The organism is Pseudomonas sp. NY15435, assembly GCF_048068295.1.
Lineage (GTDB): Bacteria > Pseudomonadota > Gammaproteobacteria > Pseudomonadales > Pseudomonadaceae > Pseudomonas.
In genome coordinates this window covers 1-57,671 of the sequence record NZ_JBLUQA010000013.1, presented here as the reverse complement: position 1 = coordinate 57,671, position 57,671 = coordinate 1, and the positions used below count along the sequence as shown (strand labels likewise).

The following is a 57,671-nucleotide window of genomic DNA, read 5'->3' as shown; positions in this document are numbered from 1 at the left end:
GAGCGAGCTTGCTCGCGAACCTGCCTGCCCCCGGTACCGCTGCAAGAGCGTTCGCGAGCAAGCTCGCTCCTACATAAAACGGTGAGGCGCCGGCGCAACAGCCTCAGAACGTCGGCGGCGTAATCACCCAGAGCACCACGGCATCCACATCCCCGGGGTTGCCGTAGCGGTGCGGCTCCTGGCTGGAATAGCTGAAGCTGTCGCCTTCATTGAGCAGGAAATAGCGCTCGCCTACCCACAGCTCGAATGTGCCGCTGAGCAGGTAGCCGGCTTCTTCGCCTTCGTGGCTGTAGCTCTGCTGGCTGTAGGTTCCGGGCGGGAACTTCGAGTGGAGGATTTCCAGCTGGCGGCTGGGTTGCGGGCTGAGCAGTTCGTCGACGATGCCATCTTCGTAATGCACGCTGGTGCGTGCATTGCGCCGTACTACGTAACCGGCGTCGCCAGGGTCGACCTGCACTTCGCTGGCGAAGAACCACTGGATGGTCACGCCCAGGCTGCGGGCGATGTTGAACAGCGCCGGGATCGACGGATACGCCAGGTTGCGCTCCAGCTGGCTGATGTAGCCGGCGGTGAGCCCGCTCTGCTCGGCCAGCTCCGCCAGGGTCATGCCGCGCCGCTTGCGCAGGCCGCGGATGCGGGTGCCGAGGAACTGCGCTTCGGCGTTGGCGGGTGCTTCCTGCGGGGCTTTGCGGCTCATGCGAAGAGGTCCTGGGGATGGGCGTCGTGGGGCATTCTAAACAATGCGCCGGGGCTGTGGACCGATTGCTTTTCTTGTAGGAGCGAGGGGGACGCCCAGTTCTTGCTCGCGAACACGCTTTCCGGCGACTTTGGCGCTGGGCGGTTCGCGAGCAAGCTCGTTCCTACAAACAAGGGCCTCAGATTGCCCAACCCGCCTTGAGTCCCTCGTAAATCGCTTCCTCCGCCGTGCGCGGTGCCAGGCAGTCGCCGATGCGGCGTACCTCGGCGAGGTCGACGATCTCATCGGCCAGTTCGTCCACCGGCTGGTGGCCCTGGCAGAGCACCAGGGTGTCGATATTTTCCACCAGCATCGGCTCGCCGCTGGCGGTGTGCTGCAGGTAGACGGTGCTGTCGTCCACGCCGTACAGGCGGGCGTAGGGGGTAATGGTGATGCCCAGGCGGTGCAGCTCGCCGGCCAGGTGGTCGCGTACGTAGAGCGGCAGGCTTTCGCCGGCGTGGGTGCCGTTCACCGCCAGGTGCACCTGGTGGCCGTCGCGCACCAGGCGCTCGGCGATGCCGGGGGCGATCCAGTCGGCGCGCCAGTCGGTGACCAGCACCGAGCGGCCGAGCTTCACTTCACCGCGCAGTACCTGCCAGGCGTCCACCACCTGCAACTCACCAGCCTCCTCGTATGGCGGGCGATAGGGCTTGGCGCCGGTGGCGACGATCACCACATCGGGACGCTCGGCTTCCACCAGCGCGCGGTCGACGCGAGTATTGCGGCGCACTTCGACGCCGGCCAGCTGCATCTCGCGCTGCAGGTTGGTGGAGGCGCCGCCGAACTCCGCGCGACGCGGCAGCAACTGGGCGAGGTTGACCTGTCCACCAAGCTGGCCGCTGGCCTCGCAGAGCGTCACGTCATGGCCGCGCTGTGCCGCGACAGCAGCCGCTTTCATGCCTGCCGGCCCGCCACCGACGACCAGTACGCGCTTGCGCCGGGCGGCCATCGTGCGTTCTGCGTAGATCAGCTCGCGGCCGGTTTCCGGATGCTGGATGCAGGAGATCGGGTAGCCGCGGTGGAAGTGGCCGATGCACGCCTGGTTGCAGGCGATGCAGGCGCGCACGTCCTCGACATGGCCGCTTTCGGTCTTGCTGGGCATCTGCGGGTCGCAGATCAGCGCGCGGGTCATGCCGCAGACATCAGCCTGGCCGCGGGCGACGATCAGCTCGGCTTCCTGCGGCTGGTTGATGCGCCCGGTGACGAACAGCGGAATGTCCAGGTTGCGCTTGAAGGTGCCGGCCTCGTTGGCCAGGTACGCCGCCTCGATGGCCATGGGCGGCACGATGTGGATGGCGCCGCCCAGCGATGCCGAGGTGCCGGCGACGATGTGCACGTAGTCCAAGTCTTTCTGCAGCCCTTTGACGCCCTGCAGCGATTCGTCTTCGGTGAGGCCTTCCGGGTCGCGCTCGTCGGCGGAGATGCGCAGGCCGATGATGAAGTCTTCATCGGTGGCGGCGCGGATGGCGGCGATCACTTCGCGGGTGAAGCGCAGGCGGGCGTCGAGGTCACCGTTGTAACCGTCGCTGCGGCGGTTCACCCGTGGGTTGAGGAACTGTGCCGGCAGGTAACCGTGGCTGGCGACCACTTCCACGCCGTCGATGCCGGCAGTGTGCAGGCGGCGTGCGGCGGCGGCGTAGCCTTCGATGATTTCGTCGATCATCGCCTGGCTCAGCTCGCGGGGCATCACCCGGAAACGTTCGTTGGGCGAGGCGGACGGTGCGTAGGCCACGGCCAGCAGGCCGTCGCTGGACTCCATGATCTCCCGGCCGGGGTGGAACACCTGGGACAGCACCACGGTGCCTTCGGCATGGCACGCCTCGGCGATGCGACGGTAGCCGGGGATGCAGGCGTCATCGGTGGCCATCAGCACGTGCGAGGTGTAGCGGGCGCTGTCATGCACGCCGGCGACCTGCAGCACGATCAGGCCGACGCCGCCCTTGGCGCGGGCGGTGTGGTAGGCCACCAACTGGTCGTTGACCAGATTGTCGGTGGGCATCGAGGTGTCGTGCCCAGTGGACATGATGCGGTTCTTCAGCGCTTTGCCGCGGATGCGCAGCGGGCTGAACAGGTGGGGAAACTGGCTCATCGGGCAACTCCGGATTCTTGTTGTAAATACAGCGCTAAACATCGACCGCGCGAGGTAGAGCGCAACAAGGCGGAGACCGGAGAGGCAGCGGAATTTACTTCAGTAATGAGCATGCCGAGCCGGTTTCCAACGCCGTTGCGCCGCCGCGCAGCCGGTCGACCAGCTAGGCGTTGCGCGCCTGCCAGTCCACCGGGTAGAGGGCGTAGAACACGCAGGCCTTCTCGCCTTCGTAGGCCAGTGGTGTGCGCTCGGGCACCCAGATCACGTCGCCGGGCTTGGCGTCGATTACCTGGTCGGCCAGGCGCAGGCGGAAGTTGCCTTCGAGCACCACGATCAGTTCGTCGTAGAGCACGGTCCACTCGATGGACACCCCGTCGAAGCGAGCGAGGCCCGCACCCATGGTTTCGCTGTCGGCCGGGCCGATCAGCCGGCAGATGGCGGCGCGTTCGATGTCCTGCCCACCATAGGACTGGAACTGCAGGGCGGATTGCTGGAAGTGGCGGACCTGGGACACGGCGGCTTCTCCTGAGTCGGGCAATGTTGTCTAGGCAAGTGTTGCTTAAGTTATGTCTATGGAAATTTACCGCCAGTAAAAAATCAACTTGTTTTTTTAAAAGTGACTGGGTAGTTTCGAAGCCGCTCCCGGAGTTTTCCGGAGCAACCGCGACGTGCTCCACAACAACTACAAGAGGAGAGGCGCATGAACCGTCCCGTACGGTCCCCCCTCGCATGGCGGGCCCACCCGCTGGCAATCGATTTCCCTCTGCCCGTTGTTCCGGCGCGCCCGTCCAGCGTGCGCGCGGCCATCCCGGCTGCGCCCATTGCCACCTACGACTGGGGGTATGCTCGATGACTTTCCACCGCAACAACTTCCACAAGCGCTCCTTCCTCAAGACCGTCACCTCACCGCTGCTGCTCGCCCTCGGGCTGAGCTGCGGCGCCGTCCAGGCCGCCGAGAACATGGTGGTGGTCGGCTACGGCGGTGCTGGCCAGAAGGCGCAGGATGCCGCGTTCTTCCAGCCTTTCAGCAAGCAGTCCGGGGTGGGCGTGACCCAGACCGAGTACAACGGCGAGATGGCACGCATCAAGGTGATGGCCGACACCGGCCACGCCGACTGGGACGTGGTGCAGATCGAGGGCCCGGACCTGGCCCGCGGCTGCGACGAGGGCCTGTTCGTGCCGCTGGACTGGCAGCAGATCGGCAACAAGGATCAGCTCATTCCCAACGCCGCCAAGGACTGCGGCTCGGCCGCGCTGGTGTGGGGCGTGGCCATCGCCTATGACGCCGACAAGCTCAAGCCGGCGCCGCAATCCTGGGCGGACTTCTGGGACGTGCAGAAATTCCCTGGCAAACGCGGCCTGCGCAAGCGCGCGATCTACAACCTGGAGTTCGCCCTGATGGCCGACGGCGTGAAGCCGGCGGACGTCTACAGGACGCTGGGCACCAAGGCCGGCGTCGACCGCGCCTTCGCCAAGCTCAACCAGATCAAGCCGTACGTGCAGTGGTGGGAAGCCGGTGCGCAGCCTGCGCAGTGGCTGGCCGCCGGTGACGTGGTGATGACCACCACCTACACCGGGCGCATCGCCGATGCCTACAAGGGCGGACGCAACCTGCAACTGGTCTGGCCGGGCAGTCTCTACGGCATGGACTACTGGGCGATCATCAAGGGCTCGCAGCACGTCGATGCGGCAAAGCGTTTCATTGCCTTCGCCAACCAGCCCGATGCCCAGGTCGACTACGTGAAGCACATTGCGTATGGTCCGACCAACAAGCAGGCCGCCGAACGCCTGCCGTCCGACCTGGCCGGCTGGGTGCCGACCTCTACGCAGAACCTGCCCCAGGGCCTGGCGATGGACGATGAGTTCTGGGTTGACCACGGCGAGGAGCTGGAAGAGCGCTTCAACGCCTGGGCCGCCCAATGACCAGAATGTGACCGTGACGCCGGGGCCTGTGCCCCGGCGTCCTTTTGCCTTGAGGAGAAGTGCACCATGACGTCGCTGCAGGCGCCCAGTCGCGCCACCTGTTCGCCCGAGGAATGGAAACTGCGCGAGGAACTGGCGGCCTGCTACCGCCTGATCGCGCACTACCGCATGACCGACCTGATCTTCACCCACATCTCGGTGCGCATCCCCGGTCCCGACCACCATTTCCTGATCAATCCCTATGGCCTGATGTTCGACGAGATCACCGCGTCGAGCCTGGTGAAGATCGACCTCAGCGGTCATGCGGTCGAGCCGTCGCCCTACAAGGTCAACCCGGCCGGCTTCGTGATCCACAGCGCCATCCACGGCGCCCGCGAAGACGCGCAATGCGTACTGCACACCCATACCCGCGCCGGTTGTGCGGTGGCGGCGCAGGCCTGTGGGTTGCTGCCGCTGAACCAGATATCCCTGGAGTTCTACGGACGCCTGGGCTACCACGACTACGAAGGCATCGCCCTGTCGATGGACGAGCAGGAGCGTCTGGTGCGCGACCTGGGCGACCACTACGGCCTGATGTTGCGCAACCACGGCCTGTTGACCGTGGGTCAGACGGTGCAGCAGGCGTTCCTGCGCATGTACTACCTGGAGAAAGCCTGCGACATCCAGCTGGCGGCCCAGGCCGGCGGTGAGCTGGTGATCCCGCCGGAGGAGGTGTGTCGTCACACCGAGCAACAATTCAACGCCCCGGCGCGGCCGCTGGCGGAGGGGGAGCTGAGCGATCCGGATGGTTACGACCTGGCGTGGAGCGCGTTGCTGCGCATGCTGGATCGGGTATCGCCCGGTTACCGTGATTGAGCAATCGGTCGTTGTGTTGACCGGCTCCGCGCATGGCTCGACCCATCGCGGACGGAGTCCGCTCCTTCGTGAAAGTTCTGCGCCCGGGTTGGCCCTCACCCTAACCCTCTCCCAGGAGGAGAGGGGACCGTTCGGTGCAGGATGAAACCTTGGCGTCAGCCGGATCGGATTGCTCCCTCTCCCTGAGGGAGAGGGCTGGGGTGAGGGGGATGAATGGGTACGGACTCCCCAGAAAAAGACAGTTGCTCCTACCTCCGAGCTGGGCGTAGGAGCGGACTCTGTCCGCGATCGGCTTCACTTCATGCAGGACCTTCCAGGACCTGCGAACCACTGGCCGCACTGACCCGCCAAAGAAAAAGCCCCGCGATGCGGGGCTTTTTCATGGGGCCGGATCAGTACTGCGGATTGGACTTGAGCTGTTGCTCGGCGGCCTTGGCCAGGTCCGGCGGCAGGAAGTCCTTGTCCGGGTTGTAGTCCGGCTTCAGGTACGAGCTCAGCGCCTGCAGGTCGGCCGGGCTGAGGGTGCCGGCGGTCTGCTTCAGGCGCAGGTTGTCGAGGATGTAGTCATAGCGGCTGTTGTTGTAGTCGCGCACCGAGTTGTACAGCGAACGCTGGGCGTCCAGTACGTCGACGATGTTGCGGGTACCGACCTGGTAGCCGATCTCGGTGGCTTCCAGCGAGCTCTGGTTGGAGATGATTGCCTGGCGACGGGCTTTCACGGTCTCGACGTCGGTATTGACCGCGCGGTGCTGGTTGCGCGCGTCCTGCACCACCTGGCGGCGCTGGCTCTCGCGCAGTTGCTCGCTCTGGTTCAGGCGCTGGTAGGACTCGCGCACTTGCGAACTGGTCAGGCCGCCGCTGTAGATCGGCACGTTCAGTTGCAGGCCGATGCTGCTCTGGTCGACCCACTTGCCGTAGTGCGTATCACCTGGCGCGCCGGAGTTGGTGAAGCCCAGGGCGTCGTTGTCGCCCTTCTGGTACTGGGCCACGGCGTCGACGGTCGGCAGGTGGCCGGCCTTGCGCTGGCGCAGGGTTTCTTCGGCAGCATCGACGGCGTAGTTGCTGGCCTGCAGGCGCAGGTTCTGCTGGACCGAGGTGTCCACCCAGGCCTTGGCGTCGTTGGGAATCGGCACCACGATCGGCATCGAATGCAGGATGCCTTCGATGGAGCTGTACTCGCGGTTGGTCAGCGTGACCAGAGCCTGGAAGGCATCATCCACGCGTTGCTCGGCGACCAGGCGGTTGGCCCGCGCGGTGTCGTAGCTGGCCTGGGATTCGAGGACGTCGGTCTTGTCGGACAGGCCGACGTCGAAGCGCTCGTTGGACTGGTCGAGCTGGCGCTTGAATGCCGCTTCCTCGGCCTTGCTGGCGGCCAGGTTGTCCTGGGCGCGCAGTACGCCGAAGTAGTTCTCGGCCGACTGCAGGATCAACTGCTGCTGGGTCGCGGAGAACTCCAGTTGGGCCTGTTCGGTGGTGTTTTCCGCCGCCTTGAGCTGGAACCAGCGGTCGGCGCGGAACAGCGGCTGGCTCAGGGTCGCCTGGATCACCTGGCTGCTGCGGTTCAGCGTAGCGTTCGGGGTGTCCAGCGACGTACGGCTGTTCCCGACATCGGCACCGGCGTTGATCTGCGGCAGCAGGCCGGAGCGTGCCTGGGGCACGGCTTCCTTGCGCGCCAGGTAATCGGCCTGGGCGGCGGCGAGGTCGGCGTTGTTGTCGACGGCATCTTTATAGACGCTGATCAGGTCGGTCTTGGTGGGCAGCGGAGAAGCAGCCGGAGCGGGCTGTGCAGCCCAGGCAAAGCCTGTCGTTGCGGCTACAGCGACAGCCAGAGAGAGTCTGCGCAGCATTCGTTCATCCTGGAAAGTGATGCGAGGTGGGGCAAGGCTACGGTCGCCGCCGGTGGCGGTCAAGGCACGTTCGTACGAGCCTTCCGAGGCAGGAGTGTAGCTGCGTGTAAGCAATTGCGCGTTTTCGGCCGGGCGGCGTTGGCTTATCCGCGCGCACTTGATTAGACTGCGGGCGTTCTTGTCGGGGTGCCCCATTGCGAGGGGCTGAGATCGGATAGTTCCGGATCCCGTTGAACCTGATCGGGTTAAGACCCGCGTAGGGAACAAGAAGTACGCATCCCGCGGCGCATTCCGCCCCGGCCCCAGCCCTCTCCGGGATGCGTCCCTTCGCTGCAGCAAGCAGCTCCTCTCGTCCCAGGTTCTCCCCGGCAATCAACCCCAGGAGAGCCAGGATGAGCACCCAGAAAAACAACGTCACCCGCCTTGAACAGCTGGATCGCCAGTCGACCCAGCCCTTTCCGAATTCGAAGAAGGTCTATCTGACCGGCTCGCGCCCGGATATCCGCGTCCCCGTGCGGGAAATTTCGCTCGCCGACACCCCGACCGCCTTCGGCGGCGAGAAGAACGCCCCGGTGATGGTCTACGACACCTCCGGCCCCTACACCGACCCGGACGTGCGCATCGACCTGCGCAAGGGCCTGCCGGACGTACGCTCGCGCTGGATCGACGAGCGCGGTGACACCGAAATCCTCCCCGGCCTGACCTCCGAGTTCGGTCAGTCGCGCCTGGCCGACGCCAGCCTCGACGCCCTGCGTTTCGCCCATGTACGCACCCCGCGCCGCGCCAAGGCCGGCAAGAACGTCACGCAGATGCACTACGCGCGCCAGGGCATCATCACGCCCGAGATGGAATACATCGCCATCCGCGAGAACATGAAACTGCAGGAAGCCCGCGCCGCCGGCCTGCTGGATGCCCAGCACCCAGGCCAGAGCTTCGGTGCGAGCATCCCCAAGGAAATCACCCCCGAGTTCGTCCGCGAGGAGGTGGCCCGCGGCCGCGCGATCATCCCGGCAAACATCAACCACACCGAACTGGAACCGATGATCATCGGCCGCAACTTCCTGGTGAAGATCAACGGCAACATCGGCAACAGCGCGCTGGGTTCCTCCATCGAGGAAGAAGTGGAGAAACTCACCTGGGGCATCCGCTGGGGCGCCGACACGGTGATGGACCTGTCCACCGGCAAGCACATCCACGAGACCCGCGAGTGGATCCTGCGCAACAGCCCGGTACCGATCGGCACCGTGCCGATCTACCAGGCGCTGGAGAAGGTCAACGGCATCGCCGAGGACCTGACCTGGGAAATCTTCCGCGACACCCTGATCGAACAGGCTGAGCAGGGTGTGGACTACTTCACCATCCATGCTGGCGTGCTGCTGCGCTACGTGCCGCTGACCGCCAAGCGGGTCACCGGCATCGTCTCCCGTGGCGGTTCGATCATGGCCAAGTGGTGCCTGGCGCATCACCAGGAGAACTTCCTCTACACCCACTTCGAGGAAATCTGCGAAATCATGAAGGCCTACGACGTCAGCTTCTCGCTGGGCGATGGCCTGCGTCCGGGCTCGATCGCCGACGCCAACGACGCCGCGCAGTTTGGTGAGCTGGAAACCCTCGGCGAGCTGACCCGCATCGCCTGGAAGCATGACGTTCAGGTGCTGATCGAGGGCCCCGGCCACGTACCGATGCACCTGATCAAGAAAAACATGGACAAGCAGCTGGAGTGCTGCGACGAGGCGCCGTTCTACACCCTCGGCCCGCTGACCACCGACATTGCACCGGGATACGACCACATCACCTCCGGCATCGGCGCGGCGATGATCGGCTGGTTCGGCTGCGCCATGCTCTGCTACGTCACGCCCAAGGAGCACCTGGGCCTGCCGAACAAGGATGACGTGAAGACCGGCATCATCACCTACAAGATCGCCGCCCACGCCGCCGACCTCGCCAAGGGCCATCCGGGCGCGCAGATCCGTGACAACGCGCTGTCCAAGGCGCGCTTCGAGTTCCGTTGGGAGGACCAGTTCAACCTCGGCCTCGACCCGGACACCGCGCGGGCTTTCCATGACGAGACGCTGCCCAAGGACTCGGCCAAGGTCGCGCACTTCTGCTCCATGTGCGGACCGAAGTTCTGCTCCATGAAGATCACCCAGGAGGTCCGCGACTACGCCAAGGAAAACGGTCTCACCGATGAGCAGAAGGCCATCGAGGCCGGGTTCCAGGAGCAGGCCGCGCGCTTCAAGGACGAAGGCTCGGTGATCTACAAACAGGTGTGAGCCCGCAGTACCTGTAGGAGCGAGCTTGCTCGCGAACCGCCCAGCAGCAGAGTCATCGGCGAGCTGGGTTCGCGAGCAAAGCTCGCTCCTACGAAAAACAAAAACCTAATTCAACCTTCGAGCCCTGCACGCATCGTGACCACTACCGCCATCGACTATTCACCGACTTCCGCCGTGGGCAGCGCCCAGCGCGTGCTCGGCCTGCGCGACCTGTTCTCCCTCTGGTTCTCCCTGGGCATCGGCCTGATGGTGCTGCAGACCGGTGCATTGCTGGCGCCGGGCCTGGGCCTGGCCGGTGCGCTCGGCGCGATCCTGCTCGGCACCCTGGTCGGCGTGCTGCTGCTGGCCAGCGCCGGGGTGATCGGCACCGACACCGGGCTGTCCGCCATGGCCTCGCTCAAGCTCAGCCTGGGTAGCCACGGCGCCGCATTGCCGGCGCTGCTGAACCTGATGCAGCTGATCGGCTGGGGCGCCTTCGAAATCATCGTCATGCGCGATGCCGCCAGCCTGCTGGCCACTCGCGCCTTCGGCGAAGGCAGCACCTGGAACAGCCCGGCGCTGTGGACCCTGGTGTTCGGCGCGCTGGCGACCCTGCTGGCCGTCGCCGGCCCGCTCGCCTTCGTGCGTCGCGTGCTGCGGCGCTGGGGTATCTGGCTGCTGATCGCCGCCTGCGTCTGGCTGACCTTCGACCTGTTCCATCGCGCCGACCTGGCGGCAATCTGGGCCAAGGCGGGCGATGGCTCGCTGTCCTTCGCCGTGGGCTTCGACATCGCCATCGCCATGCCGCTGTCCTGGCTGCCGCTGATCGCCGACTACTCGCGCTTCGGCAAGCGCGCCGGGCAGACCTTCACCGGCGCGGCGCTGGGCTTCTTCATCGGCTGCTTCTGGCTGATGGGCCTGGGTGTGGCCTACACCCTGGCATTCGCCCAGGGCAGTGATGCCAACGCGCTGCTGCTGGCGCTGGCCGGCGCCGGCATGGGTATCCCGCTGCTGCTGATCCTGCTGGACGAATCGGAGAAAGCCTTTGCCGACATCCACTCGGCGGCGGTCTCCAGCGGCATCCTGCTGCCGTTCAAGGTCGAGTTGCTGGCGCTGGTCATCGGCGTGATCTGCACCCTGATCGCCTGGTTCGCGCCGCTGGCGCAGTACCAGAACTTCCTGCTGCTGATCGGCTCGGTGTTCGCGCCGCTGTTCGGCGTGGTGCTGATCGACCACTTCGTCCTGCGCCGCCGCGCGCCTGCCGCGATTCCCCATGGCCTGCGCTGGGGCTCGCTGCTGGCCTGGGGTGGTGGCGTGGTGGTGTATCACCTGCTGGCGAACTACCAGCCGGACCTGGGCGCGACCCTGCCGGCGCTGGTGGTGGCAGCGGTGCTGCAGTTGCTGCTGGGGCGGGTTGGGGTGAAGGTGCCGGCTTCGGCGTGAGGCGATTTGCGAGCAAGCTCGCTCCTACGCGAGCCGTTGCGCCGGCATTGGCCTGTAGGAGCGAGCTTGCTCGCGAACCCGCCCAATGCCGGCCTTGCCGGCTGATCGCATGCAGGTGCCGATATCCGGCGTAGGAGCGGACTCCGTCCGCGATGATTTCCCGGCCACTCTCGCGCTGATCTACTGCGTCCCGCGCCCCGGGAAGTAGTAGGTCTTGACGATGCCGTTCAGGCGCGGATACGGAATCTTCAGCTCCGGATGCCCGACCGAATGCGGGGCGATGCGGTCGATGTCGTACTTGAGCGTCAGTGCGCCGAAGGTCAGGGCGAAATGCTCGGTCGGCTGGAACGGCCAGTCCTTGGAGAAATTCGGGTCCTGCTCGTCCAGCTTGTTCTGCAGAATCCAGGCCTGGTGCGCCATCCGTGCGACCTTCCAGAAGTTGTCCTCCTGGCCGGGCAGGAGAATGTCCTGCAGGGTAAGCACCTTGTGGATACGTCGATCATAATTGATGAACGCGCGGCCGGGCTGGCCGTACTCTCCGCCGGTGAAGCGATAACTGGACAGCTCGATGATCACCAGACCGTCATGCTGTTCGCGGATCTTCGCTTGCAGGTAGGAGCTCCAGCCGGGCTGGGCCGAATCGAGGAAGCGTTTTTCGTAGACGTCCAGGCTCGCAGGTGCCGCACCATCACCCTCGCGGGCCAGTTGCAGCAGTTGCGCGTTGATCGCTTCGTTGAGCACCGGCTCATCGTCGAAGCTCAGCGTGTCGAGGTTGAACAGCGGGCACTGTTCGCCCTGGCAACCGGGTTTGGCATGTTCGAACGCGGTGTGGCTCGCGCTCAGCGGCTCGTCGAGCGAGGGCTTGAACAGACCCTGGCACGCCCCCAGTAACAGGCAGATGCTGCCCAGGGCGGCAAGTTTCAGAAGTCGCATGGGAATCCTTGTCGTTGACGTTCGCCGGCAATGGAGTGGTTCGACCGCCATCGATGCTGCCGGTTCGGCGGGTGAGTATGAACCACTTTGGTGGAACGGCGGCAGTGTGCGACGGTCACAGCAGTCCGGCCGCCCGGCGGCCCGCGAAAGAGGCTGCGCCTGCTCCGGCGGCGCGATAGGATGGCGCGAAGTTCAACGCAGAGTGAGTGGAACGGGATGTCGGAAACGTTCAAGCCAGGCCCCCAGGACATCGAGATCCAGAAGCGCGAACAGTGCTTCAAGGGCTTCTACAAGGTCGACCGCCTGCACCTGCGGCACCGCCAGTTCGCCGGCGGCATGGGCCCGGTGCTGACCCGCGAATTGTTCGTGCGTCACGATGCCGTGTGCGTGCTGCCCTACGATCCGCAACGCGATGAAGTGGTGCTGATCGAGCAGTTCCGCGTCGGCGCCATGGATGCCGGGGTCAATCCCTGGCTGATGGAGCTGGTCGCCGGCCTGATCGACAAGGACGAGGAGCCCGAGGAAGTCGCCCGCCGCGAAGCGGTGGAAGAAGCCGGCCTGACCCTCGGCGCACTCTGGCCGATCGCCCAGTACCTGCCGTCACCTGGCGGCAGCAATGAGCTGGTGCACCTGTTCGTCGGCCGCTGCGACAGCAGCACCGCTTCGGGTATCCACGGGCTGGAGGAGGAGGGCGAGGACATCCGCGTCCACGTCATGCCGTTCGAGGAAGCGCTGCAGGGCGTGCGTGACGGCCGCATCAACAACGCGGCGAGCATGCTCGCCCTTCAATGGTTGGCGCTCAATCGCGCCGAGGTAAGGGGGTTATGGGTGTGAATCTGTTGCGCGAGCGCTATCGCGTCGACCTGGCGGGTCTGCAGGCGACCTGCGAAGCGAACTACTTGCGCCTGATGCGCCTGTTGCCCGAGATGCGCGAGGCCCAGGTCTCGCGCCGCGTGGCGCTCAGCGAAGGCGAGCGGCTGCTCGGCGTGCTGGCGCTGGACGTGATCGAAGCTTGCCCGTACACCACCGTGCTGCAGGTGCGCCAGGAACTGGGCCTGCCCTGGCTGCCGGCGCCCAAGCTGGAAGTACGGGTGTACCACGACGCGCGCATGGCCGAAGTGGTCGGCGCCGAGCAGGCGCGCCGCCTGCTGGCGATCTACCCCTATCCGAACCAGGCGATGCACCAGCCGGACGAGAAGAACCAGCTCAACCAGTTCCTTGGCGAATGGCTGAGCCACTGCCTGTCCTGCGGGCATGAGCTGGAGCCGGTGCTGCAACGCTGAAGGCGCGATAGTGGCGGCGTGCCATGATATCCTGCCCGCCCATCGCAGACTCGTGTCCCTAACTGTGATCTGTGACGCTTTCCCGGTTTGCTCAGGGGGGCGCCTGTCACCATACTTCGTCACGAATCCCCGCACGCCCGCCTCACAGGAGAAGGCGCATTGCCCACCCAGCCCACCGCTTCCGATTCCGTCCTGGTCGTCCAGCTTTCCGACAGCCACCTGTTCGCGCAAGAGAACGGCCGGCTGCTGGGCATGGACACCGCTGACAGCCTGACCCAGGTCGTTCGCCTGGTCGGCGAGGAGCAGCCGGCGATCGATCTGGTGCTGGCCACGGGTGATCTCTCCCAGGATGGCTCGGTCGAGTCCTACCAGCGTTTTCGCAGCATTACTGCGCCGATCACCGCGCCGATCCGCTGGTTCCCCGGCAATCACGACGAGATGGAGCCGATGCGCGAAGTCGCCGCCGGCAGCGACCTGCTTGATCCGGTGATCGACCTGGGCGCCTGGCGGGTGATCCTGCTGGATTCCACCATTCCCGGTGCCGTGCCGGGGCAGGTGACCGACGAACAGGCCGCGCTGCTGGAAAGCGCCATCCAGGCCGCGCCGGACAAGCACCTGCTGATCAGCTTCCATCACCATCCGGTGCCCATCGGCAGCCAGTGGATGGACCGTATCGGCATCTACAACCCGGAAAAACTCTTCGCCGTGCTGGACCGCTACCCGAACGTGCGCTGCCTGCTCTGGGGACACGTGCACCAGGAAATCGATCGCACGCGCGGTGACGTGCGCCTGCTGGCCTCGCCGTCCACCTGCGTGCAGTTCACGCCGGGCAGCGAGGACTTCTGCGTCGACAGCCCGGCCCCCGGTTATCGCTGGCTGCGCCTGCTGGCGGATGGGCGCGTGGAGACCGGTGTATCGCGGGTGACCGACATCGAGTTTGAAGTCGACTACAGCATCAAGGGTTATTGATCGGTCACGCTTCGAACGCCTTGCGACGCTGACCCACTTGCGGCATGCCACTTGCAGCTTGTAGCCTCCCGGCCCATGACCGCATTCCTCTATATCCACGGATTCAACAGCTCGCCCGGCTCGCAGAAAGCGCGCCAGTTCACGGCCGCCATGGAGCGCCTGGGCCTGGCCGAGCAACTGCGCGTGCCCGCGCTGCACCACCATCCGCGCCAGGCTTTGGAACAACTGGAATCTGCCGTCGCCGAACTGGGCCAGCCGCTGCTGATCGGCAGTTCCCTGGGCGGCTACTACGCGACTTACCTGGCCGAGCGCCATGGCCTCAAGGCCGTGCTGATCAATCCGGCCGTGGCGCCTCACCGGCTGTTCGACGGCCAACTCGGCCCGCAGACCAACTATTACAGTGGCGAGACCTGGGAACTGACCCTTGATCACGTCGCTGCGCTGGCAGAACTGGAAGTCCCGGCTCCGACCGACGGATCGCGCTACCAGGTGTGGCTGCAGACCGCCGACGAAACCCTCGACTACCGCGCCGCCGAGCGTTACTACCGCAGCGCCGCGCTGCGCATCGAGTCCGGCGGCGACCACAGCTTCCAGCGCTTCGTCAGCCACTTGCCGACGCTCCTGGCTTTCGCCGGAGTGCCGTCCAGCCAGTGGCGCGACATCGACTTTTCCGCCTTTGAAGCCATCACCTCTTCGACTGATTAAGCAGGAACCCCATGGCCCAGCAGAACGCCTATAACGCAGACGCCATCGAGGTTCTTTCCGGCCTCGATCCGGTGCGCAAGCGCCCGGGCATGTACACCGACACTACCCGGCCCAACCACCTGGCCCAGGAAGTCATCGACAACAGCGTCGACGAAGCCCTCGCCGGCCACGCCAAGAGCGTGCAGGTGATCCTCCACGAGGACAACTCGCTGGAAGTGATCGATGACGGCCGCGGCATGCCGGTGGACATCCACCCCGAAGAGGGCGTGCCCGGCGTCGAACTGATCCTCACCAAGCTGCACGCCGGTGGCAAGTTCTCCAACAAGAACTACCAGTTCTCCGGCGGCCTGCACGGTGTGGGCATCTCGGTGGTGAACGCGCTCTCGACCACGGTCGAGGTGCGCGTCAAGCGTGACGGTAACGAGTACCGCATGACCTTCGCCGACGGCTTCAAGTCCAGCGACCTGGAAGTGATCGGCACCGTCGGCAAGCGCAACACTGGCACCAGCGTGCACTTCTGGCCGGACGCCAAGTATTTCGATTCGCACAAGTTCTCCGTCAGCCGCCTCAAGCACGTGCTCAAGGCCAAGGCCGTGCTCTGCCCGGGCCTGCTGGTGACCTTCGAGGACAAATCCAGCGGCGAGCGCATCGAATGGCATTATGAGGACGGCCTGCGTTCCTACCTGGTCGACTCGGTTTCCGAGCACCTGCGCCTGCCTGACGAGCCGTTCTGCGGCGCGCTGGCCGGCAACAAGGAAGCGGTGGACTGGGCTCTGCTGTGGCTGCCCGAGGGCGGTGAATCGCTGCAGGAAAGCTACGTCAACCTGATTCCCACCGCCCAGGGCGGCACCCACGTCAACGGCCTGCGCCAGGGCCTGCTGGATGCGATGCGCGAGTTCTGCGAATTCCGCAACCTGCTGCCGCGCGGTGTGAAGCTGGCCCCGGAAGACGTCTGGGAGCGCATCGCCTTCGTCCTCTCGATGAAGATGCAGGAGCCGCAGTTCTCTGGCCAGACCAAGGAGCGCCTGTCGTCCCGCGAGGCCGCCGCGTTCGTCTCCGGCGTGGTCAAGGACGCCTTCAGCCTGTGGCTCAACGCCCATCCCGAGCTGGGCCTGCAGCTGGCCGAACTGGCCATCAGCAACGCCGGCCGCCGCCTCAAGGCCGGCAAGAAGGTCGAGCGCAAGAAAATCACCCAGGGCCCGGCGCTGCCCGGCAAGCTGGCCGACTGCGCGGGGCAGGACCCGATGCGCGCCGAGCTGTTCCTGGTGGAAGGTGACTCCGCCGGCGGCTCGGCCAAGCAGGCGCGCGACAAGGAATTCCAGGCGATCATGCCGCTGCGCGGGAAGATCCTGAACACCTGGGAAGTGGACGGCGGCGAAGTGCTCGCCAGCCAGGAAGTCCACGATATCGCCGTCGCCATCGGCGTCGATCCGGGCGCGGCCGACCTGTCCCAGCTGCGCTACGGCAAGATCTGCATCCTCGCCGACGCCGACTCCGACGGCCTGCACATCGCCACCCTGCTGTGCGCGCTGTTCGTCCGTCACTTCCGCCCGCTGGTGGAAGCCGGCCACGTCTACGTCGCCATGCCGCCGCTGTTCCGTATCGACCTGGGCAAGGAAGTCTTCTACGCCCTGGACGAAGCCGAGCGCGACGGCATCCTCGATCGCCTGGCCGCCGAGAAGCGCCGTGGCAAGCCGCAGGTCACCCGATTCAAGGGCCTGGGCGAGATGAACCCGCCCCAGCTGCGCGAGACCACCATGGACCCGAACACCCGTCGCCTGGTCCAGCTGACCCTGGAAGACGCCGAAGGCACGCTGGAAATCATGGATATGTTGCTGGCCAAGAAGCGCGCCGGCGATCGCAAGTCCTGGCTGGAAACCAAGGGCAACCTGGCGGACTTCGCCTGATGCGCTGGCTGCTGGCCTGCTCCTGGCTGTTCGCTGGCCTCGCCGTTGCTGCCCAGGCACCCGAGCAGGCGTCGAAGGATGTCGCACCGGTCGCAGCGCCCCTGGCGCCGGCGTCGCTGCAGTTCGTCGCGGAGCATCCGGTGGAGGGCATGCCCAGTGGCAACCTGTCCGGGCTGGCGCTGTGCGGCAATGAGATGTGGACGGTGTCCGACCGCGACGACGACCGTATCTATCGCCTGCTGATCGACGAGACGCCGGGCAAGGCCTGGCAGGCCTCCGCCGAACCCTTCGTGGTTCCGGGTACGCCCGATAGCGGCCTGTCCTGGGGGACTCGTGCGCGGGTCACCGTGGGCGGCCTGCTGCGCGGTGGCGCCATGGATTTCGAAGGCATCAGCTGTGATCAGGCGGGCAACCGCTATGTGGTCAGCGAAGGTTATGCGGCTGTCCTGCTGTTGCCTGCCGTTGGTGAGCCGAGTTGGTTGCCGCTGCCGCAGAACCTGCTGCGCCAGGCGCGCGCCAGTGGCCTGCTGATGGAATTCAACGCGCTCTACGAAGGCATCGCCATCAGCGCCGACGGCAAGCAGCTGTGGCTGGCCGCCGAGCGCCAGCGCCGCGGTCTGCTCAAGGTGCACAGTGAAAATGGCACTTGGAAGTGCGAAGGCAACTGCGTGATGCTCAGCGAAGGTGGCACCGCGCTGCCGCCGCCGGAGCTGGGTGCCGAGCGCGCCCTGCCGATCGATTTCTCCGACCTGGCGCTGTACAAGGACAAGCTGTTCACCCTGGAACGCCTGGCGCACCAGATCTGCCGACGCGATCCGAAGACTGGCGCGCAGGAGCTGTGCTGGTCCTTCGCCGCCGGTGCGCTGGCCCCTGAGCGGCGCTACGAACTGCCTTACGGCGTGGCCGAAGCGCTGATACTCGACGACCAGGGCGCCTGGATCGGTCTGGACAACGGCGAGCACGCTCGCGCCGACGGTGACAGTCGCCCCTACGTACTGCGCTTCGCGGCGCCGGCCGGCGGCTGGCTCGGTGGCAAATGAGCGACGCGATGCCGGGCAAGCGGATCGGCAAGATCATGATGTTCCTCGCCTGGGGCGCGGGCATCCTGCTCGCCACCCACTATTTCGGCGCCTGGGAAACTCGCCAGCACAATCCCAATCCGCAGCCGCAATCGACTCGCGCCAACGGCGAAGTGGAAGTGCGGCTGGTGGGCAACCGCGCCGGCCACTATGTGGCGGACGGCCGGATCAATGGCGAGGCGGTGACCTTCATGCTCGATACCGGCGCCACCCAGGTAGCCCTGCCGCAGCGTCTGGCCGACCGCCTCGGCTTGCCGCGCGGCTTGCCGATCACTCTGGACACCGCCAACGGCCGCAGCCAGGGCTGGCGTACGCGCCTGCCCAGCCTGCAGCTTGGCGACATCCGCCTGACCGATGTGCCGGCGCTGATCGCGCCGGGCATGGAAGGCGACGAGGTGCTGCTCGGCATGAGCGCACTCAGACAACTGGATTTCACCCAGCAGGACGGCACCCTGGTGCTGCGCCAGCGATCTACACCGTGAGGCACGCATGAGCGAAACCCTCGATCTGAGTCTGGAGGGCGTGGAGCGCCGGTCACTGGCCGACTTCACCGAACAGGCTTACCTGAACTACTCCATGTACGTGATCATGGATCGCGCCCTGCCGCACATCGGCGACGGTCTCAAGCCCGTACAGCGGCGCATCGTCTACGCCATGAGCGAGCTGGGCCTGGACGCCGACTCCAAGCACAAGAAGTCGGCGCGTACCGTCGGCGACGTGCTGGGCAAGTACCACCCCCACGGCGACTCGGCGTGCTACGAAGCCATGGTGCTGATGGCGCAGCCGTTCTCCTACCGCTACCCGCTGGTGGATGGCCAGGGCAACTGGGGTGCTCCGGACGATCCCAAGTCCTTCGCCGCCATGCGTTACACCGAGGCCCGTCTGTCGCGCTATGCCGAGACCCTGCTGTCCGAGCTGGGCCAGGGCACCGCGGACTGGGTGCCGAACTTCGACGGCACGCTGGACGAGCCGGCCGTGCTGCCGGCGCGGCTTCCCAATCTGCTGCTCAACGGCACCACCGGCATCGCCGTGGGCATGGCCACCGACATTCCGCCGCACAACCTGCGCGAAGTGGCCGCTGCCTGCGTGCACCTGCTGGATAACCCGGGCTCCACCGTCGCCGACCTGATCGATTTCGTGCCGGGCCCGGACTTCCCCACCGAAGCGGAAATCATCACCCCGCGCGCCGACCTGCAGAAGATCTACGAAACCGGCCGCGGCTCGGTGCGCATGCGCGCCGTGTACCGCGTCGAGGACGGCGACATCGTGGTCACCGCTCTGCCGCACCAGGTCTCCGGGGCCAAGGTGCTGGAACAGATTGCCGGGCAGATGCAGGCCAAGAAGCTGCCGATGGTGGCCGACCTGCGCGACGAGTCGGACCACGAGAACCCGACCCGCATCGTCATCATCCCGCGCTCCAACCGCGTGGATGCCGAAGAGCTGATGACCCACCTGTTCGCCACCACCGACCTGGAAAGCTCGTACCGGGTGAACATGAACGTCATCGGCCTGGACGGCAAACCCCAGGTCAAGGACCTGCGCCAGGTGCTCAGCGAGTGGCTGACCTACCGCACCGACACCGTGCGCCGCCGCCTGCAGTTCCGCCTGGACAAGGTCGAGAAGCGCCTGCACCTGTTGGAAGGCTTGCTGGTCGCCTTCCTCAACCTCGACGAAGTCATCCATATCATCCGCACCGAGGACCAGCCCAAGCCGGTCCTGATGCAGCGCTTCGAGCTCTCCGAGCTACAGGCCGACTACATCCTCGATACCCGCCTGCGTCAGCTGGCGCGTCTGGAAGAGATGAAGATCCGCGGCGAGCAGGATGAGCTGGCCAAGGAGCGCGCCAAGCTGCTGGCGATCCTGGGTTCCAACGCCAAGCTGCGCAAACTGGTGCGCGACGAGCTGATCGCCGACGCCGAAACCTACGGCGACGACCGCCGTTCGCCCATCGTCGCCCGCGCCGAAGCCCGTGCGCTGTCGGAAACCGAGCTGATGCCGACCGAGCCGGTGACTGTGGTGCTGTCCGAAAAGGGCTGGGTGCGTTGCGCCAAGGGCCACGACATCGACGCCACGGGGCTTTCGTACAAGGCCGGCGACGGCTTCAAGGCGGCTGCGCCGGGCCGTTCGAACCAGTACGCGGTGTTCATCGACTCCACCGGCCGCAGTTACTCGCTGGCCGCCCACAGCCTGCCGTCTGCGCGCGGCCAGGGCGAGCCGCTGACCGGCCGCCTGACGCCGCCGCCGGGCGCATCCTTCGATCGCGTCCTGCTGCCGGAGGATAATGCGCTGTATGTGCTGGCCTCCGACGCCGGTTACGGCTTCGTCGCCAAGGGCGAGGACATGCAGGCCAAGAACAAGGCCGGCAAGGCACTGCTGAGCCTGCCCAATGGCGCGCAGGTCATGGCGCCCAGGCCGGTGAATGATCTGGAACAGGACTGGATCGCCGCGGTCACCACCGAGGGCCGCCTGCTGCTGTTCAAGGTCTCGGACCTGCCGCAACTGGCCAAGGGCAAGGGCAACAAGATCATCAGCGTGCCAGGCGACCGCGTGGCGAGCCGCGAGGAGTACCTCACCGATCTCGCCGTTCTTCCGACGGGCGCGACCCTGGTGCTGCAGGCCGGCAAGCGGACGCTCTCGCTCAAGGGTGACGACCTGGAGCATTACAAGGGCGAGAGAGGCCGCCGCGGGAATAAACTGCCGCGCGGTTTCCAGCGAGTGGACGCGTTGCTGGTAGAATCGCTGTCTCAGGATTGAAACGCGGCTCGATACATTCTGCCTCTGGAGCTGAGGCGCCGGTTAAGGGATGATACGTCCCTTTGGGTAACCGGCGCCTTGGCGCGTTGCCTGTAGTCATATTGGTTTTGTTGGAAGTAGCGCCGAAATTCGGCGAATGACGGTGATCCAGATGAGCGCATTGCGCGCCTTGGCCTATCTTTCCCTCGTCAGCCTCCTCGGGCTGGCGGGTTGCACGGTGAATCGACCGACCCAGCTGTACCAGCTGGATGCGGGCGCGGTTCCCGTCCCGACCCGTGACAACGGTGTCGCAGTACTGCTCGGTCCGGTATCCCTGGCCGATTACCTGAAGCGCGAGACCATGGTCCAGCGCCAGGCCGACGGTATCCTCAATCTGTCGACCGAAGCCCGCTGGGCCGGCAGCCTCGAGACCAACGTCAGCCAGCAGCTGATGCGCCTGCTCTCGGGCGAGCTGGACAGCACGCGCCTGGCGCTGTTCCCGGAGAAGCCCGGCTTCACCCCGCAGGTTCAGGTCATGCTGACCATCAGCCGCCTGGACTCCGGCCCCAAGGAGCCGGCGGTGCTGGAAGCGCGCTGGCGCCTGCTCGACCAGAAGGGCGAGCTGCGTGACAGCCGCGTCTTCCGTGAGGAAGAGGCGCACTCCGGCAGCGTGCAGGATCAGGTGCGCGCCCAGGGTGACCTGCTGCGCAAACTGTCCGCGCAATTGGCCCGTGATGTGCGACCGGTCGCTGCAGCAGTTGCCGAGCAGCAGGCTGCTCCGCCGCGCAAGCCGCAGGTGGCCAATACCGATCAGGCGGTCAAGCCCAAGGAAGAAGGGCCGAAGATCCCGTTGGTGGTGCCGATCCGCACTGATGTCGAGGTCTACCGCTTCTAGGTCGCAGCCGACCATCGCAGTATTCACGGCCCGCAAGGCATAGCTTTGTGGGCCGTTTTGTTTCTGCCTTGGCCGGTTTTGACATCTTCTTGACGGTCTGCGTGGTATCTACGGGCGCTTGTGCAGGCTATTGGCGCCCGGACGTTTCCGCGCGGAGTCTGCGAGAGATTCGCGCGTGTCGTCATTCCCCCCCACCTCCAGTGTTCAGGCGGATTCCGCCCTGAGGCGTCAGACACTTTGCGTCATGCTGGCGGCGCTGGTGCTGTTCCTGCTTGGCGTGCAGGGTGATGCCTTCGTTGGCTTCGACTCGCGGTTCGTGCTGTTCGCCCGCGAAATGCTGCGCCACGGGCCGGGCTGGTTCCCGACCACCTACGGCGCGCCCTATCCGGATTATCCGGCTACCTCGACCTTCCTGACCTACCTGCTGTCGCTGCCGCTGGGGCGGGTCACCGAGCTCACCGCCTGGCTGCCGACCGCGCTGGCCGGGGCAATCTCCACCGGGGTGGTGTATCGCCTGGTGGCGCCGTTCTCGCGCTCCTGGGCGCTGATCAGCGTGGCGATGCTGCTGCTGACCGCCACCTTCGTCAGCGAGACGCGCGCCGTGTCCCTCGACCTGATGGTCGCCGCCGTGGGGCTGCTGGCCTTCTACGTTGCCTTCCACGCCGATCGCCATGGCGTGCCGGGCATGCTGCTGCGCCTGCTGCCGCTGCTGTTCGTCGGCTTTGCGCTGCGCGGCCCGCTGGGGCTGGTGGTACCGGCGGGCATGGTGTGCAGCCAACTGTTGCTGGACCGGCGCTGGAAGCCCCTGTTCGCTTTCTCGGCGAGTGCGGCAGCGCTGCTGGTCCTCTGCGTGTTCGTGCTGATCGCCCTGGCGCGCTCGGCGGGCGGCGAAGCTTTCGTCCAGGATGTCCTGCAGATGCAGGTGATCGGCCGTCTGGACGGTTCCGCCGGTTCCAGCGATGCGCTGTATTACTTCCGCAGTTCCCTGGGCAACTACGCACTGGCCTTCCCACTGGCGCTGCCGGCGCTCGTGCTGCTCTGGCAGCGTCGCCGCGAGCCAGCGTTCCGGCTGGTGGCAGGATGCGCCCTGGCGGCGCTGGTGGTCATGGCCGGTCTGTCGGTGCCGCAGGCGAAGAAGGCCCGCTACATTGTCGCGCTGGCACCGCTGGCGGCGATCGTCGCGGGCTACCCCTTCATGGTCGCCGGCAGTCGACTGGCGCGGGTCCTGCGTGGCTTGCTGCGTGGGCTGTGGCTGGCATTGCCGGCCCTGCTGCTGGCTGGCTTGTGGCTGGCCTGGAAGCGCTATCCGCAGGAGCTCGCCGAGCTGGGATGGCGGCTGCCGGCCTGCATCGTGGCGCTCGCCGCGCTGCTGGCGTTCGGCGCGCTGCGCTGGCGCCGGCCGGCGGGGCTGGCTTTGGGCGCCGCGCTGGCGCTGTGGGCCAGCTACATCCTGGTCTTCGAGCCGGTGGAGCACCGTCTGTACGACAGCCAGGCGTTCTCCCGCGAGCTGCTCCGTCAACTCGATGCGCAGCCTGAACCCCTTGCGCTGTATGGGATGGCGCCGGATGCGCGGGCAATCAAGCTGATGGTCAACCTCGATCGTGACCTGCAGCCGCTGTTCCTGGATCGTCCCGAGCAGCTGGCGGCGCAACGGGAACCGCTCTACCTGATGATCCAGGCGCGCGATGCCGAGCGTATCGCCGCTGCCCTGCCCACGGCCTCGCAGCAGCTGTTCGAAGGCCGTTTCGACAATGACACCTACCGCCTGCTGCGCCTCCCCGGAGCGGGCAATACGCCGTGATGAAAGCACTGACTTCCCTACTTGCCTGCTGCTTGCTGCTGGGCGGCTGCGATGATTCCGATACCCAGGGTGTGGTCGAGCGGGACCAGGCATTCTTCCGCCAGCACCCGCTGCCGCCCCTGGAGATCGTCTCCGGCGGGGGCAGCTTCGTGCTGCCGCTGCTGCCGGACACCCAGTTCTATGCGGAGAACAACCACCGCAAGCGCCACCTGTTCCGCAGCGAGCAGCGCTTCCCCGACCTGCCGTACCAGCCGGCGCTGGCTTTCTTCGCCCAGACTTTCTGGCTGGCCAAGCATGCCGAGGTGCTGCAGGTTCCGCTGGTGGTGCACCTGGGCGACGTGGTGGAAAACGCCGGGGTCGCCACCCAGTGGCAGACCGCCAGCGGCGCCATGCGCACGCTGGAGGAGCGTGGCGTGCCCTACAGCATCGCCACCGGCGAGCGCGACGTGCACGAAGAAGCCAGCACGGATGACCGTCGCTCCTTCCTCGACCGCTTCAAGGATCACTTCGGCCCCGAACGCGCCGCCTGGCAGAGCACTTATGTCGGCAGTGACCCGAAGGGGCTGAGCCAGGTGCACCTGTTCCAGCGCTACGGCCAGTCTTTCCTGCTGCTGGCCCTGGACTGGAGTCCCTCCGAGGCGACCCTGGTGTGGGCGCAGAGCGTCCTCGACGAGCATCCCCATGTGCCGGTGATCCTCGCTTCCCATAGCATCCTGCGGCGCAGCGCCGCCGGTGTGGCGGAGCTGTCCCGCGAGGACAACGCCAGTGGCACGCTCCTGTGGGACCGGCTGATCCGCCGCAACGACCAGGTGTTCCTCACCTTGAATGCCCACGCCGACGGCGCTGCGCACACGCGGATGCTCAACGACCTGGGGCACAGCGTGGACATGGTGATGGTCGACTACCAGCACCAGTACCTGGGCGGGAACGGCCTGATGCAGTTGCTGGAGCTGGACCTGCGGCGCAACCGCCTTGCCGCCCTGTCGCTGTCGCCCTGGGTGCTGTGGAAGCGCCAGGTCTACCCGCAGGCCTATACGCCCTGCGAATCGCCCCAGGTGCTCCGTGACTGTGACCAGTTGATGCCGGCGAACTCTCCTGGTTGGGAGAACCGCTTCCAGATCGAGCTGGACTACCAGAAGCGCTTCGGCAGCTTCCAGGGCTACAGCGCCCAGTTGCCGGTGGAGGGCATGCAGGCATCGTTGCTGGAGCAGCTGCAGGTGCAGCTCGGCAAACGCTGAGTCAGGCGTTGCGCCAAAGCAGCCGGCGCAGGCCGATGCCTGTCAGTGCCACAGCGAGGCAGGGCAGCCAGACCCAGCGCGCCTCGGACATCAGCACCTCCAGCCCGCGTGGGCTGAGGAAGCGCGACAGGCCAATGGGCGAAACCTCAATGGGATGCAGCGGCAGGAAGTAGCGCTGGTCGCTCCAGGGCCAGAACCAGGCGACGCCCAGGCCGCCATCGGTCATGGCATCCAGCACGCTATGGGAGGCGGTCGCCAGGCCGATCCACAGGCCGGCTTTCAGTGGGCCGCTGCCCAGCAGGCTGCTGCACAGCGCCCCGAGCACCCCCATGCACGCCGCGAACAGCAGGGAATGGCTGAAGCCGCGATGGCCGAAGGCGTCGTGGTAGGCAATGCCCAGCTTGAAGGCGACTACATCGAGGTCGGGCAGGCAGGTGGCGATCATGCCGGCCAGCAGCAGGCGCGGCGGGATGAGGCGTGAGCCGAGCGCGAGCCCAATGGCCAGAGCGGGCAGGGGGTGGGTGATCAGGGTGGTCATGGAATCCTTTCCACGAGGGGGCTGGCGGCCCCCTTTCTTTCTATTGGGGTCAGGTGGTGCGCAGGGCGCGCATGCGCGACAGCTGGCGTTCGAGCATGGAAGGATAAGGCTCTTTCAGCCACTCCACGCAGCAGGCATTTTCCGGGCTGGCGATGGGGCGAATACGTGCGCGCTCGCGGACTTTCTCATCGTCGCCGATGGTTTTTTCCACCAGCAGCAGATTGCGGCTGTGCTGGCTCAGCGCCAGGGCGTCCTGCGCGGCGGAATCCTGCAGCAGCTCGGCCTGTTCCAGGTCGGCGACGTCCTCGCCCAGGACCAGGCCCAGTTGCAGTTGCAGGGTGATGCCGCTGTCGGCCACCTCGATCTGCAGGGCATGGCCCAGGGCACGCATCAGCTCGCCGCAACACAGCGCGTTGGTGAGGAATTCCTCGTCCTGGTCGCGGCTGTGGAAGAGGATCAGGCTGCCGCCGTCGCTGAGGGTGTAGAGCGTGCCTTTGTACAGGCGTGCGGCCTGCTCCAGGCAATCGCGGTAGCGTTCCAGCAGGTCGACCAGGCGCGCGCGCGGCAGGCGGCGCAGTTGTTCCTGGGCGCCCAGTTGCACGGCCAGCACGGCGCTGGTGCCGGCGGAAACCGGCTCCGGCTCGGCCTCGGGCTCTTCCTCGACGCCGATCTCGTCTTCGGCTTCCTCTTCCACCACGGCCTCGAACTCTTCCTCGGGGAAGTCATCGTCAGCGTCGGCCTTGCGGCGTGCGGCAGGGGTGAGCAATTCTTCGTCGGAGAAGATGTTCTCGTCGAACTCGTGTTCGTCAGCGGTGCCGGCTTTTTCCAGCAGCGGTTCCTTGGCGGCGTTCTTGGCGGGCGCTTTCGCGCGCGGTGCGGGGGCGCTGACCACCGGCTCGGGGGCCGGCGGTTTCTCCGGCGCCAGGCGCGCCTGCAGCTGGCGGGCGAGGTCGCCGATCTCGTTCTGCAGGCCGGCGCCCGGCGCGCTGTCGTCCGGGTCGCGCAGCCAGACACGAAGCTGTAACAGCGGCGTGGAAATCTGCCGCCCCAGACGCAGGCCGAAAGTCAGCGTGAGCAGCAACAGGATCAGGCTGATCAGCCCCATGCTCTGCAGGCTGACAGTCATCGGCTGCTCGAACTGGTGCATGTCGAGGCTGATGCGCAGGTGGCCGGCGATTACTTCCTGGAAGGTGATGGGCGTGGAGTACAGGCCTTCGGCGTCACCCAGCAGGCCCTGCTTGGGCCGCGTGCCGGATTCGGCAAGGATGCGGTTGTCCACGCTGTAGATCGCCGCATGGGCCACCAGCGGGTTCTTGGTCAGGTTGTTGAGCAGCACGTTGAGGCTGAGGATGTCGTTGGACACCAGCAACTCGGTGGCTGACTGCGCGGTCTGCGTGGTCAGGCTCTGGCCAAGGGCGTCGGCCTGCTGCTGCATGGCCTGCTTGAACTGCAGGCCCATCACGCAGGCGTAAATCACCAGGGCCGTGGCGACCAACAGCAAGCTGTGGACGGCGATGCGCAGGGCGATCGGCACGCGGCGCTGGCGCAGGGCGTGGAAGAGCAGCAGGAAGAAATTGTCGGGCTTGACGGAGGTGGGCCGGGTCACAGCGGGCTCGGTCTTCTCTAGGGCAGATGCGGGGCAGTATAACGAGGCCCTACCGGGGGGCAAAGCGCCGCAGGCGCAGTCAGGGCGGCGAAAGTCCGCGCGGTGTGTCGATCTGCCGTGCATTCCGATCGGCGGTGGCGTCCCTTGATCGGTGGGCGGACGGGCGAGCGGAGCATCCGCAGGCGGTGAAAGCAGGTAGAATGACCGCCTTTTTTCCATGGCGGAGGCAGCGCCTTGCGCGAGATCGTCCTGATCAACATCACCGGGGAAGACCGCCCCGGCCTCACCGCGGCCATTACCGGCGTCCTGGCGCAGGGTGGCGTGAACATCCTCGACATCGGCCAGGCGGTGATCCACGACACCCTGTCCTTCGGCATCCTGGTGGAAATCCCGGATAACGAGCGGGCTTCGTCGGTGCTCAAGGACGTGCTGTTCACGGCCTACGAACTCGACCAGCAGGTGCGTTTCACCCCGGTGTCCGAAGACGATTACCGCCAGTGGGTCGGTGGCCAGGGCAAGCCGCGCCACATCGTTACCCTGCTGACGCGCCGGGTGACCGCCGAGCAACTGCAGCGGGTCAGCTCGATCACCGCCAAGTACGGCTTGAACATCGACCAGATCGACCGCCTGTCCGGGCGTATGCCGCTGGACATGCCGGCCGACGAGGGCAAGGGCTGCATCGAGTTCTCCGTACGTGGCGAACCCGCTGACCCGGCCGCCCTGCGTGCCGAGTTCCTCAGCGTGGCCCAGGAACTGAACGTCGACATCGCCTTCCAGCAGGACTCGGTGTTCCGCCGTAATCGCCGCCTGGCGGTGTTCGACATGGACTCGACGCTGATCGAAGCCGAAGTGATCGACGAGCTGGCCAAGGCCGCCGGCGTTGGCGAGCAGGTCTCCGAGATCACCGAGCGCGCCATGCGCGGCGAGCTGGACTTCCGTGCCAGCTTCAAGGAGCGCCTGGCGCTGTTGCAGGGGCTGTCCGAGGACGTGCTGGAAGAGATCGGCGCCTCGCTGCGCCTGACCGAAGGCGCCGAGACTCTGTTCGCCGAGCTCAAGCGCCTGGGCTACAAGACCGCGATTCTCTCCGGTGGCTTCAGCTACTTCGCCAAGCAGCTGCAGGCGAAACTGGGCATCGACTATGTGTTCGCCAATGAACTGCAGATCGTTGACGGCAAGCTGACCGGCGTGGCCATCGAGCCCATCGTCGACGCCCAGCGCAAGGCCGACCTGCTGCGTGAACTGGCAGCGAAGGAAGGCTTGCAGCTGGAGCAGACCATTGCCGTGGGCGATGGCGCCAACGACCTACCGATGCTGGGCCTGGCCGGCCTGGGCGTGGCCTTCCGCGCCAAGCCGCTGGTCAAGCAGTCGGCCAAGCAGGCGATCTCCACCCTGGGGTTGGACGGCATCCTCTATCTGCTCGGTTTCCGCGACCGCGAAGGTGCCGACGAACGCTGAGTTGTCGCCCTAACAAAAAGCCGCCCCGAAGGGCGGCTTTTTTGTTGCGGTCGTTCCTGTCTCGCAGGCTCGAGTGCGCTTTTGTAGGAGCGAGCTTGCTCGCGAACACGCCCAGCATGTGTGGTGCGGGTTGACTCTGTTCGCGAGCAAGCTCGCTCCTACAGGTTCCGTTCCGGCTTATTCGTCCGAGGCGAAGTCGTAGTCCATCGCCTGGCTCGGGCCCTGCAGGTAGCGACCCTGGATGTAGTTGGCGCCGGCCTGCCACAGGGTGGCCAGCGCGGTGGCGCTTTCCACCATGGGCACGATGGTCAGCTTGGCCTGGGCATGCAGGCTGGCCATCAGGGTCTTGAGGTTTTCCTGGTTCTCCGCGCTGTTGAGGTCCTGCACGTAGGAGCCGTCGACCTTCACGAAGTCGACGTTCATGTGCTTGAGCGTGTTGAACGGGTTGAGTGCGCAACCGAACTGGCACAGCGCGATCTGGCAGTGCAGCTCGGCCAGGCCCTGGCTCAGCAGCTTGGCCTGGCGCAGGTAGGCGATGGCGTCCGGCTCGCTGATCTGGATGATCAGCGCGTCGGCCGGCAGGCGCGAGGCCTTCAGTGCGACGCTGAGCCACGGCAGCAGTTCCGGGTCCTGCAGGCTCGGGCCGGAGAGGTGCACGAACAGCTTGGTTTCGTGCCCCTTAGCGCGGTGCTCGGAGAGCAGCTTGATGGAGTTGAGCAGTACCCAGCGGTCGATCTTCTCGGCCAGGCCGCTGCCCTTGGCGGCATTGAGGAAGTCTGCCGGTGGCACTTCCTCGCCCTGCGGGTTGAGCAGGCGCAGCAGCACTTCGTAGTGCTCGTGGGTGTCGCCGCGCAGGCTGATGATCGGCTGGAACAGCAGGCGGAAGCTGTTCTGCTCCAGCGCCTGGCGGATGATCGCGCTGATGTCGCCACGGTAGGCGGCGGCGGCCAGCTCATCGGCCGGGTTGTAAACCTTCAGGCCATTGCCGTCCTTCTGCGCGACGTCATCGGCGCCGCGGTGGGCGCGCTCGATGACGTCCTGGGCGCGGGTGGTCTTCTCGTCCAGCCCGGCGGTGCCGATGGACAGGGTGACCTGCGCGGTGCGGCCATGAATGTCGAACAGGTGGCCTTCGACCTTCTTCAGCAGCGAATTGAAGCGCGGGGCGGACTGCTCGGGGTCTTCGCCCGGCAGCAGCACGGCGAAGACGTCGTCGCTCAGGCGGGCAAGCTGGGCCTGTGCGGGGAACTGCCCGCGCAGCAGGTTGCCCAGGTCCGCCAGCAGCAGGTCGATGCTGGCGACGCCGAGGTCGAGCTGCAGCGCCTGGGCGCGGTCGAGCAGCATGTAGGCGAAGGTCGCCGGCTGCCCGGCGGTCACCGCGCGCTCCACGGCGCTGTCCATCAGGTCGAGGAAGTGCGCGCGGTTGAACAGGCCGGTGACTAGGTCCTGGCTGCTGACTTCGCGCAGCTTTTCTTCGAGCTGGGCATTGCCGGTTTCGGCGCGGATCACCACCTGGATGCACGGCTCGCCGTCGTAGGTAGCCGGCGAGAAGGTCATGCGTGCAGCGAAGGCTTGGCCGTCGCTGCGGATGCCGCTGCAGGCCAGGTCGGCGTTGTCCTCGGTGCTTTCCTTGGTGAGATGGTAACCCTTGAGGAAGTCCTTGAAGTTGGCCTGGTCGCAGCCGGCGATCAGGTCGATCATCGGCATGCCTTCCAGTTCCTCGGCGTCTTCGTAGCCGAACAGGCCGACGTAGGCGCGGTTGGCGTAGATGTGCATGCCGTCGTGGACGTAGGTGATGGCATCCACCGAGCTGTCCAGCAGCAGCTGGCAGCGTTTCTCCGCTTCGCGCAGGGCGACTTCGGCGGAGCGGCGGGCGCGACGCTCTTCGAGGTTGGCCAGCTCGCGGTTGGCCACCAGGATCAGTCGTTCGTCCTCGCCCTGCGGCAGGGCGTCCTGCGCGCCGAGGGCCAGTGCCTCGGTCACGGCGTCAGAATCGTTGCCGCTGACCAGCTGGATGAAGGGGATGTCCTTGGCCTGGCGGCGGATGGCGCCCAGCGCTTCGCTGGGGTCCAGTGCCTCGGCTTCGGGAGCGGCGATCAGCAGGTCCCAGCCCTGGGGCAGGATGTCCGTCAGGTCTTCGTTGGAGGTAATGCGGTGGACGCGGGTCGCACGACCGGCGTTGCGGAACAGGCTGACCAGGCGCTCGGCTTCGTTCTGCGAGTCTTCCAGGATCAGCAGGCGGATGGTTTTCTTTTCATTGGCCATGAGGAAGGCTGCTTATACCGTGCTGGACGGCAGCAAAAAGGCGACGAAAGGGAATCTTCCGGAATCTACAGAGACTTCCAGAGCGAGTCAAAGTCTTCCTCCCCGCCAGCGCCACGAGCATTCGGTGCTGTGATGGGCTTATCGCTCGTCGTGCCGGCTGCATCCTGTGCCTGGTATTCGAACTGGGTGAAGCTGGCCGTGGCGGTGACCTTGCGGGTCAGGGTGGCGCGACGCTCCTCCCCGTGCAGGTTCAGTTGCACGCGATTGCCTTCCTGGAAAGGCAGGCGCGGGGTAATGACGGTGGCCGGGCGAGAGATCGCGGAAATCTCCGGCAGCAACAGGGCGCGCAGGTACTGGCTGCCCTGCTCGGTCTTGCGCAGCAGTTGCAGGCCGCAAGGTTGGGCGAGCGGGGCGATCAGTTCAATGCCCATCTGTGTGCCGCCGCCGCGGACCTGGCGGATCCAGCGCACCACGGCAACGCTCCAGCTGTGCTCGGGGGTGTCCTGGATGCCGAGCAGTTCGCCGGCCTGCAACTGGCTGGGGATTTCCTTCGGCCAGGTCAGGCAGTAACCGCCGGGGCTGTGGTTGACGATGTTGAGGGTGAACACCGGGTAGTCGTCGCGCGGGGTTTCCGAAGCGATGCCCAGGCCGCTGTCGTCAGGGGCGCGCGGCGCGCTGTATTCGATTTCCTCCAGCGGCATGCCGGGCTGCCAGTCGTTGACCTTCTGCGCATCGAAGGCGCCGGACCAGGCGTCCTTTACTTCGGCCTTGAAGGTCGGTACCTGCTCCTGCACCTGGATCTTGAGCACATCGTTGAAGCTTCTGCGCCCGGCAAGGAAGTAGTGCAGGGCGCTCATGCCGATGCAAAGGGTCAGCTGACCCTGGCCGGGAGTACGGTGGAAGGTGCGCTCGGCGATGTCGCCCCAAGCGGCGGCGAGGTGTTGCAGCAGGTCGACGCTGATGCCCTCGGGCACCTTCAGGCGGGCCTGCGCGCGGTTTTCCGGCGGCAGCAGGAGGTATTCGCGGATCACATCCACCAGCGGCTGCGGGTCGATGCCCAGGGCGCCAGCGAGGTCGCTTTCCTTGAACAGGGTGCGATAGCGCGGCGGGCCATCCACCTGCGGCACCACCACGAACAGGGTGGAGGGCGCATCGGCCGCCTGCACTTTCACCTGTGCCGCCCAGCCTTCGAGGGCTTCGGCGACGCGGGCAATGTTGTTCTGGCGCATCTGGTTGCAGCGCGCCGAGCCGAGCATCAGCGCTACCAGGTACGAATGCTCGATGGACAACCCCTGTGACTGGCGCGCCAGCGCATCGCGTACCGGGGTGTGCTGTAGCCCGTGCTGGCGGGCCAGCTGGTAGAGCTGATGGAGTTCCAGCCAGAGGTTTTCCGGCACCGGGCAGTACAACTGCGAGGCACGCACCAGCGGGCCGCAGAGGCTGCGGATGGCGCGCTGGATGGCGGCGGTCATCACCTGCGCACGCTCGCGGGTGAAGCGCGAGGCTTCGCGCACGACGATAAGCTTGTAGCCGATGGCCAGGTGGTTCTGCAGGGCCTGGCAGAGGTTGGCGACCTTGCGCGGGCGCTCGTCCAGAACGATGGACTGATTGAGGAAGTGCCGTTCCAGGTTATGGCAGACGAAGTGGACTTCCGGGCGGAACAGTTCCAGCAATTGAAGGCGCGTCTCGACCGGCAGCTTGAGCTGGTTGAGTTCGATCAGCCCCTGGTAGAGCTGGCGGGCGGTCTCCCCGAGGTTGGCCTTGGGCAGGTGATCCAGCCAGTTTTTCAGCTCGCGCGCATTGGCGTTGCAGAAGCTCAGGCTCTCGTGCGTCGGGGTGGGGACACGTAGAAACTGCTGGGGACTGTTGTCCATGGCGGGAATGGTTTCTCCACAATCCGGCTCGTTGTACGAACTGGTTGGTCATAACTGTCGGCTTTTTCCGAACTCTAGCAGCATCCGTCGCCCGCCGCAGCCCATCGCCCGGATGGTGCGCGGACAGGTCACGGCAGTGGCGTTTCCCCTTTGAGCTGGCGTTGCAGGGCGTTCTTCGCCGAGTCCTGCGCGGTGCTGCGTACCCAGCCGTCGCCCTGGGCGATCACTGGGTGGGCGGCCCAGTCGAGCAGATCCTGGCGCCGGCAGACGCCGGTATTGCCCTTGCCGGCGCCGGCGACCACCTTGTAGACCACCTGGTCCTGGCGGCTGCGCTTGTCCGGGTGGTCGTCGATCACCTGGCGCACGGCCCAGACATCGCCGCTCAGGGCGTTGCTGTAGCTGGCACCGAGTAGTATGTCCTCGGGCGTCAGGCGCTGCGCCTGGGCATGCTCCTGGGCCAGTTGGAGAATCTTCAGCAGGTCGTCGAACTGCACGTCGATGTATGAATCCATCTTGCGCAGCGCGTGGTACAGGTCCTCCGGGGCCGGACCTGTGGGCAGCTTCGGCGTGGCGGGCAGGCGCGCCAGCGGTGCGGGATAGCGGCGCCAGGCGAACAGGCCGTTGAAGGCCACCGCAACGGCGAGGATCAGTACCACATTGAGCAACACCGGGCTGAGTACGTAGTGGAACCCCAGGGCGCTGATCGCTGGGCCGCCAGACACTGCCGCCAGTGCGGTGGCGCCGCCGGGCGGGTGGATGCAGCGGGCGTAATGCATGACCAGGATCGCCGCCGCTACCGCGAGGGCGGGAGTGAAGCTCTGGTCAGGGAAGAGTTTCTGGCAGATCACCCCGACCAGGGCCGAGAGCACCTGGCCGCCGAGTACGGCCCAGGGTTGCGACAGTACGCCGTGGGGGACGGCGAACAGCAGCACGGCGCTGGCGCCCATGGAGGCGACGACCCAGATGGCCGCTTCGCTGGGCAGGACCCAGTGGGTTACGGCATAGATGGCGGCGATGCCGCACAGCGCTCCGATTGCGGAGAGCCATTTTTCAAGATGGCTGGTGGCGTTGGCGCGCCAGCCCATCAGGTGCAGAAAGCGTTTCATGGCAGGGAGCTGGCACGATGAGGCGAAAAGCAGTGGCGGGCGACTCGTTGGCCACCCGCCTTATGGAGGGCGGGCCTTAGCCCTGGCGCGCACCACCCAGGCGCTCGCCCATGCGCACGGCGCTGGTGGCGGCGAGGTTTTCCGCCCAACTTACTTGCTCCGGCCCGAACAGCACGATGGCGGTGGAGCCCAGCTTGAAGCGGCCCAGCTCGGCGCCTTTCTCCAGGTGGATCGGCGCACGGGAGGCTTCGTCGTAGGAGAAGGACTTCAGCTCACGCTTGGGTGGAGTCACCAGGCCGGCCCACACGGTTTCGATGGAGGCGACGATCATCGCGCCAACCAGCACGACGGCCATCGGCCCGCGCTCGGTGTCGAAGATGCAGACCACGCGCTCGTTGCGGGCGAACAGCTCCGGCACCTGCTCGGCGGTCAACTGGTTCACCGAGAACAGGCGGCCCGGCACGTAGACCATCTCGCGCAGGGTGCCGGCCAGCGGCATGTGCACGCGGTGGTAGTCCTTGGGCGACAGGTAGACGGTGGCGAACTCGCCGCCCATGAAGGGCGCGGCGCGCTCGGCGTCGCCGCCCAGCAGCTCCATCAGGCTGTAGCTGTGGCCCTTGGCCTGGAATACACGGCCATGCTCGATCGGGCCGAGCTGGCTGATGGCGCCGTCGGCGGGGCAGAGCACCGCGTCGGCGGTTTCGTCCAGCGGACGAGCACCGTCTTTCAGGGCGCGGGTGAAGAAGGCGTTGAAGTGCTCATAGGCACGCAGGTCCTCGACCTGGGCTTCGCGCATGTCCACCCGGTAACGGCGGGCGAACCAGGGAATCAGGCGGTCCTTGAACCAGGGCGCGCGGCATTCCGCGGCGCAGCCGATCAGGCGCGACAGCAGGTGATGCGGCAGCAGGTACTGGGCGAGGATGAACAGACGATCTTTGAACGACATTCCTTAAACCTCTACGGGGGTGTCGGGATGGTTGCCCCATTCCGACCAGGAACCGGCATAGCCCTTGACCCGCGGATAGCCGAGGGCCTTGGCCACCAGGTAGGTGAAGCCGGAACGATGGTGGGTCTGGCAGTGGGTGATCACTTCCTTGTCCTTGGTGATGCCCAGGTCCTGGAGGATCTGCGGCATATCGGTACGGATGCGCAGGGCGCGGGCCGGGTCCATGCCGGCGGTCCATTCGAAATTGACGGCGCCGGGCACATGGCCGGCCTTGGCGGCGAGGACTTTCTGGCCGCTGTACTCGCTGGGGTTGCGCGCGTCCCAGATGGCCAGGTCGGCGGCGCCGAGGCGGCTCTGCAGGTATTCGCGGGTGGCGGTGGGTTCGTCGTGCAGGGTCAGCGGCAGCGGGCCGCCGGCCGGTGCCGGGACGTCTTCGGAGAGCGGTAGGTTGTCCGCGAGCCAGGCGTGCAGGCCGCCATCGACGTAGTGGTACTTGTCGTGGCCGATCACGTCCAGCAACCAGATGAAGCGGCCGGCCCAGCCGCCGCCTTCGTCGTCGTAGACCACATAGACAGCATCGGGGTTGTGGCCCAGTTCGCCGAACAGTGCTTCCAGGTCGGCCTTGGCCGGCAGCAGGCCCGGAGCCGGTGTGCCACCCAATTGGGTACGCGCGGGGGCGACGAAACGGGCGCCGGGGATGTGGCCCTGGGCGTAGCGTGCGGCGCTGGTCAGGTCGACCAGGATCAGCTCGGGGGCGTCGAGGCGGCTGGCGAGGTCAGCCGGTTCGATCACCAGGGGCAGGGCGGAGAAGGCGGACATGACGGAGACTCCCGGCGGAAAAGGTGGGGGAGGCAAGGCGAGCAGGCGCCTTGGGCTACCCCGTGAGAAGCTGTCCACTGTCTGCCTGAGCTGCGCTCGGCGAGACGTTGAACGGGTTCTGAGGGCGGTTAGTTTAAAGGGGAGACGGCGGGGCGCAAACCTTTCGCGGATCAGGAACCCCGCGCCATCTGCTTCACCGCGTGCTCGATGCACTGCACGGTGCGGCCGAAGGCTTGAGCGTGCAAGTCAGCCAGCGGCTGTCCATGACGGTCGGAGACGACCAGCATGACCACTCGCGCGCCGTTGCCCAGCGAGCGCAGCAGCAGATGTTCGCTGGGCAGCAGCGCCTTCAGCGAGCCGGGTATCAGTGCCGAGAACTCGGCCATGTTGGCCGGGCTCAGGCGCAGTTGCCCGGGTTGTCGCAGGAGTTTGCGCAGCACCGGGCTGGCGGCGACTTCCAGCTTGAAGTCGCCAATCTCGCCGTCCAGGCCGAAGTGCCGGCGCGCCTGCAACCAACTGCCGCCCTTGTCGGCCAGCAGGATCATCCCGCGTTGCAGCCCGCAGGCTTGCAGCGCAGCGGTGGCGCAGTCGAGCAATTGCACGGCGTTGCCGAAGGGGCTGGGCGTCTGCATCAGGCGGGTGCAGTGCTGGCGCCATTCGGCGAGGGTGTCCGGTGCCTTGGCCGGTTCCTCGGCCTTCGGCCCGTTGAGCCAGCGGCGCGCATCCCAGGGCCACAGCAGCGCCTCGGCGGGGTGCCAGAGGAGTGGGCGGGCATGGCGGCGGGCGCTCTGCGCGGCGAGGCCGTGGACGGTCTGTTGCAGTTCCTCCAGCGGCATCTGCAGATAAAGGCTGGTCAGGCGCTGCCAGCGCAGCATGTGCACGCCGCCCCAGGACTGATGCGCGGCCATGGCCAGACTGTTGGCCAGCAGGATGGTGTTGGCCGGTCGGGTCAGCCAGCGTTGCAATTCCGGGTCGGCGTCCAGGCGTTGTTGCTGGCCGAGCGGTTCGTGTTCGGTGTGGGCAACGTGCAGCGCGCGTACCAGCAGACGCTTGTCGTCACTGAGCAGGGCGTAGCCCTGGCCGACCCAATCCGGCAGCCGCCAGCTGTCGGCCAGCGCGCGGCACAGCGGCAGCAGGCGAGTGCCGAGCAGTTCCTCTTCGACTTCGCTGCTGCAGCGGCCCAGGCCGTAGACCTGGCGCTGCCAGCTTTCCATCAGTTCCGGTCTGGCGCTGGCCAGTGCCCACAGCGGGGCGAGGGTGAACAGGCTGCCCCAGTGGATTTCCTGCCACAGCCGCGCCAGGCGGTTGGCGAACAGGCCGCTGGCCTGCTGCATGGCATGGCGGCTGATCAGCAGCAATTGGCTCAGGGCGCGGGGCATCTGCGCTTCGGGCATCGCCGGCAGGCTGTCGAGCAATTGGGTGACGCGGGTCAGGCCCAGGCGGTTAAGGGCGACTTCCAGACTTTCCGCCGGATTGCTCCGAGCGCTCTCGGCGCGGTTGGCCTCGCGCAGGATGGCGAAGGCCAGGGTTGGCGCGTCCTGCAGCAGTTCGGCGATGTCGCGGATCGAGCGGCGGCTGTCGTTCAGCGCGCGGCGAATATCATCGCGCTGCTCCAGCGGAACCGGCAAAGGCAGATTTTCCAGCTGCGTGAGCCAGGCCTTGAGACGCTCTGGATGAAGCATTTGCTTTGACATGCGTAAGGCGCCGAACTGGTTTTTAGTGTTTTCGGCCTATAGTCTTGCCCGAAATCTCCGATAACAACAGGGAGGCGGGAATCATGCCTCCTTTCTGTTCACAGTTTCAGTCCGGTCCCCATGGCAAAAATCATCGGCATCATCGTCATTCTGGGTAGCGTGCTCGGCGGCTACATGCTCTCCGGCGGCAAGATCGCGGCCATCATCCAGCCGTTCGAAGTGCTGATCATCGGCGGCGCCGCGCTGGGCGCGTTCCTCCAGGCCAACCCTGGCAGCACCTTCATGACCGTGCTGAAGAAGGCGCCGAAGATGTTCGGCAACCGCTTCACCCACACCTTCTACCTGGAAGTGCTGGGCATGCTCTACGAAGTGCTCAACAAGAGCCGCCGCGAAGGCATGATGGCCATCGAGGCCGATGTCGAGGATCCGGCTGCCAGCCCGATCTTCAGCAAGTACCCGGCGGTGCTCAAGGACGAACGCATGACCGCGTACGTCTGCGACTACCTGCGCATCATGTCCTCCGGCAACATGGCGCCCCACGAACTCGAGGGCCTGTTCGACATGGAACTGGGCAGCCTCAAGGAAGACTTCGAACATCCGTCCCACGCCGTGACCCGCGTCGCCGACGCCCTGCCGGGCTTCGGTATCGTCGCCGCGGTGCTGGGCATCGTGATCACCATGGCCCTGCTCGGTCAGGGCAGCCAGGCCGAGATCGGCCACCATGTCGCCGCGGCGCTGGTGGGTACCTTCCTCGGTATTCTCGCCGCCTACGGTTTCGTCGGCCCGCTGGCCAACGCCCTGGAGCACGACGCCAAGGAAGAGCTGAATCTCTACGAAGCGATCAAGGCCTGCCTGGTGGCGTCCGCCTCCGGCATGCCACCGTCGCTGGCCGTCGAATTCGGCCGCAAGGTGCTGCTGCCGGCACACCGTCCCAGCTTCAGTGAGCTGGAACAGGCGGTACGTGGGCGCTAAGCATGGATAACAACCAGCCGATCATCGTCAAGCGCATCAAGCGCTATGCCGCTGGCCACCATGGCGGTGGCTGGAAGATCGCCTTCGCCGACTTCGCCACCGCCATGATGGCGTTCTTCCTGGTGCTCTGGCTGCTGTCCTCGGCCACGCCGGAGCAGAAGAAGGCCATCTCCGGCTACTTCCAGGACCCGATCGGTTTTACCGAGAGCGCCAGCCCCTACGTCATTGACCTGGGCGGCACGCCGACGCCGGCGCCGGACAAGACGCTGAACCCGCAGATCCAGGCCCAGCCGGACGCCGACGAGACGCGCATCAATCCGGACGAGAACGCCAAGATTACCGAGCAGCAGGCTCAGGACGTCGCCGAGCAGGTGGAAAAGGAGCGTCTGGAGCTGCTGCTGCAGGAATTGCAGAACAAGGTCGACGAGAACCCGACCCTGAAGCGCTTCAAGGACCAGATTCTCTTCGAGATCACCCAGGACGGCCTGCGCATCCAGATCGTCGACTCGGACAACCGGCCGATGTTCGACCTGGGCAGTGCGCGTTTGCAGTCGTACTTCGAGGACATCCTGCTGGCGCTGGCCGAGACCATCAAGCAGGTGCCGAACAAGATCAGCATCAGCGGCCACACCGACGCCAAGCCCTACGCCGGCAACGGCGATTTCGGCAACTGGGAGCTTTCGGCCAACCGCGCCAACGCCGCGCGTCGCGCGCTGGAAGCCGGTGGCTACCCGGAAGACCAGATCGCCCGCGTGGTGGGCTACGCCTCGTCCGCGCTGTTCGACCGCGACCAGCCGCTCAACCCGGTGAACCGCCGCATTGACATCATCGTCCTGACCAAGAAGGCCCAACGTGCCATCGAAGGTCAGGATGGCGGAGGCGACAAACCTGCCGATGGCGCAGCTCCCGGCGCTGCCGCGACCAATGGCGCGCCGGCCAAGCCGGCGACCGGGCAGGGCGACCCGCTGCCGCCGGACCAGCTCAAGCAGAAGCTCAACCTGTTCGATGACGGCGGCACGCTGAAGCTCGACGAATTGAACAAGCAGCAGTGATGAACGAAAAAGGCCAGCTGAAAAGCTGGCCTTTTTCTTCGCCTTTTCGCCCCAGATCGGCGAGAGGCTTTTTGTAGGAGCGAGCTTGCTCGCGAACAGAGTCCACTTGCAGTGCCGTCGCTGGGCGGTTCGCGAGCGAGCTCGCTCCTACAGGGGGGCCGCAGCCTCCGCGCCGCGGACGACCGACGCTCACTTGCCCATCAATATTCGTCTTCCGGCAGGCTGGCAAGAATGTGCCGGTAGCTGGCCATCCGCTGCGGCGAAATACGTCCGTCTTCCAGCGCCTTGAGCAATGCACAGCCGGGCTCGCGGTCGTGCTTGCAGTCGCGGAAGCGGCAATGGCCGAGCAGATCGTGGAATTCGATGAAGCCCGCTTCCACATCGTCACGGCTGACATGGCCGAGGCCGAATTCGCGGATGCCGGGGGAGTCGATAAGATCGCCGCCGGCGGGGAAGTGGAACAGCCGAGCAGTGGTGGTGGTGTGGGTGCCCTTGCCGGTGACTTCCGACAGATCACCAACGCGGGTGTCGACGCCCGGCAGTAGCGCGTTCACCAACGACGACTTGCCCACGCCCGACTGGCCGACGAACACGCTGACGTGCTCGTTCAGCGCGGCGCGCAGGGCGTCCAGGGCCAGTCCGTTGAAGGCGGAAACCTCCAGCAGCGGGTAGCCCAGCTCGCGGTAGGTGCCCAGCAGCGAATCGAGGAAGGGGGCATTGTCCTCGTCGATCAGGTCGGCCTTGTTCAGCAGCAGCAGCGGCTTGATGCCCGCGTGTTCGGCAGCCACCAGGTAGCGATCGATGAGATTGGCGTGGGGTTCCGGGCGCGGCGCGAAGACGATGACGATGCGATCGACGTTGGCCGCCACCGGCTTGAGCACGCCACGCATGTCCGGGCGACGTAGCTCGGAGGTGCGCGGCAACTGCGCAACGATCACGCCGATGCCCTGGTTGCCCGGCCGCCAGACCACCTGGTCGCCCGTCACCAGCGGCGGCAGGTTGGCGCGCAGGTGACAGCGGAATACCTGGCCGGCGGCGTCGCCGTCCTGGGCCTCGACTTCCACCTGCACACCGAAGTGGGCAATCACCTGGCCTGTCTGCTCCGGGCCGAGGTCGCCGCCTTCCAGTTCTTCCAGGGCACGCGATTCGCGTTTGGCGGCGCGGGCAGCGCGCTCTTCCTGGACTTTTTCGATCCGCCAGCTCTGCCGGCGGGTGAGGTGACGCTTGGCCATAGGGTATCCACAGGGAAAATCGCGCCGCAGTTTAGCATGCGGCGGCGTGCTTCCCGCTAAACTAGAGGGCTGAGCTGAGGAGCCCCATCATGCAGAACCCACAGAACCTGATCTGGATCGACCTGGAAATGACCGGGCTGGACCCGGACAAGGACGTCATCATCGAGATGGCGACCATCGTCACCGACAGTGACCTGAACATCCTCGAGGAAGGCCCGGTGATCGCCGTGCACCAGAGCGAGGAGCTGCTCGCCGGCATGGATGAGTGGAACACCCGCCAGCACGGCCAGTCCGGCCTGACCCAGCGCGTGCGTGAGAGCACCATCTCGGCAGCCGAAGCCGAGGCGATGACCATCGCCTTCCTGGAAAAGTGGGTGCCCAAGCGCAGCTCGCCGATCTGCGGCAACAGCATCTGCCAGGACCGCCGCTTCCTCTATCGCCACATGCCGAAGCTGGAAGGCTACTTCCACTACCGCAACCTGGACGTCTCCACCCTCAAGGAGCTGGCCGCGCGCTGGGCCCCGGCGGTGCGCGACGGCTTCAAGAAAGGCAACACCCACCTGGCCCTGGACGACATTCGTGAGTCCATCGCCGAACTGCGTTACTACCGCGAGCACTTCATCAAGCTCTGAGCTGATGGCTCTTGGTAGGAGCGAGCTTGCTCGCGAACCGACTCCGCTGCGGGGGCTGTTCGCGAGCAAGCTCGCTCCTACTAATAGCCCCAAGCTTCAGGCGTTGTGGCGGCCCAGCGCCCACGCCACATGCTCGCGCACCAGTTCCGACGGGAACTCCCGCCGCGCGCGCAGCGCCTCGATCACCGGGATGGTCGAAGGCGCATTGCCCAGCCCCACGGCCAGGTTGCGCAGCCAGCGCTCGTAGCCGGCGCGCCGCAACGGCGAGCCCTCGGTGCGGCTGAGGAACTCCTCCTCTGTCCACAGGAACAGCTCCGCCAGTGCGGCGTTGTCCAGGCTGTGGCGTGGCTGGAAGTCGCCCTGGTCGGTGGCGCGGGCGAAGCGGTTCCACGGGCAGACCATCTGGCAGTCGTCGCAGCCGAACACGCGGTTGCCAATCAACGGGCGCAAGTCTTCGGGAATCGAGCCCTTCAGCTCGATGGTCAGGTAGGAAATGCAGCGCCGCGCATCCAGCACATAGGGCGCGACGAAGGCGGCGGTGGGGCAGATGTCCATGCAGGCCGTGCAGCGCCCGCAGTGCTCCGTGCCGTGCGGCTCGTCCACTGGCAGCGGCAGGTCGGTGAACAGCTCGCCGAGGAAGAAGTAGCTGCCGGCCTTGCGATTGAGCACCAGGGTGTTCTTGCCGATCCAGCCCAGGCCCGATTGCTCGGCGATGGCCTTTTCCAGCACTGGCGCGCTGTCAACGAAGGCGCGGAAGCCGAATGGCCCGATCCGCTGCTGGATGCGCTCGGCCAGTTGCTGCAGGCGCTTGCGGATCAGCTTGTGGTAGTCGCGGCCCAGGGCGTAGCGCGAGACGTAGGCCTTCTCGGCATCGCCCAGCACCTGTGCCATGCGCGTGTCGCCGGGCAGGTAGTCCATGCGCAGCGATACGACCCGTAGCGTGCCGGGCACCAGCTCGTCCGGCCGCCAGCGTTTGCTGCCATGGGCGCCCATGTAGTCCATTTCGCCGTGGTAGCCCGCTTCCAGCCAGCGTTGCAGGTGCTCGCCATGCGTCTCCAGGTCCAGCCCGCTGATGCCGACCTGCTGGAAGCCGAGTTCGCGCCCCCAGTCCTTGATGGAGAGGGCGAGGTTGGCGTAGTCGAGTGTTGAATCGTGCATGGAAGGCGGGAAACGGAAGTCGGGGTGCGTATAATTCTGCCAGACCTGGCCGGCGTCGGCCCGCCCGTACGCCAAGAGCCGCTCGAAATCTGCTGCGCGTCGGCAGAGCTGCGTTAGAAACAGACTCGGAATGCTCATTTACAGCAGTAAACTGTGCTTTCTCGTCTCTTTTTGCCTTGCTCTGCTCTAGCTCGCATGCTTTTGAACAGGCTCTCAGGCGACACATTCTGCCGCCCGGAACCGCGATGACTGCCCACGACGAACTGCCCCTTAATCTGTACAGCGCTCAGCAGGTGCGCGACCTCGACGCGCGCCTGATCGCCGCCGGCACGTCCGGCTTCGAACTGATGCGCCGCGCCGCCCATGCCGCCTGGCGCGCGCTGCGCCGCCAATGGCCGGATGCCGGCGAAATCACTGTGCTGGCCGGCCACGGGAACAACGCTGGCGACGGCTATCTGATCGCTGCCCTGGCCTTGCGCGCCGGCTGGCGCGTGCGCGTGCTGGCGGTAGGTGATGCCTCGCGCCTCTCCGGCGATGCGGCCTCGGCCCATGGTGAGGCGCGTGCCGGCGGGGTGGATATCGACGCCTGGAGTGACCGCGCCGAACTGCGTGGCGTGCTGGTGGATGCATTGCTGGGCACCGGTCTGGGCGGCGAGGTGCGCGAGCCCTATGCCTCGGCCATTGCGGCGATCAACGCCAGCGGCTTGCCGGTATTGGCGGTGGATATCCCCTCCGGCTTGAGTGCCGATACCGGGCAAGTCCTGGGGTGCGCGGTGCAGGCCGACCTCACCGTGACCTTCATCGGCCTCAAGTTCGGCCTGTTCACCGCCAGCGGCCCCGACCAGTGCGGCGAACTGGCGTTCGATGAGCTGGAGGCCGATCCGGCCCTGATTCCCGAGACATGCGTTGCGCGCCGACTCGCTCCGGCATCCCTGTCGCGCCTGGCCTCACGGCCGAAGGCCGCGCACAAGGGCCTGTTCGGCCACGCGCTGGTGATCGGCGGCGATACCGGCATGGGCGGCGCCGTGCTGCTGGCCGCCGAGAGCGCGCTGCGCTGCGGCGCCGGTCTGGTTTCCCTGGCGACCCGTGCCGCCCACGTGCCTGCTGCACTGGCTCGCCGGCCTGAGCTGATGGCGCGCGGTGTCTCTTCTTCTGCCGAGCTGCTGCGCCTTGCCGAGCGCGCCGATGTGCTGGTGGTCGGCCCCGGTGCCGGCCGCGAAGCCTGGGGGCGTGTGCTGGTCAGCGCTGCCGCGAGCCTGGAGCGTCGACAGGTGTGGGACGCGGATGCGCTCAACCTGCTGGCTGAAGGTCTGGTCGCTCGTCCGTCCGGCGACTGGGTGATCACACCCCATCCGGCCGAGGCGGCTCGTCTGCTGGGTATTTCCACCGCCGAGGTCCAGGCTGACCGGCCGAAAGCCGCTCACGCGCTGGCGCAGCGTTATCAGGCTGAGGTCGTGCTCAAGGGAGTCGGCAGCCTGGTCGCCTCCCCGGATGGCCGCCTGGCGCTGTGCAATCACGGGCATCCCGCCATGGCGGGCGCCGGACTGGGTGATGTGCTCTCCGGCATCCTCGGTGCGCTGCTGGCGCAGGGGCTGCCTGCTTTCGATGCCGCGTGCCTGGCAGTCTGGCTGCATGCGCGCGCTGGCGAGTCGCTTGGCGCGCAAGGGCGCGGACTGGCTGCCGCCGATCTGATTCCTGCCGTTCGTCAGTTGCTCGAGGAGTTGTGCCCATGCCTGAACTGAATCTGTTCGCCGACGGCGAAGACGCCATGGTCGATCTTGGTCGGCGAATCGCCGAGGCGACCGGCGGGCGCGGGGTGATCTATCTGCATGGGGATCTGGGGGCGGGCAAGACCACGCTGTCGCGCGGCATCCTGCGGGGATTGGGCCATGGCGGAGCGGTAAAAAGCCCGACCTTCACCCTGGTCGAGCCCTACGAAATCGGCGATCTGCGCGCCTTTCACTTCGACCTCTACCGCCTCGCCGACCCTGAGGAACTGGAGTTCCTCGGCATCCGCGACTACTTCGAAGGCGACGCGTTGTGCCTGATCGAGTGGGCGGAGCGTGGCAAAGGCATTTTGCCAAAGGCCGACATGGACATTACCATTGTTCCGCATGCGGGCGGACGCATGCTGCGCCTAGACCCGCACGGAACACGGGGCGAAGCCTGGTGTGCCGCCCTGGCCACGGGAGCATAGAAAAAAGATGGGTTGGGGGTTGCGCCTTCGGGCGTTGTTTATCGGGGTGTCCGTTCTGCTGGCATTCTTTGCCGGTGAGGTTTCTGCCGCCACGCAAATCAAGAGCGTGCGCATCTGGCGCGCGCCGGACAACACACGCCTGGTGTTCGACCTGTCCGGCCCCGTGCAGCACAGTCTGTTCACCCTGAGTGCGCCCAACCGCATCGTCGTCGATATCAATGGCGCGCAGATGTCCGCCGCCCTCGACAAGCTCAAGCTGAGCAACACGCCGATCACCGCGATGCGCTCTGCCCAGCGCTCGCCCACCGACCTGCGCCTGGTGCTGGACCTGAAGAACCAGGTCACGCCCAAGAGCTTCGTGCTGCCGCCGAACCAGCAGTACGGCAACCGCCTGGTCGTCGATCTGTATGACCAGGGCGCCGACATCGCCCCGGACGTCCCCGCCACACCGACTCCCAGTGTGCCTGCCACGCCGGTCAGCCCTGTGCAGTCGGTCGCCAAGATTCCCGCGCCCAGCAGCGGCGGCAAGCGCGATGTCGTGATTGCCATCGACGCCGGCCACGGCGGCGAAGACCCCGGCGCCCTCGGACCGAACGGCCTGCACGAGAAGAACATCACCCTGTCGATCGCCCGCGAACTGCAGCGGCAGATCAACCAGATGAAAGGCTTCCGCGCCGAACTGACGCGCACCGGCGACTACTTCATCCCGCTGCGCAACCGCACCGTGATCGCCCGCAAGAAGGGCGCCGACCTGTTCGTCTCCATCCATGCCGACGCCGCGCCCAGCCGCAGCGCCTTCGGGGCCTCGGTGTTCGCCCTGTCCGATCGTGGCGCCACCTCCGAGACCGCGCGCTGGCTGGCCGATACGGAAAACCGTTCCGACCTCATCGGCGGCGACGGCGGCGTGAACCTCGACGACAAGGACAAGATGCTCGCCGGCGTGCTGCTCGACCTGTCGATGACCGCCACCATGTCCTCCAGCCTGGATGTCGGCCACAAGGTGCTGACCAGCGTCGGCCGCGTCACCCCGCTGCACAAGCGCCGCGTGGAACAGGCCGGCTTCATGGTGCTGAAGTCCCCGGATATCCCGTCGATCCTGGTGGAAACCGGCTTCATCTCCAATCCGAACGAATCCGCCAAGCTGGCCAGCGGTTCGCACCAGCAGGCCCTGGCACGCTCCATCGCTGCCGGTGTGCGCCAGTACTTCGTGCAGACCCCGCCGCCGGGTACCTACATCGCCTCGCTGCGCGACGGTGGCCAGTTGGCTTCCGGACCGCGTGAGTATGTCGTGCGCAGTGGCGACAGCCTGGCGATGGTGGCCAGCCGCTTCGATGTCAGCACGTCCTCGATCCGCAGCGCCAACTCGCTCAAGAGCGACGAGCTGAAGATTGGTCAGGTGCTGAAGATTCCGGGCACCTCCCTGGCGTCGCAGCAATGAGTGACGTGCGCCGTATCCAGCTGCTCACCCCGCGGCTGGCGAACCAGATCGCTGCCGGCGAAGTGGTCGAGCGACCTGCTTCGGTCATCAAGGAATTGCTGGAAAACTGCCTGGACGCCGGCGCCAAGCGCATCGACGTCGAAGTCGAGCAGGGCGGCGTCAAGCTGCTGCGCGTGCGCGACGACGGTAGCGGCATTCCGGCCGATGACCTGCCGCTGGCGCTGGCGCGCCACGCCACCAGCAAGATTCGCGAGCTGGAAGACCTGGAACGGGTGATGAGCCTGGGCTTTCGCGGCGAAGCGCTGGCGTCGATCAGCTCCGTCTCGCGGCTGACCCTGACCTCGCGCACCGCCGACGCCGAGCAGGCCTGGCAGGTGGAAGTCGAGGGCCGTGACATGGAGTCCACGGTGAAGCCGGCGGCCCACCCGGTGGGCACCAGCATCGAAGTGCGCGATCTGTTCTTCAATACCCCGGCGCGGCGCAAGTTCCTGCGCGCAGAGAAGACCGAGTTCGATCACCTGCAGGAAGTCATCAAGCGTCTCGCGCTGGCGCGCTTCGACGTGGCGTTCCACCTGCGCCACAACGGCAAGACCATCCTCTCGCTGCACGAAGCCAAGGACGAAGCCTCCCGCGCCCGCCGCGTCGGCGCCGTGTGCAGCAGCGGCTTCCTCGAACAGGCCTTGCCCATCGAAGTGGAGCGCAATGGCCTGCACCTGTGGGGCTGGGTTGGGCTGCCGACGTTCTCCCGCAGCCAGCCGGACCTGCAGTATTTCTACGTGAACGGCCGCATGGTGCGCGACAAGCTGGTCGCCCACGCGGTACGCCAGGCCTATCGCGACGTGCTGTACAACGGCCGGCATCCGACCTTCGTGCTGTTCTTCGAGGTCGACCCGTCGGTGGTGGACGTCAACGTCCACCCGACCAAGCACGAAGTGCGTTTCCGCGACAGCCGCATGGTCCACGACTTCCTCTACGGCACCCTGCACCGGGCGCTGGCGGAAGTGCGCCCGGACGACCAGTTGGCGCCGCCGGGCGCGACCAGCCTGACCGTGCCGCGCCCGACCGGTGCGGAAGCCGGCGAGTTCGGCCCGCAGGGTGAGATGCGCCTGTCCGAGACTGTGCTGGAGGCCCCGGCCGCCGCGCGTGCCTGGCAGCCGAGCCCGTCGTCGGGTGGTTCTGGCGGCGGTGGCGGCTACAGCTATCAGCCCACGCGCCCGGAAATACCGCCGATCCAGGAGGCCCAGGGCGCCTACAAGGCCTATTTCGCTCCGCTTGCCGACCAGGTGCCGCAAGCCCTGCCGGAAAGTAGCCAGGACGTGCCGCCGCTCGGTTACGCGCTGGCGCAGCTCAAGGGCATTTACATCCTCTCGGAGAATGCCCATGGGCTGGTGCTGGTGGATATGCACGCCGCCCACGAGCGCATCATGTATGAGCGCCTGAAGACCGCCATGGCCAGCGAAGGCCTGCGCGGCCAGCCGCTGCTGGTGCCCGAGTCCATTGCCGTCAGCGAACGCGAGGCGGACTGCGCCGAGGAACATGGCAGCTGGTTCTCCAGGCTCGGCTTCGAGCTGCAGCGGCTTGGCCCGGAAAGCCTGGCAATCCGCCAGATTCCCGCGCTGCTCAAACAGGCCGAGGCTACCCAGTTGGTGCGCGACGTGCTCGCCGATCTGCTGGAATACGGCACCAGCGACCGCATCCAGGCGCATCTCAACGAGCTGCTTGGCACCATGGCCTGTCACGGCGCCGTGCGCGCCAATCGCCGGCTCACCCTGCCGGAAATGAATGGCCTGCTGCGTGACATGGAAGTGACCGAGCGCAGCGGCCAGTGCAACCACGGCCGGCCGACCTGGACCCAGCTGGGACTCGACGAACTGGACAAGCTTTTCCTGCGCGGGCGTTGATTTTCGTAAGGTTGCGTTCAGGAAAGTGCAGTAAACTGCGCGCCAATCGATTCAGCAGTGCGCAATGACTGCACTTAGTAATAACGAGCGTCCGATGTCCCTGCCTCCCGCGATATTCCTCATGGGCCCCACCGCCGCCGGCAAGACCGACCTGGCGCTGGAGCTGGCGCGTCTGCTGCCGGTGGAACTGATCAGCGTGGATTCGGCGCTGATCTATCGCGGCATGGATATCGGCACCGCCAAGCCGCCCCGCGAGGTGCTGGAGGAATTTCCGCATCGCCTGATCGACATCCGCGACCCCAGTGAGGCCTATTCGGCGGCGGAATTCCGCGCCGATGCCCTGGCCGCCATGGCTGAGATCACCGCAGCCGGGAGGATTCCGCTGCTGGTCGGCGGCACCATGTTGTATTTCAAGGCGTTGCTGGAAGGCCTGGCTGACATGCCCAGCGCCGATCCCGCCGTGCGTGCCGAGCTGGAAGCCTGGGCCGCCGCCGAAGGCTGGGGCGCCCTGCACGAGGAGCTGGCCCGGGTTGATCCGGAGTCGGCTGCGCGTATCCATCCCAATGACCCCCAGCGCCTTGTCCGGGCCCTCGAGGTCTACCGTGTAAGCGGTATGTCCATGACTGCACACCGCCTTCGCCAGGCGAGTGAAAATGCGGGTCCCGGCGCGCAAGGTGGTGGACAATTACCGTATACTGTGGCTCATCTGGCGATTGCGCCTCTGCAGCGTCAGGTATTGCACGAGCGTATCGCGCAACGTTTTGACCAGATGCTGGAACAGGGCTTCATCGCCGAGGTCGAACGCCTTCGCGCAAGGAATGACTTGCACGTGGGGCTTCCTTCCATAAGAGCGGTGGGTTACCGACAGGTATGGGATTACCTCGAGGGCAAACTGTCCTACGCTGAGATGGTGGAGCGCGGCGTCATCGCCACGCGGCAGCTGGCCAAGCGCCAGTTCACCTGGCTCCGCAGCTGGAGCGATCTACACTGGTTGGACAGTCAGGCAAGCGACAATTTGCCGCGTGCCTTGAAATACTTTGAGGCGGTCTCCATATAGGCTCGAGACCTTAATTCCGGCCGTCTATCCTTGGGGTTCAGGACGGCGTTAAGCCAAATTCGACTACTACTAAATCAGTTTTTTACCCTTACAAGGAGTGCGGCATATGTCAAAAGGGCATTCGCTACAAGACCCTTACCTCAATACCCTGCGCAAAGAACGCGTTCCGGTTTCCATCTACCTGGTCAACGGCATCAAGCTGCAGGGTCAGATCGAATCCTTCGACCAGTTCGTCATCCTGCTGAAGAACACTGTCAGCCAGATGGTCTACAAGCATGCGATTTCCACCGTGGTTCCCAGCCGCCCCGTGCGCCTGCCCACCGGTGATCAACCGGCTGAGCCGGGCAACGTTTGACGGGAGTCCGCCTTGTTCTTTGAGCGCCCGGGTGGTGGGGAACGGGCCATTCTGGTCCATCTGGAAGGTCAGGACCCCGAGGCGCGCGAAGACCCGCAGGAATTCCAGGAGCTGGCCCGTTCGGCAGGCGCGGAATCGGTTGCTTTCGTCAGCATTTCGCGCCATCAGCCCTCAGCCAAGTACCTGATCGGCAGCGGCAAGGTCGAAGAGTTGCACGACCTCGTCCACGCCGAGAAGGTCGAGCTGATCATCTTCAATCACACCCTTACGCCGAGCCAGGAGCGCAACCTTGAGCGAGCGCTCGAGTGCCGCGTGCTCGATCGTACGGGTTTGATCCTCGATATCTTCGCCCAGCGCGCCCGGACCCATGAGGGCAAGCTGCAGGTGGAGCTTGCCCAGTTGGAACACATGAGCACGCGTCTGGTGCGCGGCTGGACTCACCTTGAACGCCAGAAAGGCGGTATCGGCCTGCGTGGTCCGGGTGAAACCCAGCTGGAAACCGACCGCCGCCTGCTGCGTGGGCGCATCCGCCAGATCAAGTCCCGCCTGGAAAAGGTCCGCAGCCAGCGCGAGCAGGCTCGTCGTGGCCGTCGCCGTGCGGAGATTCCGGCGGTGTCCCTGGTGGGCTACACCAACGCCGGCAAGTCCACGCTGTTCAATGCGCTGACCACTTCGGAGGTCTACGCAGCCGACCAGTTGTTCGCCACCCTCGACCCGACCCTGCGCCGTCTGGAGCTGGATGACGTCGGGCCGATCGTGCTGGCCGACACCGTGGGCTTCATTCGCCACCTGCCGCACAAGCTGGTGGAGGCGTTTCGGGCTACCTTGGAAGAATCCAGCAACTCCGACCTGCTGCTGCATGTGATCGACTCCCACGAGCCGGATCGCGATGCACAGATCGAACAGGTGCTGGCGGTGCTCAAGGAAATCGGCGCGAACGAGTTGCCGATGCTCGAGGTGTACAACAAGATCGACCTGCTCCCGGATTTGCAACCAATGATCCAGCGCGACGAGCTGGGCAAGCCGGTCCGCGTCTGGCTGTCGGCGCGGGAGTCGCGTGGGCTGGAGCTGCTGGAACAGGCGATTTCCGAGTTGCTGGGGGAGGACATGTTCGTTGGAACGCTCTGCCTGCCACAGCGCCTCGGGCGACTTCGTGCTCAGTTCTTCGAGCTGGGTGCGGTACAGTCGGAGAATCACGACGAACAAGGACGCGCCGTTTTGCAGGTCCGCCTGCCGCGTGTCGAGTTGAACCGCATGGTGAGCCGCGAAGGCTGGCAGCCGGCGGAGTTCATTGCGCAACACACTTTGCAATAAAGCCCGGCACTCTGTTTTTGGCAGGGTAAGGGGCATTCGGTAGCATAGGTGGGCGCGCCGTAGGCGCGTTTTCGCGTTATCAGATGGAGAGCGCTATGGCTTGGAATGAGCCGGGTGACAACTCGAACAAGAACGACCAGGACCCCTGGGGTGGACGCCGTGGTGGTGGTCGCCAGGGCCCGCCTGATCTGGATGAGGCCTTCCGCAAGCTGCAAGACAGCCTGAACGGAATTTTCGGCAAACCCAAGCGCGGCAGTGGTTCGGGCGGTGGCGGCAGTGGTCGGGGCGGTAGCCTCGGTCTGTTCGGTATCGGCCTGGCGATCCTCGCCGTGCTGTGGCTGTACAACGCCATCTACGTCGTGGACGAACAGGAGCAGGCAGTGATCCTGCGCTTCGGTCAGTACCACGAGACCGTTGGTCCCGGCCTGAACATTTACTTCCCGCCGATCGACAAGAAGTTCCAGGAGAACGTCACCCGCGAGCGTGCCTATAGCAAGCAGGGTCAGATGCTCACCGAGGACGAGAACATCGTCGAGGTTCCGCTGACCGTGCAGTACAAGGTCAGCAACCTGAAGGACTTCGTGCTCAACGTCGACCAGCCGGAAGTGAGCCTGCAGCACGCCACCGAAAGCGCCCTGCGCCACGTGGCCGGCTCCACGACCATGGACAAGATCCTCACCGAGGGCCGTGAACAGATGGCCACCGAGGTGCGTGATCGCCTGCAGCGCTTCCTCGATACCTACAAGACCGGTATCACGGTGACCCAGGTGAACATCCAGAGCGCCGCCGCGCCGCGTGAAGTACAGGAAGCGTTCGACGACGTGATCCGTGCCCGCGAGGACGAGCAGCGCGAGAAGAACCAGGCCGAAGCCTACGCCAATGGCGTGGTGCCCGAAGCCCGTGGTCAGGCCCAGCGCATCATCGAGGAAGCCAACGGCTATCGCGATGAAGTGGTCTCCCGCGCCCAGGGTGAGGCGGATCGCTTCGCCAAGCTGGCCGGCGAGTATCACAAGGCCCCGGAAGTCACCCGTCAGCGTCTGTACCTGGACACCATGCAGGACGTCCTGAGCCAGACCAGCAAGGTGCTGGTCACCGGCCAGCAAGGTCAGAACAACCTGATCTACCTGCCGCTGGACAAGATGATGGATGGCCGTGGTTCGGCAGCTCCGAGCGCCGCGCCCAGCGCGAGCAGTAGCACGCCGGATATCGGTTCGCGGGTCGCCAGCGACCTGCAGCAGCGTGACACGCGTACCCGGGAGAGCCGCTGATGAGTAACAAGTCCCTGATCGCCCTCATCGCGGGTGTGGTGGTTGCTGTTGCCGTCTGGAGCAGCGTCTACGTGGTGCAACAGACCGAGCGCGCCGTGATGCTGCGCTTCGGTCGCGTGGTCGAGCCGGACGTGAAGCCTGGCCTGCACTTCAAGATTCCGTACGTCAACACGGTGCGCAAGTTCGACGGCCGCCTGCTGACCCTGGACTCGCCGACCCAGCGCTTCCTGACGCTGGAGAAGAAAGCGGTGATGGTCGATGCCTACGCCAAGTGGCGCGTCTCCGATGCCGAGCGCTTCTACACCGCGACTTCCGGCATGAAGCAGATCGCCGACGAGCGTCTGTCCCGTCGTCTGGAAGCCGGTCTGCGTGACCAGTTCGGCAAGCGCACCCTGCACGAAGTGGTGTCGGGTGAGCGTGATGCGCTGATGGGTGATATCACCGCTTCGCTGAACCGCATGGCTCAGAAGGAATTGGGTATCGAGGTGGTGGACGTTCGCGTCAAGGCCATCGACCTGCCCAAGGAAGTGAACCGCAGCGTGTTCGAGCGGATGAGCACCGAGCGTGAGCGGGAAGCCCGCGAGCACCGCGCCAAGGGTCGCGAACTGGCCGAAGGTATCCGCGCGGATGCCGACCGTCAGCGTCGCGTGCTGCTGGCCGAGGCCTATCGCGAGTCGGAAGAAACCCGCGGTGACGGCGATGCGAAGGCGGCGGCGATCTACGCCAAGGCCTACACCGCCGATCCGGAGTTCTACGCTTTCACCCGCAGCCTCAAGGCTTACCGCGAGAGCTTTGCCGACAAGAAGGACGTGCTGGTGCTCGATCCGAGCAACGAGTTCTTCCGCTATCTGGAAAAAGCTAAACCGTAAGTCAAAGTCTCCGGCGGGCGGCAGCGCCCGTCGGAGAAATCGTGTTATCATGGGTCAGCCGGGAAATCCCGGCTTTTTTGCGTCCGCGAGAATGATGTACGAGAGCCATGTGGCAGGAATTGGGCAAGGCGTTCTGTCTGTTGCTGGTGCTGGAAGGCATCCTTCCATTCCTGTATCCGCGTGGCTGGCGCGACGCCGTGAGCGGGCTCGGGCGCCTTGGCGACCGCAGTCTGAGACTCATCGGGCTGGGCAGCATGCTGCTTGGCACCGTCCTTCTTTACTGCATTCATTGAAGTGCCGCCCGGCCTAAAAAAGGAGAGAGGCGACATGGCAACGGTAGACCGCTGGCTGCTGCCAGATGGGATCGAAGAAGTGCTGCCACCGGAGGCGGCTCGCGTTGAAGCAGCCCGCCGTCAGGTGCTGGACTTGTTCCAGCGCTGGGGATACGAGTTCGTCGTCACCCCGCATATCGAATACCTGGAATCCCTGCTGACCGGTGCCGGCCAGGATCTGGACCTGCGTACCTTCAAGGTCACTGATCCGGCGTCCGGCCGTCTGATGGGGTTCCGTGCGGATATCACGCCGCAAGTGGCGCGCATGGATGCCCACAGCCTGCGTCGCGAAGGCCCGAACCGCCTGTGCTACGCCGGCAGCGTGCTGCATGCCCGCCCGCGTGCGCTGGCCACTTCGCGCAGCCCGATCCAGCTGGGTGCCGAGCTCTACGGCAATACCGGTTCAGCCGGTGACGTAGAGGTCATCAGCCTGCTGCTCGACATGCTCGAGATGGCCCAGGTACCGGACGTGCACATGGACCTTGGTCATGTCGGTATCTACCGTGGCCTGGCCCAGGCAGCTGGCCTGTCCGGCGAAGTCGAGCAACTGCTGTTCGACGCGCTGCAGCGCAAGGCCGTGGACGAAGTCGCGGCACTGACCGAAGGGTTGCCTGCTGAGCTTGCCGGTATGCTTCGCGCCCTCGCCGAGCTGTGCGGTAGTCGCGAAGTGCTGGACCAGGCGCGCGAAGTGCTCGCTGGCGCCCCGGCCAACGTGCAGGCCGCGCTGGCTGATATCACCGCCATCGCCGACTCGCTGGCCGCACGCTTCCCGCAACTGCCGCTGTATTTCGATCTCGGCGAGTTGCGTGGCTATCACTATCACACGGGTGTGGTGTTTGCCGCGTTCGTGCCTGGGGTTGGCGAGTCCATCGCCCAGGGCGGCCGTTACGACGACATCGGCGCCGACTTCGGTCGCGCTCGTCCGGCGACCGGTTTCTCCACCGACCTCAAGACCCTGGTCACTCTCGGCCGCGCCCAGCTCGACGAGCCGCGCACCGGAGTCTGGGCGCCGGCCGATGGTGCTGGCTTGTGGCAGGCGGTGCAGCAGCTGCGCCGTCAGGGTGTGCGCGTGGTACAGGCGCTGCCCGGGCAGGATGCGGCTTCGGCTACCGAAGCGGGCTGCGACCAGCAACTGCTGGTTCGCGATGGCAATTGGCAGGTGGCTGCGCTCTGAGGCGCGTCACTTCGAGTTTTCGCCGGCCGCGGCCGGCACCGAACATCCACGATGGGGATAAGAGTTATGGGTAAGAATGTCGTAGTCCTGGGCACCCAGTGGGGTGATGAGGGCAAAGGCAAGATCGTCGACCTGCTGACCGACCAGGCTGCTGCCGTGGTGCGTTACCAGGGCGGCCACAACGCTGGTCATACTCTGGTCGTCGCCGGCGAGAAAACCGTTCTGCACCTCATTCCGTCGGGCATCCTGCGTGAAGGCGTGCAGTGCCTGATCGGCAACGGTGTGGTGCTGGCGCCCGACGCGCTGATGCGCGAGATCGCCAAGCTGGAAGAGAAGGGCGTGCCGGTGCGCGAGCGCCTGCGCATCAGCCCCTCCTGCCCGCTGATCCTGTCCTTCCACGTGGCCCTGGACCAGGCTCGCGAGAAGGCCCGCGGCGACGCGAAGATCGGCACCACCGGTCGCGGCATCGGCCCGGCCTACGAAGACAAAGTGGCCCGTCGTGGCCTGCGCGTGGGCGACCTGTTCCACCGCGAGCGCTTCGCCGCCAAGCTGGGTGAGCTGCTGGACTACCACAACTTCGTCCTGCAGAACTATTACAAGGAACCGGCCGTCGACTTCCAGAAGACCCTGGACGAGTGCATGGCCTATGCCGAAGAGCTGCGTCCGCTGATGACTGACGTGACCTCGACCCTGCACGACCTGCGCCGCGCCAACGAGAACATCATGTTCGAAGGTGCTCAGGGCTCGCTGCTGGACATCGACCACGGCACCTATCCGTTCGTCACCAGCTCCAACACCACCGCAGGCGGCACTGCCACTGGTTCGGGCTTCGGTCCGCTGTACCTGGACTACATCCTGGGTATCACCAAGGCCTACACCACTCGCGTGGGTTCCGGCCCCTTCCCGACCGAGCTGTTCGATGACGTTGGCGCACGTCTGGCCAAAGTCGGTCACGAGTTCGGTGCCACTACCGGCCGTGCCCGTCGTTGCGGCTGGTTCGATGCTGTCATCCTGCGTCGCGCCATCGAGATCAACAGCCTGTCCGGCCTGTGCCTGACCAAGCTGGACGTCCTCGACGGCCTGGAAACCGTGCGCATCTGCACCGGCTACCAGAACGCCGCCGGTGAGCTGCTGACCGATGCACCGACCGATGCCGACAGCTACATCGGCCTGCAGCCGATCTACGAAGATCTGCCGGGCTGGAGCGAGTCCACCGTCGGCGTGCAGAGCCTGGAAGGCCTGCCGGCCAATGCGCGTGCTTACATCAAGCGCATCGAGGAACTGGTCGGTGCGCCCATCGACATCATCTCCACCGGCCCGGACCGCGCCGAGACCATCGTCCTGCGCCATCCGTTCGGCTGATTCCAAGCTGAATGCCACAACGGGCCGCTCATGCGGCCCGTTGTCGTTTCCGGGGCATTCTGCGCGACGGCACGCGCTTTGCTGGTGAAACGGATTGGCGCGCTCCGCGCCAGACATCCGTTACATCCGGAGGAAGCCCGCCGTGTCCGCCGTCCTGTCTCTTCTGCGCAGCCGCCTGCTGCGCCCCGCTTTTATCGCCCTGGGGATTGCGCTGCTGGTGCAGTTGCTGATTGCCCTGTGGCTCACCCGTAGCACTGTTTATGGCCTTGTCGGCGATCTGGGTGCGCGCCTGGGTAACGAATCGCAACGCCTGGCCGGTGAGTTGGAAGAAGCTGGTCGGGAGGTCACCTCCGGCTTGAATGACCTTTCTGCGCGCACCCGGGAGCGCCTGGGTTCTGCGCTCTCCGCGCGACTGGAGGAAGAGCAGGGCGAATTGCGTCGGGGGCTGGAGCAAAGCCTGCGCCAGTCCGCCACCGAATTGGCGCAACTGTTGGCCGCCGTCGCGCCTAAGGCCATGTGGGATAACGATGTGCCGGTGCTGTCCGACTATGCTCGGCGCGCTCAGGCCAATCCCAATGTGCTCTTCGTGGTCTATGACGATCCGCAGGGCCAGCACCTGACTCGCTATCTGAACCGCGAGGATGCGCGGGTCAAGGCGCTGCTCGACAAAGGCAAGGGCGAGCGCGCGCTGGACAAAGTGCTGGAAGCGGCGAGCCATGATGATTCGGTGTTCCTCGTCGAGGCGCCAATCAGTCCTAACGGTGTGGTCATCGGGACGGTGCGCCTGGGGGTGTCCACCGATGCCATCGAGAAGCAGATTGCTGCGCTGGACCAGCGCTTCTCCGCCCTGGTCGCCAGTGGTGATCAACTGGTGGGCGATAGCCTCGCCGGCGCTGCGGCCGATAGCACCAAGGCGCTCAAGGCGCGTCTGCAATCGGCAAAGCAGGCGGCGGACGGCATGAGTCAGGGGGCGAAGGCGTCCATCGAAGACGCCGCTGGGACCCTGCGTTGGCGTATCGGCATGGGGCTATTGTTGGTTGGGCTCGGTGTATTGCTGTGCCTGGCGGTGGTGCTCGGTCATCGCGTGGTGAATCGCTTGCGCCTGCTGATCGACGCGCTGAACGATCTCGCGGCCGGGGAGGGCGACCTGACTCGCCGCGTGCGGCTGGACAGCCGTGATGAGTTGGGTGAGATGGCGACGGCGGTGAACCGTTTCGTCGACAAGCTGCAGCCTATCGTGCGCGAGGCGGGGCAGGTGGCGCAGCAGACCGGCAGTGAAATCGCCGCGCTGGCCAGCCGCAGCGCCAGTGCCGAGGCGGCGGCAGATCGGCAGCGCAATGAAGTGGCCGGCAGCCTGGAGGCGCTCTCCGGCATGGCAGCGGAAGCGGAAATGGAAAGTCGCTCCATGCAGGCGGCACTGGCGCGGGTTGGTGAGATCCGCAAGGCGGCGCAGGACAATGCGGCCATCGCGCGCAAAGTGGGTGGTCTGATCGAGACCCTTGAATCCCGCGTGCAGAGTGGCGCTGGCGTGATCGAGCGCCTGGCGCGGCAGAGCGAGCAGATCGAGGTGGTGCTTTCGGTTATTCACGGCATCGCCGAGCAGACCAACCTTCTTGCGCTCAATGCTGCCATCGAAGCGGCGCGCGCTGGCGAAAGCGGACGTGGTTTTGCCGTGGTGGCGGACGAGGTGCGCGCGCTGGCCAGCAAGACCCAGCAATCCACCGGCGATATCCAGTCGCACATCGGTGCGCTGCAGCAGGGTGCGCGCGAGGCGGTATCCGCCATCGGTCAGGCGCGCGAGCAGGCGGTGCAGGGCTTGGCCGCGCTGCAGGACAGTGAGCGGCTACAGCGTGAGGTTCAGAGTGCCGTGGAAGAGGTGCACGGCGCTATCGAAGCGGCTACGCATTCTGCGCAACAACAGGCAGCCGGCGCTGCGGCGGTGCGTGGGCGGGTCGAGGTGATCCATGCCGAGGCGAGTCTCGCGGCGGAAGCGGTGAGTGCGACGGCTAGCAGTGGGCGCGTGCTTGATGGCCTGGCAGGGCAGCTGCGCGCCAGTCTCGGGCAATTCAAGGCGTGAAGGTGCGCAGGGCTCTGCCTTTTTCGTAGGGGCGGACTTTGTCCGCGATTGATTACCGGCAGCTTGGAGCCGGCCTGTTGCACATCGCGGACAAAGTCCGCTCCTACGCGAGGTTTGGGTTCCGGATAGCGGAAAGCCGAAAACGAAAAAGCCGAGCAGTGCTCGGCTTTTTCGTTTGAAGATGGTGCCCAGGAGAAGACTCGAACTTCCACGGTGTTGCCACCGCTAGGACCTGAACCTAGTGCGTCTACCAATTCCGCCACCTGGGCACTGGAGTCGATGATTACTCATCG

At 65.8% G+C, this 57,671-nt stretch carries 47 protein-coding genes, 1 tRNA gene and 1 riboswitch; of the genes, 32 read left to right on the top strand and 16 right to left on the bottom strand.

The features are described 5' to 3' along the window. Positions 1-103: 103 nt before the first annotated feature. From ACNFH5_RS25365 to ACNFH5_RS25355, 3 genes are all read right to left on the bottom strand, one after another. The gene (locus tag ACNFH5_RS25365; protein ID WP_416750817.1) at positions 104-697 is read right to left on the bottom strand and encodes a helix-turn-helix domain-containing protein; all 594 of its coding nucleotides are present in this window, start codon (positions 695-697) and stop codon (positions 104-106) included. Positions 698-875: 178 nt separating this feature from the next. Then, complete coding sequence (locus ACNFH5_RS25360; protein ID WP_416750815.1) at positions 876-2,825, bottom strand: FAD-dependent oxidoreductase; 1,950 nt, start codon at positions 2,823-2,825, stop codon at positions 876-878. A 163-nt stretch (positions 2,826-2,988) separates the two neighbouring features. After that, positions 2,989-3,339: a cupin domain-containing protein gene (locus tag ACNFH5_RS25355; RefSeq protein ID WP_416750813.1), complete on the bottom strand. Its 351-nt coding sequence runs from the start codon at positions 3,337-3,339 to the stop codon at positions 2,989-2,991. A 335-nt stretch (positions 3,340-3,674) separates the two neighbouring features. Between ACNFH5_RS25355 and ACNFH5_RS25350 the strand changes: the two genes are divergently transcribed. Together ACNFH5_RS25350 and ACNFH5_RS25345 are read left to right on the top strand one after the other, a co-directional pair. Next, the gene (locus tag ACNFH5_RS25350) at positions 3,675-4,748 is read left to right on the top strand and encodes an ABC transporter substrate-binding protein (protein ID WP_416750811.1); all 1,074 of its coding nucleotides are present in this window, start codon (positions 3,675-3,677) and stop codon (positions 4,746-4,748) included. Between the two features lie 66 nt (positions 4,749-4,814). Further along, positions 4,815-5,603, top strand: coding sequence for a class II aldolase/adducin family protein (locus tag ACNFH5_RS25345; protein WP_045216149.1), 789 nt, complete (start codon positions 4,815-4,817; stop codon positions 5,601-5,603). A gap of 392 nt (positions 5,604-5,995) precedes the next feature. Here ACNFH5_RS25345 and ACNFH5_RS25340 read toward each other — a convergent pair whose 3' ends face one another. Further along, on the bottom strand, positions 5,996-7,450 hold the full coding sequence (locus ACNFH5_RS25340; protein WP_416750808.1) for a TolC family outer membrane protein: 1,455 nt from the start codon (positions 7,448-7,450) through the stop codon (positions 5,996-5,998). Positions 7,451-7,622: 172 nt separating this feature from the next. Further along, a riboswitch (TPP riboswitch) is annotated at positions 7,623-7,730 on the top strand. Between the two features lie 112 nt (positions 7,731-7,842). On the opposite strand from ACNFH5_RS25340, the gene thiC reads away from it, so the two are divergent. Together thiC and cytX are read left to right on the top strand one after the other, a co-directional pair. Then, complete coding sequence (gene thiC, locus ACNFH5_RS25335; RefSeq protein WP_416750806.1) at positions 7,843-9,723, top strand: phosphomethylpyrimidine synthase ThiC; 1,881 nt, start codon at positions 7,843-7,845, stop codon at positions 9,721-9,723. A gap of 135 nt (positions 9,724-9,858) precedes the next feature. Continuing rightward, positions 9,859-11,145, top strand: coding sequence for a putative hydroxymethylpyrimidine transporter CytX (gene cytX / locus ACNFH5_RS25330; RefSeq protein WP_416750804.1), 1,287 nt, complete (start codon positions 9,859-9,861; stop codon positions 11,143-11,145). A gap of 180 nt (positions 11,146-11,325) precedes the next feature. On the opposite strand, the gene ACNFH5_RS25325 is transcribed toward cytX, so the two are convergent. Beyond that, entirely contained in the window at positions 11,326-12,078 is a 753-nt protein-coding gene (locus ACNFH5_RS25325) for an RsiV family protein (protein ID WP_416750802.1), read from the bottom strand. 216 nt (positions 12,079-12,294) lie between these two features. On the opposite strand from ACNFH5_RS25325, the gene ACNFH5_RS25320 reads away from it, so the two are divergent. The 11 genes from ACNFH5_RS25320 (at position 12,295) to ACNFH5_RS25270 (ending at position 24,688) form a co-directional block, all read left to right on the top strand. Further along, positions 12,295-12,912, top strand: coding sequence for an NUDIX domain-containing protein (locus ACNFH5_RS25320; RefSeq protein WP_416750800.1), 618 nt, complete (start codon positions 12,295-12,297; stop codon positions 12,910-12,912). After that, positions 12,903-13,361 (top strand): DUF1249 domain-containing protein, encoded by a 459-nt coding sequence (locus tag ACNFH5_RS25315; protein ID WP_045216166.1) that lies wholly within the window; start codon positions 12,903-12,905, stop codon positions 13,359-13,361. Before ACNFH5_RS25320 ends, ACNFH5_RS25315 begins: the two co-directional genes overlap by 10 nt. Before the next feature lie 159 nt (positions 13,362-13,520). After that, on the top strand, positions 13,521-14,330 hold the full coding sequence (gene cpdA / locus ACNFH5_RS25310) for a 3',5'-cyclic-AMP phosphodiesterase (RefSeq protein ID WP_416750797.1): 810 nt from the start codon (positions 13,521-13,523) through the stop codon (positions 14,328-14,330). 75 nt (positions 14,331-14,405) lie between these two features. Beyond that, positions 14,406-15,035 (top strand): YqiA/YcfP family alpha/beta fold hydrolase, encoded by a 630-nt coding sequence (locus ACNFH5_RS25305; protein WP_416750795.1) that lies wholly within the window; start codon positions 14,406-14,408, stop codon positions 15,033-15,035. An 11-nt stretch (positions 15,036-15,046) separates the two neighbouring features. Further along, entirely contained in the window at positions 15,047-16,942 is a 1,896-nt protein-coding gene (gene parE, locus ACNFH5_RS25300; protein ID WP_416750793.1) for a DNA topoisomerase IV subunit B, read from the top strand. Next, positions 16,942-17,982 (top strand): esterase-like activity of phytase family protein, encoded by a 1,041-nt coding sequence (locus ACNFH5_RS25295; RefSeq protein WP_416750791.1) that lies wholly within the window; start codon positions 16,942-16,944, stop codon positions 17,980-17,982. The genes parE and ACNFH5_RS25295 overlap by 1 nt, the downstream gene beginning before the upstream one ends. Then, positions 17,979-18,503, top strand: a complete 525-nt coding sequence (locus ACNFH5_RS25290) for a retropepsin-like aspartic protease family protein (protein ID WP_416750789.1) — start codon at positions 17,979-17,981, stop codon at positions 18,501-18,503. Before ACNFH5_RS25295 ends, ACNFH5_RS25290 begins: the two co-directional genes overlap by 4 nt. Positions 18,504-18,510: 7 nt before the next feature. Continuing rightward, entirely contained in the window at positions 18,511-20,775 is a 2,265-nt protein-coding gene (gene parC / locus ACNFH5_RS25285; protein WP_416750787.1) for a DNA topoisomerase IV subunit A, read from the top strand. Between the two features lie 151 nt (positions 20,776-20,926). Further along, positions 20,927-21,649 (top strand): PqiC family protein, encoded by a 723-nt coding sequence (locus ACNFH5_RS25280; protein ID WP_416750785.1) that lies wholly within the window; start codon positions 20,927-20,929, stop codon positions 21,647-21,649. A gap of 244 nt (positions 21,650-21,893) precedes the next feature. Further along, positions 21,894-23,450 (top strand): ArnT family glycosyltransferase, encoded by a 1,557-nt coding sequence (locus ACNFH5_RS25275; protein WP_416751064.1) that lies wholly within the window; start codon positions 21,894-21,896, stop codon positions 23,448-23,450. Beyond that, complete coding sequence (locus ACNFH5_RS25270) at positions 23,450-24,688, top strand: calcineurin (protein ID WP_416750783.1); 1,239 nt, start codon at positions 23,450-23,452, stop codon at positions 24,686-24,688. The genes ACNFH5_RS25275 and ACNFH5_RS25270 overlap by 1 nt, the downstream gene beginning before the upstream one ends. 1 nt (position 24,689) lies before the next feature. Here ACNFH5_RS25270 and ACNFH5_RS25265 read toward each other — a convergent pair whose 3' ends face one another. Together ACNFH5_RS25265 and ACNFH5_RS25260 are read right to left on the bottom strand one after the other, a co-directional pair. Beyond that, a complete protein-coding gene (locus ACNFH5_RS25265; RefSeq protein ID WP_416750781.1) occupies positions 24,690-25,226 on the bottom strand; it encodes a metal-dependent hydrolase in 537 nt (178 codons plus the stop codon). Between the two features lie 49 nt (positions 25,227-25,275). Further along, complete coding sequence (locus tag ACNFH5_RS25260) at positions 25,276-26,832, bottom strand: AhpA/YtjB family protein (RefSeq protein ID WP_416750779.1); 1,557 nt, start codon at positions 26,830-26,832, stop codon at positions 25,276-25,278. 234 nt (positions 26,833-27,066) lie between these two features. On the opposite strand from ACNFH5_RS25260, the gene serB reads away from it, so the two are divergent. Further along, positions 27,067-28,287, top strand: a complete 1,221-nt coding sequence (serB, locus tag ACNFH5_RS25255; protein WP_416750777.1) for a phosphoserine phosphatase SerB — start codon at positions 27,067-27,069, stop codon at positions 28,285-28,287. Between the two features lie 177 nt (positions 28,288-28,464). Here the strand turns inward: serB and ACNFH5_RS25250 are convergent, their stop codons facing one another. The 6 genes from ACNFH5_RS25250 to ACNFH5_RS25225 all read right to left on the bottom strand — a co-directional run bounded on the left by ACNFH5_RS25250 (position 28,465) and on the right by ACNFH5_RS25225 (position 36,988). Continuing rightward, a complete protein-coding gene (locus ACNFH5_RS25250; RefSeq protein ID WP_416750775.1) occupies positions 28,465-30,549 on the bottom strand; it encodes an EAL domain-containing protein in 2,085 nt (694 codons plus the stop codon). Positions 30,550-30,614: 65 nt separating this feature from the next. Continuing rightward, the gene (locus ACNFH5_RS25245) at positions 30,615-32,423 is read right to left on the bottom strand and encodes a molecular chaperone (protein ID WP_416750773.1); all 1,809 of its coding nucleotides are present in this window, start codon (positions 32,421-32,423) and stop codon (positions 30,615-30,617) included. 128 nt (positions 32,424-32,551) lie between these two features. Continuing rightward, a complete protein-coding gene (locus ACNFH5_RS25240) occupies positions 32,552-33,529 on the bottom strand; it encodes an HPP family protein (RefSeq protein WP_416750771.1) in 978 nt (325 codons plus the stop codon). Positions 33,530-33,605: 76 nt separating this feature from the next. Beyond that, a complete protein-coding gene (gene asd, locus ACNFH5_RS25235) occupies positions 33,606-34,475 on the bottom strand; it encodes an archaetidylserine decarboxylase (protein WP_416750769.1) in 870 nt (289 codons plus the stop codon). Between the two features lie 3 nt (positions 34,476-34,478). Then, complete coding sequence (gene rhdA / locus ACNFH5_RS25230; protein ID WP_416750767.1) at positions 34,479-35,294, bottom strand: thiosulfate sulfurtransferase; 816 nt, start codon at positions 35,292-35,294, stop codon at positions 34,479-34,481. Positions 35,295-35,464: 170 nt separating this feature from the next. Continuing rightward, positions 35,465-36,988, bottom strand: a complete 1,524-nt coding sequence (locus tag ACNFH5_RS25225) for an HDOD domain-containing protein (protein ID WP_416750765.1) — start codon at positions 36,986-36,988, stop codon at positions 35,465-35,467. A 120-nt stretch (positions 36,989-37,108) separates the two neighbouring features. On the opposite strand from ACNFH5_RS25225, the gene motA reads away from it, so the two are divergent. Continuing rightward, the gene (gene motA, locus ACNFH5_RS25220) at positions 37,109-37,960 is read left to right on the top strand and encodes a flagellar motor stator protein MotA (protein WP_416750763.1); all 852 of its coding nucleotides are present in this window, start codon (positions 37,109-37,111) and stop codon (positions 37,958-37,960) included. 2 nt (positions 37,961-37,962) lie between these two features. Then, on the top strand, positions 37,963-39,012 hold the full coding sequence (gene motB / locus ACNFH5_RS25215) for a flagellar motor protein MotB (RefSeq protein ID WP_416750761.1): 1,050 nt from the start codon (positions 37,963-37,965) through the stop codon (positions 39,010-39,012). A gap of 200 nt (positions 39,013-39,212) precedes the next feature. On the opposite strand, the gene rsgA is transcribed toward motB, so the two are convergent. Then, positions 39,213-40,244, bottom strand: a complete 1,032-nt coding sequence (gene rsgA, locus ACNFH5_RS25210; protein WP_416750759.1) for a small ribosomal subunit biogenesis GTPase RsgA — start codon at positions 40,242-40,244, stop codon at positions 39,213-39,215. An 89-nt stretch (positions 40,245-40,333) separates the two neighbouring features. Between rsgA and orn the strand changes: the two genes are divergently transcribed. Beyond that, a complete protein-coding gene (gene orn / locus ACNFH5_RS25205) occupies positions 40,334-40,876 on the top strand; it encodes an oligoribonuclease (protein WP_088416176.1) in 543 nt (180 codons plus the stop codon). Positions 40,877-40,972: 96 nt separating this feature from the next. Here the strand turns inward: orn and queG are convergent, their stop codons facing one another. Further along, on the bottom strand, positions 40,973-42,034 hold the full coding sequence (gene queG / locus ACNFH5_RS25200) for a tRNA epoxyqueuosine(34) reductase QueG (protein WP_416750756.1): 1,062 nt from the start codon (positions 42,032-42,034) through the stop codon (positions 40,973-40,975). A 245-nt stretch (positions 42,035-42,279) separates the two neighbouring features. Here queG and ACNFH5_RS25195 point away from each other — a divergent pair, with 245 nt between their 5' ends. The 13 genes from ACNFH5_RS25195 to ACNFH5_RS25135 all read left to right on the top strand — a co-directional run bounded on the left by ACNFH5_RS25195 (position 42,280) and on the right by ACNFH5_RS25135 (position 57,378). Then, the gene (locus tag ACNFH5_RS25195; protein ID WP_416750754.1) at positions 42,280-43,776 is read left to right on the top strand and encodes an NAD(P)H-hydrate dehydratase; all 1,497 of its coding nucleotides are present in this window, start codon (positions 42,280-42,282) and stop codon (positions 43,774-43,776) included. Then, positions 43,764-44,231 (top strand): tRNA (adenosine(37)-N6)-threonylcarbamoyltransferase complex ATPase subunit type 1 TsaE, encoded by a 468-nt coding sequence (gene tsaE, locus ACNFH5_RS25190; protein WP_416750752.1) that lies wholly within the window; start codon positions 43,764-43,766, stop codon positions 44,229-44,231. Before ACNFH5_RS25195 ends, tsaE begins: the two co-directional genes overlap by 13 nt. Positions 44,232-44,238: 7 nt before the next feature. After that, entirely contained in the window at positions 44,239-45,669 is a 1,431-nt protein-coding gene (gene amiB, locus ACNFH5_RS25185; RefSeq protein ID WP_416750749.1) for an N-acetylmuramoyl-L-alanine amidase AmiB, read from the top strand. Further along, entirely contained in the window at positions 45,666-47,570 is a 1,905-nt protein-coding gene (gene mutL, locus ACNFH5_RS25180) for a DNA mismatch repair endonuclease MutL (RefSeq protein ID WP_416750747.1), read from the top strand. Before amiB ends, mutL begins: the two co-directional genes overlap by 4 nt. A gap of 94 nt (positions 47,571-47,664) precedes the next feature. Next, positions 47,665-48,627, top strand: a complete 963-nt coding sequence (gene miaA / locus ACNFH5_RS25175) for a tRNA (adenosine(37)-N6)-dimethylallyltransferase MiaA (RefSeq protein WP_416750745.1) — start codon at positions 47,665-47,667, stop codon at positions 48,625-48,627. 106 nt (positions 48,628-48,733) lie between these two features. After that, on the top strand, positions 48,734-48,982 hold the full coding sequence (gene hfq / locus ACNFH5_RS25170) for an RNA chaperone Hfq (protein ID WP_017520393.1): 249 nt from the start codon (positions 48,734-48,736) through the stop codon (positions 48,980-48,982). A gap of 12 nt (positions 48,983-48,994) precedes the next feature. Continuing rightward, positions 48,995-50,296: a ribosome rescue GTPase HflX gene (gene hflX / locus ACNFH5_RS25165; RefSeq protein WP_045216226.1), complete on the top strand. Its 1,302-nt coding sequence runs from the start codon at positions 48,995-48,997 to the stop codon at positions 50,294-50,296. A gap of 95 nt (positions 50,297-50,391) precedes the next feature. Next, on the top strand, positions 50,392-51,564 hold the full coding sequence (gene hflK, locus ACNFH5_RS25160; RefSeq protein ID WP_416750742.1) for an FtsH protease activity modulator HflK: 1,173 nt from the start codon (positions 50,392-50,394) through the stop codon (positions 51,562-51,564). Next, entirely contained in the window at positions 51,564-52,433 is an 870-nt protein-coding gene (gene hflC, locus ACNFH5_RS25155; protein ID WP_081515534.1) for a protease modulator HflC, read from the top strand. Before hflK ends, hflC begins: the two co-directional genes overlap by 1 nt. Before the next feature lie 107 nt (positions 52,434-52,540). Beyond that, the gene (locus ACNFH5_RS25150) at positions 52,541-52,726 is read left to right on the top strand and encodes a DUF2065 domain-containing protein (protein WP_138524140.1); all 186 of its coding nucleotides are present in this window, start codon (positions 52,541-52,543) and stop codon (positions 52,724-52,726) included. A gap of 34 nt (positions 52,727-52,760) precedes the next feature. Then, positions 52,761-53,939 (top strand): ATP phosphoribosyltransferase regulatory subunit, encoded by a 1,179-nt coding sequence (locus ACNFH5_RS25145; RefSeq protein WP_416750740.1) that lies wholly within the window; start codon positions 52,761-52,763, stop codon positions 53,937-53,939. Positions 53,940-54,005: 66 nt separating this feature from the next. Further along, positions 54,006-55,301, top strand: coding sequence for an adenylosuccinate synthase (locus tag ACNFH5_RS25140; protein WP_236171299.1), 1,296 nt, complete (start codon positions 54,006-54,008; stop codon positions 55,299-55,301). Between the two features lie 142 nt (positions 55,302-55,443). Beyond that, positions 55,444-57,378, top strand: a complete 1,935-nt coding sequence (locus tag ACNFH5_RS25135) for a methyl-accepting chemotaxis protein (protein WP_416750737.1) — start codon at positions 55,444-55,446, stop codon at positions 57,376-57,378. Positions 57,379-57,560: 182 nt separating this feature from the next. Here the strand turns inward: ACNFH5_RS25135 and ACNFH5_RS25130 are convergent. Next, positions 57,561-57,647 (bottom strand) — tRNA-Leu (locus ACNFH5_RS25130). Between the last annotated feature and the right edge of the window lie 24 nt (positions 57,648-57,671).

Bases quoted from the DNA above. Each gene is read 5' to 3' on its own strand.
- ACNFH5_RS25365 (WP_416750817.1), bottom strand. From the start codon at position 697: ATGAGCCGCAAAGCCCCGCAGGAAGCACCCGCCAACGCCGAAGCGCAG.
- ACNFH5_RS25360 (WP_416750815.1), bottom strand. From the start codon at position 2,825: ATGAGCCAGTTTCCCCACCTGTTCAGCCCGCTGCGCATCCGCGGCAAA.
- ACNFH5_RS25350 (WP_416750811.1), top strand. From the start codon at position 3,675: ATGACTTTCCACCGCAACAACTTCCACAAGCGCTCCTTCCTCAAGACC.
- ACNFH5_RS25345 (WP_045216149.1), top strand. From the start codon at position 4,815: ATGACGTCGCTGCAGGCGCCCAGTCGCGCCACCTGTTCGCCCGAGGAA.
- ACNFH5_RS25340 (WP_416750808.1), bottom strand. From the start codon at position 7,450: ATGCTGCGCAGACTCTCTCTGGCTGTCGCTGTAGCCGCAACGACAGGC.
- thiC (WP_416750806.1), top strand. From the start codon at position 7,843: ATGAGCACCCAGAAAAACAACGTCACCCGCCTTGAACAGCTGGATCGC.
- ACNFH5_RS25325 (WP_416750802.1), bottom strand. From the start codon at position 12,078: ATGCGACTTCTGAAACTTGCCGCCCTGGGCAGCATCTGCCTGTTACTG.
- ACNFH5_RS25320 (WP_416750800.1), top strand. From the start codon at position 12,295: ATGTCGGAAACGTTCAAGCCAGGCCCCCAGGACATCGAGATCCAGAAG.
- ACNFH5_RS25315 (WP_045216166.1), top strand. From the start codon at position 12,903: ATGGGTGTGAATCTGTTGCGCGAGCGCTATCGCGTCGACCTGGCGGGT.
- ACNFH5_RS25305 (WP_416750795.1), top strand. From the start codon at position 14,406: ATGACCGCATTCCTCTATATCCACGGATTCAACAGCTCGCCCGGCTCG.
- parE (WP_416750793.1), top strand. From the start codon at position 15,047: ATGGCCCAGCAGAACGCCTATAACGCAGACGCCATCGAGGTTCTTTCC.
- ACNFH5_RS25295 (WP_416750791.1), top strand. From the start codon at position 16,942: ATGCGCTGGCTGCTGGCCTGCTCCTGGCTGTTCGCTGGCCTCGCCGTT.
- ACNFH5_RS25290 (WP_416750789.1), top strand. From the start codon at position 17,979: ATGAGCGACGCGATGCCGGGCAAGCGGATCGGCAAGATCATGATGTTC.
- parC (WP_416750787.1), top strand. From the start codon at position 18,511: ATGAGCGAAACCCTCGATCTGAGTCTGGAGGGCGTGGAGCGCCGGTCA.
- ACNFH5_RS25280 (WP_416750785.1), top strand. From the start codon at position 20,927: ATGAGCGCATTGCGCGCCTTGGCCTATCTTTCCCTCGTCAGCCTCCTC.
- ACNFH5_RS25275 (WP_416751064.1), top strand. From the start codon at position 21,894: ATGCTGGCGGCGCTGGTGCTGTTCCTGCTTGGCGTGCAGGGTGATGCC.
- ACNFH5_RS25270 (WP_416750783.1), top strand. From the start codon at position 23,450: ATGAAAGCACTGACTTCCCTACTTGCCTGCTGCTTGCTGCTGGGCGGC.
- ACNFH5_RS25265 (WP_416750781.1), bottom strand. From the start codon at position 25,226: ATGACCACCCTGATCACCCACCCCCTGCCCGCTCTGGCCATTGGGCTC.
- ACNFH5_RS25250 (WP_416750775.1), bottom strand. From the start codon at position 30,549: ATGGCCAATGAAAAGAAAACCATCCGCCTGCTGATCCTGGAAGACTCG.
- ACNFH5_RS25245 (WP_416750773.1), bottom strand. From the start codon at position 32,423: ATGGACAACAGTCCCCAGCAGTTTCTACGTGTCCCCACCCCGACGCAC.
- ACNFH5_RS25240 (WP_416750771.1), bottom strand. From the start codon at position 33,529: ATGAAACGCTTTCTGCACCTGATGGGCTGGCGCGCCAACGCCACCAGC.
- asd (WP_416750769.1), bottom strand. From the start codon at position 34,475: ATGTCGTTCAAAGATCGTCTGTTCATCCTCGCCCAGTACCTGCTGCCG.
- rhdA (WP_416750767.1), bottom strand. From the start codon at position 35,294: ATGTCCGCCTTCTCCGCCCTGCCCCTGGTGATCGAACCGGCTGACCTC.
- ACNFH5_RS25225 (WP_416750765.1), bottom strand. From the start codon at position 36,988: ATGTCAAAGCAAATGCTTCATCCAGAGCGTCTCAAGGCCTGGCTCACG.
- motA (WP_416750763.1), top strand. From the start codon at position 37,109: ATGGCAAAAATCATCGGCATCATCGTCATTCTGGGTAGCGTGCTCGGC.
- motB (WP_416750761.1), top strand. From the start codon at position 37,963: ATGGATAACAACCAGCCGATCATCGTCAAGCGCATCAAGCGCTATGCC.
- rsgA (WP_416750759.1), bottom strand. From the start codon at position 40,244: ATGGCCAAGCGTCACCTCACCCGCCGGCAGAGCTGGCGGATCGAAAAA.
- orn (WP_088416176.1), top strand. From the start codon at position 40,334: ATGCAGAACCCACAGAACCTGATCTGGATCGACCTGGAAATGACCGGG.
- queG (WP_416750756.1), bottom strand. From the start codon at position 42,034: ATGCACGATTCAACACTCGACTACGCCAACCTCGCCCTCTCCATCAAG.
- ACNFH5_RS25195 (WP_416750754.1), top strand. From the start codon at position 42,280: ATGACTGCCCACGACGAACTGCCCCTTAATCTGTACAGCGCTCAGCAG.
- tsaE (WP_416750752.1), top strand. From the start codon at position 43,764: ATGCCTGAACTGAATCTGTTCGCCGACGGCGAAGACGCCATGGTCGAT.
- amiB (WP_416750749.1), top strand. From the start codon at position 44,239: ATGGGTTGGGGGTTGCGCCTTCGGGCGTTGTTTATCGGGGTGTCCGTT.
- mutL (WP_416750747.1), top strand. From the start codon at position 45,666: ATGAGTGACGTGCGCCGTATCCAGCTGCTCACCCCGCGGCTGGCGAAC.
- miaA (WP_416750745.1), top strand. From the start codon at position 47,665: ATGTCCCTGCCTCCCGCGATATTCCTCATGGGCCCCACCGCCGCCGGC.
- hfq (WP_017520393.1), top strand. From the start codon at position 48,734: ATGTCAAAAGGGCATTCGCTACAAGACCCTTACCTCAATACCCTGCGC.
- hflK (WP_416750742.1), top strand. From the start codon at position 50,392: ATGGCTTGGAATGAGCCGGGTGACAACTCGAACAAGAACGACCAGGAC.
- hflC (WP_081515534.1), top strand. From the start codon at position 51,564: ATGAGTAACAAGTCCCTGATCGCCCTCATCGCGGGTGTGGTGGTTGCT.
- ACNFH5_RS25150 (WP_138524140.1), top strand. From the start codon at position 52,541: ATGTGGCAGGAATTGGGCAAGGCGTTCTGTCTGTTGCTGGTGCTGGAA.
- ACNFH5_RS25145 (WP_416750740.1), top strand. From the start codon at position 52,761: ATGGCAACGGTAGACCGCTGGCTGCTGCCAGATGGGATCGAAGAAGTG.
- ACNFH5_RS25140 (WP_236171299.1), top strand. From the start codon at position 54,006: ATGGGTAAGAATGTCGTAGTCCTGGGCACCCAGTGGGGTGATGAGGGC.